Genomic DNA, 56,321 nt, shown 5'->3' on the forward strand with positions numbered 1-56,321 from the left:
TGCCAACGGCTCGCGCCCTGCGGAAACCTATGGCGGCATTCCCGGCACCGAAATCGGTGTCGAGGTGTCCATGCAGTGGAACGACAGCTATGCCGAGCAGGTGCTGTGCTTCACCAACAACATTCCCCAGCGTGACGGCGGTACCCACCTGACCGGCCTGCGCGCCGCCATGACCCGCGTGATCGGCAAATACATCGCCGACAACGAAATGGCCAAGAAGGCCAAGGTCGAAGTCTCCGGCGACGACATGCGCGAAGGCCTGTGCGCCGTGCTCAGCGTCAAGGTGCCCGAGCCCAAGTTCTCCAGCCAGACCAAGGACAAGCTGGTCAGCTCGGAAGTGCGAGCGCCCGTGGAAGACATTGTGGCCAAGAGCCTGACCGACTTCCTCGAAGAAAACCCCAACGACGCCAAGATCCTGTGCGGCAAGATCATCGAGGCGGCCCGCGCCCGTGAAGCCGCGCGCAAGGCCCGCGAAATGACGCGCCGCAAGGGCGTGCTCGACGGCATGGGCCTGCCCGGCAAGCTGGCCGACTGCCAGGAAAAAGATCCTGCGCTGTGCGAAATCTACATCGTCGAGGGTGACTCCGCCGGCGGCTCCGCCAAGCAGGGTCGCGATCGCAAGTTCCAGGCCATCCTGCCGCTGCGCGGCAAGATCCTGAACGTGGAAAAGGCCCGCTACGAAAAGCTGCTGTCCAGCCAGGAAATCATCACCCTGATCACCGCCCTGGGCACCGGCATCGGCAAGGTCAGCGAAGACTCGGGCAAGAGCAGCAGCGACGACTACAACCCCGACAAGCTGCGCTACCACCGCATCATCATCATGACCGACGCGGACGTGGACGGCGCCCACATCCGTACCCTGCTGCTGACCTTCTTCTACCGCCAGATGCCCGACCTGGTCGAGCGCGGCCATATCTACATCGCCCAGCCGCCGCTGTACAAGGTCAAGAACGGCAAGGAAGAGCTCTACCTCAAGGACGGCCCGGCCCTCAACAAATACCTGCTCAAGATCGCGCTGAACCATGCCAGCGTGAACACCGGCGGCGACAATCCGCGCACCGTCGAGGGCGAAGAACTGGCCAAGCTGGCCAACATGCACCTGGCCGCCGAAACCGTCATCGAGCGCCTGTCCAACTTCATGGATGCCGAAGCCCTGCGCGCCATTGCCGATGGCGTACAGATCAAGCTCGACACCATTGAAGAAGCCCAGGAGTGCGCCCCGATTCTGGAAGCCAAGCTGCGCGAGCTGACCACCACCGGCGTGCCCGCCGATGTGACGGCCGAGATCGACCCCAACAGCGAGCACCCCATCCTGCGCATCAGCCGCCATCACCACGGCAACATCAAGAGCTCCATCCTGACCCAGGAGTTCGTGCGCAGCCATGACTATGCCGCCCTGTCCGACGAAGCGCAGAACTTCGTCGGCCTGCTGAGCGAAGGCGCCAAGGTCACGCGCGGCGAAGGCGAGAAGGCCAAGACCGAAAAGGTCGGCGACTTCCGTCAGGCCATGGCCTGGCTGATCTCCGAAGCCGAGCGCACCACGGGCCGCCAGCGCTACAAGGGTCTGGGCGAAATGAACCCCGAGCAGCTCTGGGAAACCACCATGGACCCCAATGTCCGCAGCCTGCTGCAGGTCAAGATCGGCGACGCCATTGAGGCCGACCGCGTCTTCACCATGCTCATGGGCGACGAGGTCGAACCGCGCCGCAACTTCATCGAAGACAACGCCCTGCGGGCAGGGAATATCGACGTTTGATGTTGTGTAGGTGGATGCAATAAGTGGGATTTTGGTAAGTAATGGGTGGAATTTTTATTACTGACGGCTTCGAAATAGCTATTGCCTAAAACCACTTAAGGCTTACCAAAAAAAGCCGCTTCATGCGGCTTTTTTTGGTGAGGCTGGTACACAAAGTTTAAAAAGTGCACCTCAATGACGCCAAGCAAGAGCAAACGCACCAGTAAACCAAGAGGAAAAAAACAGTCGAACCCTGCTTCAACCGGGGGAAGCGGCATATCCTTTGAGAATCGAGTGCAAGCTACTAGGCTGCTCACAATGTGTTTAGGTTTCAGTCCTCCAGGCACACAGGATGGACGCATAGTTGCACTTCAGTTCCAAGCACGCATCCATGGCCATCACACTGATGATTTGGTGTGTCATATTGAGTCGAGTGAGGGGCGGCGATTTCGTACGTTGCTGCAGATGAAGAGAACACTCGCAGCACGCGAGAAAGACAAGTCATTTGCAGAGTGCGTAACAGCAGCATGGACCGACTACCAATCCGAAGGTTTCGTTCGTGGACACGACGCCATATTCTTCGTTTATGACTCGGTAAGTACTGCCTCAATGAAAGGTGCAGCTACGATTTGCACTTGGGCTCGCTTTTCAGCTACTCCTGAGGAATTTCTAAATAAGGTCACCGCCGAAGGCTTCAGCAATGCAGCCAATCGCAATGCTCTCGCCGCTATCCGGAAGATTGCCGGTGACTGCGCAGAACGAGCAATTGATGACCAAGAGCTCTTTGACTTCGTCAAGCATCTAAATTGCCTGCCTCATGACCTTGACCAAGACAATACTGCTGAACATAACACTCACCTGAACTGGATACGCCAAGCAGCAGCGCTGGTTGGAGAGGTCGCCAACTCACAGGAGATATGGTCGTCGCTGGTGACCGCATGTGTGGCTGCAAATGGAGTTGCAGGTACAGTCAACTTCGATAATCTAAATGCGATTATTGGCGAGCGGCTTAATGGACTTTTCGCAGGAGCTCGAAGCTACATGGCTGCTCCCTATGCAGTCATACCAAAATCTAATCAAGCACCTCTCCAAGCTCAAGATATTTTAGCCAATGAGCTGGCACGCCTATCAGGTCTAGTTGAGTCACTCACCCATCTGCAGCCCACGGTTCAAGACCACTTACCAGCAGCTCGCGACGACTCCGTCAACAAACTGATTTCTGAACAGTTGGACGGAATTCATGCACGCATCAAAGAGCTTCGCTACACCGACGGGCTTGAAGACTTGGTCCGATTGGGCAAGTCTCGTGAACAGTTCGATTTACATCAGGAAGCACGTTGGCATCTACTGATAGGAACTTGTAAATGGCATGCTAAGGATGCTCAAGCGGCGGCGGCTGACTTCATCCGAGCTGCGGAGCTAGTCAAGGACGACGATAAGTTCGCTGCTGCTGGGATTCGCGGCTTGCTTTTACAAGGTAACGTTCCTGAAGCGGCTGCAGCGGGCGCAGCAACCATGAAAGCCTTTCCCGACTCACTTGCAGTGTGGCAAGTGACGGCCAATGCTCGAATGAATCTTGGAGAGAAGCTCGCCTTTGAAGACATTCCTGCGCCGTTTAGAAGTGAGGCGGATGCCCTTCAGACTCTCGCATGGGGCCTCCACCGGCAAGGTGACAAGGCTGGAGCAGCACAAGTTGCAGTCCAAGCTCTCGATGCAAGCACCCCTAGTTTTTTCACCCGTGATACTGCTTTGTCTCTATGCCTCGAGTATGCGGTAGGTGATGGTATTTCAGTTTCCTTGCACGTACTTAATGCAGAAGAACGGCACCTCCTTGAGCGGTGCGTCAGCGAGTTCTCTCCAAGTGCAGAACGCTTGTGGCAAGTCCAGAGCGTTGAAGCAGTCTCTACTGCTGCATCAAACCTTGCAATGGCTCATTTGCTTCTTGGCCGAGCAGCTGTCGCATTGGCTTTTCTGCAGGACGCGCGCACGCATGGAGTATCTTCACCAGACTTTCTGCGTGTCGAGATGGAAGCCTTGGCGGCAACTGGTAAGCGTGACGAAGCTATTGCCCTCGGTAAGTCTCAGATTGATGATTTATCAACTGAGGCACTTGCCATGTTTGCACAACTCGCAGGTGAAGACGACGACCTTGAATCGGTGGAAAAAGCACTTGAAGCCGCGGAAAAACTGGCTCAAAAGCAACCTGGATTGGTACAAAACCTCACCGGTATGAGGTGGACAATCCTCGCCAAATCCGATTCTCAAGCAGCACTTCAATCAATTCGCGCCAGTGATTGGGCTTTAGCCCATTCAGTATCCGAGCTAGTGGCGGGAGCGCAAGTTTTACGCAGTAACGGCTTCGGCGACGAGGCTGCAGAACGCATCAACCGCGCATTAGAGCTTCTGCCGAATAGCAAGCTTGCAGGTGAAAAATACTTAGTCGCTCATTACCTACTTTTTACACGTGACTACGCACAGGCTGCAACTGTTTTGGAGCAAATTGCACCTTATGGCAGGCACAGTCAGCTCCATGCGGATTTATTACTTTGCTATCTCCGTTCCGGTCGACGTGCAAAGGCCAAGGAACTCATCGACTCGTTTCCTCCGGGTTGGCAATTACACGCAGACACAAGACATCTAGCTATGGAGCTAGGTCAAATTGCAGGCGACTGGGACTTATTGAATGCTCTAGTTCCAACAGAGTTTGACCAAGCACCATGCGAAGTACGAAGCTGGCTGTTGAGAGTGTTAGCGGCTGCACACACTTCTGCCGAAGAAATTGCCTTGGTGCTTAAAGACGCGCCACTGAGCCTCTCTGGAAGTTCTCAAGAGATTTGTCAGCTTGCTTCTTTGGAACTACGCCACGGGTACAAAGAACAAGCGATGCGTCGGCTTTATATCATGCGCCGAAACCGCTTAGACAGCACAGAATCGGCTGCGGCGCACGTCGTGACACTCCTCGCGGTTACTGATGAACTTCCACTTATGGACGATGAACTACCTAGCGTAGTTCCCGGCACAACGGTAACGCTCACAGACGAGGAAGGCCGAGACCAAACCTTCACACTTGACCCTAGCGGTCTTCCCAAGCTTCCTTCAACACTGGAGTTCTTGAAAGCTGGCTCGAAGGAAGCCTCAACTATCACCGGCCTAGTCATGGGAGCTGAGCTGACCGTCCCTGATACTCAGGGTGAGCCGCGAGTTCTAACTGTTCGACGTATCTGTTCGGCATATCGTCGCTTGCTGGAACTTTCCCAACTTGCGCTTCATGCGCCTCTTGCGCCCTCCCCGATAGCAAGAGTAATGACGATTCACAACAAGAAAACCGGTGAACCTGATTTTTCCGGGCTTACTCGTCAACTCCAGCAGGACAACGAGCACGGCAAGAAGACTATCGACACGTATGCATCCTCGCCAATTACTTTAGGGATGCTAGCCAGCCTGCTTCGGCGCGATGTAATCAATATCGTGCGTGGGTGGCCTTTAGATGCCTCTGCGATTCAGGTCAGTGGAGGAAGTCCGGAGCAAAGAGCGCAGGCCATTGAGTACCTAAATTCAGGGCAGGGACCATACCTCATTGATTCAGCAACCCTCGTAGAGCTTGGAATGTTGGAATGCCTTGATGTGCTGAATGTGCTGCCTAAGCTCCTCATCACATCCCACACGAAAAATGCTTTAGAAGCAAAGCTGGCGGAGGCAAAGGTTGAGCGAACTATGGGAACTGCTTTCGAGCAGGACGGAAAGCTAGGCTTTGTCGAGGTGACAGCAGAACAACGCCAGCAAGAAATTCGTTTCTTGCAGACTATCGTCGACTCAGTAAAGAAGCACTGCCGCGTTGTTCCTTCCTACGGTACCGATTCGCTTTCCCCCATTGCTTACCAAATTGAACAGGTCGTATCAACGGAAGAATTTTCGTTAATTCTCTCTGCTGCGGAGCACAAAGCAACGTTGATTTCAATGGATGCACGACTGCGTGCAATCGCGAACTCTTTAGGCATCCTGGGAGTTTGGCCTCAAGTCTTGCTCATGTACGCACGCGACCTCGGTCAGCTCCCTGCAATGTCGTATTCCCTAGCAACAATGCGGCAGCTATTTGCTAACCGCACGTTCATTTCTGTGACCGCTGAAGACCTCGCGTTCATGGCATACCAAGGGACTGATTGGCTTAAATTCGGCATGTCTCGATTCACGAGGTATGTTGCGCTGCCTGAGACGGAGTTCAATTCTGTTTTTCGGGTATCTGTGGAGTTCATCCAGCGATTGGCTTACCAAGGGCCGTGTCACTTTGGCGCTCTCTGTCAAATTCTTCAACTTCTCGCGGAGGGCTTATCCCGGCACAAGGAGGCGCCAAGCGACCTTAGGCTCAGCTTGTTTGAGGCCGTGCTGAGAGCCATCCCCATGGATAAAGATGCAAGCAGGCGCGAACAACTCCTGCGCGTAGCCATCCAGAAGGGGTACCAGAGGGCGCAAGAGCCCAACCAAGGAGAGCTCAAGGACGTCCAAGTCCTCATGTGCAGCGAGCCACCCTGGATTGCATATGTGGCCGAACTGCCAAATGACGAGACAAGCGAAGTAGGCTTGGTGACCGCAACGAGTGGGGCGAAGCCGAATGACGATGCCAGTCCAACGTCTGCGTCCGATTCCGCAAACAACCCGTTCAGTTGACGAGGTGCGAAGCAGTGACAGTGTCCACAGTCATGGCTCTGATTGAGAGGCGCCAATGGGCAGTGGCCCTCGATCCTTCAGTTTGAATCGCCCCGGGATTCGCGGACGCTGTTTGGTTTAAGTCAGGCCACCACCTCGGCGTTCTGACTGGCGAGTTGCCGGTAGTAGTTTGCCTCGGCTTCTGCTGGCGGGATATACCTGATGGGTTCGAGCAAGCGATGGTGGTTGAACCACGACACCCATTCGAGCGTTACGAACTCCACTGCCTCCTTGGTTTTCCAAGGGTGCCCGGCGATGAATGAGTTCGGCCTTGTAGAGCCCATTGATGGTCTTGGCCAAGGTGTTGTCATAACTGTCGCCCTTGCTGCCCACCGACGGCTCAATGCCTGCTTCGGCCAGCCGCTTGGTGTAGCGGATGCTGACGTACTGCGAGCCCCTGTCGGAGTGACGGACCAGACGCGGCTCGACCCCGAAGACATCCCGATGCTTGTCGATGAAGATCTTCAAGACTTGAGCCAGCGGTTGAGCTCCGCCTGGGCGAAAAACGCACTGGCCAGCTTCAGTATCTCGTTGGCCCGCCGCAGCTCCTTGACCTCGCGTTCCACCTCCTTCATCCGCTGCGCCGCGCTGGTCGTGATGCCTTCGCGCACGCCGTCATCGATCTCGGCACGCTTGACCCATTCGTTCAAGGTCTGCGGCACGCCGCCAATCTTGGGCGCGATGGACTCGATGGCCGCCCACAGCGATGGGTATTCCCCACGATGCTCCTGCACCATCCTCACGGACTTCAGGCGAGAAATTGTTCGACTTCTTCATGGCTCAGTTGAGCCTCCTCAAAAGCCGGGGCGATTCACAACGCAAGCTGATCGTTGATCTAGACACTCCCGAAGATGCTTATTGGCTACTGAAAGATCTACGCGACAACTTCGAGCCCTGTCTTCAACACAAATCCGCGTGATTCGTGATGTTCTTCGGCTATCTAGCGAAGAGCATGCCGCACCTGCGGACATCGAGCCCGTGCGCCGCCTAAGACGCCGCTCCAGACTGGAGGCTGCTATGTAGAGCCGCAAAAGAAAAGCGGGACAGCCTTTCGGACAGTCCCGCTGGTCAGTGCATGGTGATCGAAATAAATGAGGCAATGTCGCCATAACCGCTTTGGGCACCTTACGGCTGAGCAGCTACAGACGCTTGGCTTAACGATCCACTCGTCCGGGACCCAACATCTAGAGCCATAGCAGGCTCGTGATGCGAGGTATTCCAGCTGCGTTTACGCAAGGTTGACGTCATGCAATTGTTTTACTATGATTCAATCTACACCTAACGTCAGGTTTCTATTTAATGTCTTCTAACTTACTACAAATCGGTGAGCTTGCCCAACGTGCCGACGTCAGCCATCGCACCATCCACTACTACGAGCGGATTGGCTTGCTGCGCCCGGCAGAGCGTGAAGGTGTGGGTTATCGGTACTACGACGAGCAAGCCGTGCAGCGCCTGGAGAAGATCGCCGCTTTGAAAAAGCTGGGCTTGACCTTGGATGAGATCGGCCAAGTCATCGACCTGTACTTCGAGGATGCCAGCGGTATCAAAGGCAAGGAACAGGTGCTGAAAATCTTGGAGGCACAACTGATAGCAACGCGCAGCAAACTGGGGGAGCTGCGCGACTTTGAGCGTGACCTGGAGAGCAATATCAAGCGAATGCAGTCGCTGATTGATGAGGCTCGCAAGCACCGCTAATGCAAGAGGGAGTTCATCGCTCCTTTTCATCTCAAATCTACACTTGACGTAAGGTTTACATTATGAATTTGCGAGAATTTTTGCTGATGCCGATCTTGATGGCTGCGGCATTGCTTGTGGTGGGACAGCTCTACGTGACGCTGCCTTTGGTGAACGATCTCGCGGATCACTGGCAAGTGACGCCAGGACTGGCCAGTTGGGCGGGTAGCTCGTTCGGCTTTGCCTATGTCGCTGGTTTCTTGCTGCTGGGGCGGCTGTCGGATCACCATGGCCGCCGCCGCATCATGCTCGCGAGCCTATGTGCAATGGCCCTGGCGAGCGTTGCGGTGGCTGCTTCGAGCAATTTCGGCATGTTGCTGGTCGCTCGGGCGCTGCAAGGGCTGGTGGCATCAGCTTTTCCGCCCGCCGCTCTGGCACTCGTAGCGGAAGTCTTGTCTCCCGCTAGGCGCCCATGGGGCATCTCGCTACTAAGCTTCGCTTTCCTGGCGGCGGCTCCATTGGCGCAATTTCTGGCAGCACAGTCTGCAGGCTTGGGCTTGCCGACCCTCATGCTGGCCGTCGCGGTCGCAAGTGTGCTGCTGTCCACTGGGCTCGCGATGGTACTGCCTCCTGAGGCACAAGCCCCCAGGGACAACGCCATGCCCGCACCACTCTCGTCCCAGCATTCCAAACTAGCGGGTGTCTGGCTGACCGCGCTAACGGTGCTGTTTGCATTCGTCACCTTCCATGCCGGAGCGCAGGCCATGGCGATGGCCGGGACTGATCTTCAAACCTTGCGTCTGGCTGGGTTGCCTCCTTTGCTGCTCAGCGTGGCGACCGCCAGTTTGATTCGTCGCATCGGCACCGTCGCCACCGCGCGCACCGGTTTGGTCACAGCAGCGCTAGGCCTGCTTGCTGGCGCGCTGGGACATTTCGGTGGACTGGTTGTTGCCAGTGTCTTGTTGTCGGCCGGAGTTGCTCTGGCCGTCCCTGGACTGATCGGCACGCTGGCATCTCGGGCAGTACCCGCCAGCCGTGCGCGGGCCATGTCGATCTACAGCTTTGCACTCTTCGCCGGCGCCAGCCTCGCTCCGTTGGCGGCAAATGCTCTTGCTCCTTGGGGGTGGCTCGCTCTGATGCTCCCCCCTGCCGCCGCGTTGTTGTTTGCCGCAGCCGTTGTAGATGGACTGCCACAGCTTTCGCGCCGTTCTTCTTCGGAGGAGGCTAGCTTGCTATGAAGTTGTTTAGATCTCATGCAGTCGTGTCGACTGCGCTGCTGTGCTCTGCCTGCGCTATGGCCTCCCCTCCCCATTCACTCCCATTGAAAAGACGCATTACATGATCATTAGCAGCAACTTGATTCGTTCCGTCAATCCCCCTGGCACCTTGATTCCTGGTATTTCCCAGGCAGTCATCGTCGGTGGCGGCAGAACTATGTATCTGTCGGGGCATGTTCCTCTGTCAACTGAAGGCAAGGTGCCAGCTGGAATGGAGGCGCAGTTGGTACTGGCCTTCGAGAACCTGAATGCCACTTTGATGGCTGCAGGCGCCACGGCTCGCAATCTAGCGCGCATCTCCATTTATGTGCGGGACTTCCATGCGGATCAGTTACCCGTGATTCGCCAGGTGCGCGACCGGTTCATTGATGAAAGTCTGCCGCCAGCCAGCGCCTTGATCGGAGTAGCCGAACTTTTCCACCCCGACGTGCTGGTGGAGGTCGATGCCATCGCGGTGCTGCCCCCTACACACTGAGCTTCCATGTCCCTTTCTACTGAGGAGTCCATCCATGTCTCGTTTCCTTACTGCTGTCGTGCCTGCAGCGCTGTTGCTTGGCGCTTGCGCTGTGACCTTTGCACAGCCGCGCCCATCTGGTCCGGAGAAAACCACCATGAGCTCATCCCAAAGAACCATCTCTCAGTTCGTGCCTGACACTCATGCTCAAGTCGGTCAGCGAAATGTGACAGTCGATGAAGAAAAGGCAGTTCTGACCCGCTATGAACGCCGCGATGCTCGTAACTCCGGCCCAGAGGGTGAGCACTTCAGCACGGTCGTTGCAGCGGACGGCACGCTCAAGGGTTTTGCCAACATGTCCCTGGATTTAGTGGGCAAGCCCCTGCCGTCAAGCGAACGCAGCGAGCAGATCGCCCGTGACTTTCTGCGCGAGGCTGCACCCGATCTGATTCCGCGCATGAAGATTAGTTGGATCAAGCCACACGACGAACCCATCCGTATCGTGCGCAATGGTCGTGGCGAAACAGTGACGCTCACCGGCATGAAAATGAAGGCGCGTAACCAAGCTGACGGCCGCTGGTTCTGGGTCATCGTCGGAGCCGATGAAAAGCCCATGGTATTCGAGCGTGACATTGTGTGGATCACGTTCCCTGGCCATCGCAAAACTGAGAAATGGCTGCACGACGGTTGGTTAAAGGAACAGGCAGCCAGTAAGCCGACCTAAAAAGTTCAAGCCGACCCGCATTCTGCGGGTAGCTCAGCCACAATTCTTTGCTAACGAGCTGTCTTGCCATGAAGGCCAGAAGCATGAATGCTTCTGGCTGGTTTCTGAGGGTGTGGCGTTAGCGGCTCAAAGGGCCTTTTTTATTTCAGCCTCTGCACCGAAGCCCTGGCCTTCACGCGCTCGAAATGGGCTGCCACGCGCGGGAATTCGGCAATGTCCACGCCGTCGCCCTTGAGCCAGCCGGCCACGGTGTAGAGATAGCCGTCGGCCACGGTGAACTGCTCGCCCATCACCCAGGTCTTGTCGCCCAGATAGTGCTGCTCGATCACGGCAAAGCAGTCGCGCATGTTCTGGGGCACCTTGGCGCGCATGGCGGCCTGGGCGGCCTCGTCGTCGGCCCAGCGCGAGGCACGCGGACGGTGGGCGTGGGCGATGTGCGCGGTCGATGCCAGATAGGCATTGAACTCCTGCATCTGCGCCAGCGCAAAAGGGTCATCCAGCGGCGCCAGTCGGGCCTGCGGATGGGTCTGCGCCACATACAGCAGCAGCGCGGGAGTCTCGGTCAGCACGCCACGTTCCGTGGCCAGCGCGGGCACTCTGCCCTTGGGGTTGATGCTCAGGTATTCGGGGCTGCGCTGCTCGTTGTCGGCAAAGCTCAGTGTCTTGAGCGTGAACTGGGCATCGGCCTCATAAAGCGCAATCAGTACGGCCTGCGCGCAGGTGCCAGCTGCGTAGTAAAGCGTGGTTTGGCTTGCCAAAATCGTTCTCCCGTGGATGGTGATGTGCCTGTGCAGTGTAGGCTGCTGCGCAGCCCGCTCAATCCCATGAGCCGGGTCTGCTCATAGCAATGACGCAAGGCAGACATCGACATCTCATGGCAGCATCGCGCTTCTCCCAGAAGAGCCCCACCCGAAATGAAATCCTCCATCCGCATTGTTGACGTCGACCGCCTGGAAACCTGGAGCAAGTACAAGGCCGGCATGTGTGACAGCTGCGCGGCCAATTGCTGCACCATGCCGCTGGAGGTACGCCTGCCGGATCTGGTGCGCCTGGAGCTGGTGGACCCGTTCGAGGTCGAAAATATCGAGCCCAAGCTGATTGCCAGGCGGCTGCTGAAGATGCGCCTGATCGACCACTTCAACCCCAAGCACGAGATCTTCACCATGGCCCGCCGGGCAGGCGGAGACTGCAATTTTCTGGACAAGAACACGCGCCGCTGCACGGTCTATGAAAAGCGCCCGGAAACCTGCAGACTGCATCCCAAGAAAGGGCCCAAACCGGGGTTCTGCGCCTACGGCAACAAGGCTCTTTCGCAGATCTGAAAGCGTCGCGGTAGCGCTTCAGACATCGGCCACGGCAGGCAGCCAGATGCGCGCCACCAGGCCCGGATTGGCGTTGTGAAAACTGAGCTTGCCGCCATGCAGCTGGACAATGGCCAGCACGCTGGCCAGGCCCAGTCCGTAGCCTGGGCGATCCGATTCTGCGCGATAGAAACGGGTGGTCATTTTCTCCAGAGTCTGAGGATCTGCGCCCGGTCCCTGGTCCTGCACGGTGATCTCCACCCCCCATGCACCATCGCTGCCCTGCTCCTGCGCTGGAGCCGCACGCAGCAGCACGTCAGCGCCATGAACATCATCGGATGATGCTCCGTATTTGATAGCGTTATCAACAAGATTGGAGACGGCGCTGGCCAACAAGTCACCATCGCCCAGGGCCTGAACACCTTGCTGCACATCCAGCCTGAGAATGCCGCCGGCGTCTTCCACCAGCGGCTCGTAGAAGTCCACCACATCGACCAGCAAGGCCTGCAGATCAACCGGCGCAAAGCTCTTGCGACTGGCTCCGCTTTCCACTTCGGCAATCTGCAAAAGCTTCTCGAACACCACACCGAGTTCAGCGACTTCTTCGGCCACCAGCGCCAGCGTGGCGGACTGCATTTCGGGGCTGGCCTGCTGCGCGTTGCGCAGGCGCAGCAGGATGCGCGTCAGCGGCGTTCTGAGGTTGTGCGCAATGCTGTTGGAGACATGACGTATGCCTTCCATCAACTGCTCGAGCCGATCGAGCATGGCGTTGATATCGCGGTTGAGCAGCGTGAATTCATCGCCGCGCTGATCGACCGGAATGCGCTGTCGCAAATCGCCCGCCGCAACGCGCGACATGGTGTTGCGAATGGCTGCCGCGCGCTCATCCACCACACGCCTGAAGACCATGGCACCGATCAGGGCCATGATGCAGGCCGCGACGGCCGCCAGCAAGCTGGCCTGACCGAACAGCTCCTCCATGTCGCGCTGCAGCTGCATGTCGCTGCCTACGGCCAGCAGATTGCCATTGGGCATTTCAACCACGGCAACCCGGCCCACCATCAGCCGCCCGTTGCGCTTCACGGTCAGCTCGCGCACGCCCATGATGCTGAGCTTGCGCGGAGGATAAACCTCGGCATTGCTGACAATGGTCTCGCCCTGCGGGTTCATGAGAATGAGGATTTCCGTGTCGGTATTCACACCGTCACGAATGGTCTGCAGTATCTCGCTTTCCAGCGCTCCGGGGCCGTATTTGGCCGAGTGCTCGGTCAGTCTGCGCACATGGTTTTCAGCCTGCTTGTCGAGCCTCACCCGCACCACGCCCACGGTCTGCACATAGAAGACGGCCAGCACAATGGCCATGGTCAGAACCAGGAGGCCGCCATAGCTGAGTGCCAGCCTGAAGGCCAGCGAACTCCAGGGTCTGGAGCGCATCATCAGACCACCTCGGGCAGGTCTTGCGGCTGGTCCGAAAGGCTGTATCCCACACCGCGCACGGTATGAATGAGAGGCGTGGCAAAGCCTTTGTCCACCTTGCTGCGCAGGCGGCTGATGTGCACGTCGATCACATTGGTCTGCGGATCGAAGCGGTAATCCCAGACCGACTCCAGCAGCATGGTGCGCGTGACGATCTGGTGCGCGTGCTGCATGAGGAACGCCAGCAGGCGGAACTCGCGCGGCTGCAGCGACAGCGGCTGGCCGGCGCGCTCGGCGCTGCGCGAAATCAGGTTGACGCGCAGATCGGCCACCTGCATCTCGCGCGTGGGAGCCGGGATCTGGGCGCGGCGCACCAGGGCTTCGAGCCTTGCCGAAAGCTCGGAAAATGCAAAGGGCTTGGTCAGATAGTCATCGCAGCCGGCCTTGAGCCCGCGCACTCTCTCGTCCGTGGCAGACAAGGCACTCAGCACCAGCACCGGCGTCTGTTTTCCCATGGAGCGCAGTGTCTGCAGAATCTGCAGCCCGTCAAAGCCATTGGGCAACATGCGGTCGAGGATGATGACATCCCAGTTCTCGCCAACGGCCTGTGCAATGCCTTGCACGCCGTCACCGCAGACGCTGACATGCGCGCCTTGCTGGCGCAACCCTTCAGCGATGTAACGCGCGTTGAGCGCATCGTCTTCGATGATGAGGTAGCGGTACATGCTGAGTCTGTCTCTGGCCGTTGGTGGACAGACACTATAAGCCGTTGCCTCCACCTTCGCAGCCGAAGACGCAGCGGCATCAGGAGGTGGTACAGGGGTTTGTGCCATCTCCCTCGCCTCGCTCAAGGCTGCACCTGTGGCAGATCGCCGCTGGCCAGACGCACTTCCCACTCCGCATCCAGCATGTCCTTGACCAGCTCCAGATGCTCCAGCCTGTGCTCGGTGATCGAGCCCAGCGCATCGATCAGCTCCAGAATCGTGCCCTTGCCCAGCTTGTAGGCGTCTTGTGCCATCTGGTGCAGCGGCGCAATCTGCGCCAGCCCTTCCTTCTCGTAGTCGCGCACGGCCGTTCGGCGCAGCGACAGTTGCTGCAGGGCGCGCTGCAGCTCGGACTGGGCGGCAAGCACAGCCGCATCGCGGCGCAGCTCGGCCTGATCGGCCTCGACCTTGGCGCGCTCGATAGGGCCTTGACGGCGGTCGAACAGCGGGATCTCCACGCTCACGCCCACCTGGTTGAAACTGCCATCCACGCTGTTGCGAATGCGGGCCAGACCAAAGGATGGCGTGGGCAATGCTTCACGCTGCTCCAGCTTGATTTTCTGGCGCGACCTGTCGAGCTCGGCCTGCGCGGCACGCAGACTCGGCAACTGGGTCTGCGCCTGGTTCCACAGCTGCTCGTAGCTGGCTGCCTTGCGAATGTCAGTAGCCTGCAGGCTGCCTTCCACACGCACCTGCCATTGCGGCAAGGCCGCAATGCTGGCCACGCGTGATGCAGCATCCCGCAAGGCGGCCTGAGCCTTGCTGACCTGCATGCTCATCTGGGCCTGTTGCAGGTTAAGGCGCGCGCCGTCATAGCGGCTGCGCGTGCCTGCTTCGATCTGGCCCTTGACGATGTTGCCGGCCTTCTCCAGCTCATCACGGGCAGCCAACCACACCTGATAGCGCTGCTGGGCCACCAGCAGCTCATTGAAGGCATGGGCTGCATCGCTCATGGTGACGGCGACTGCGACATCGGCATTGGCCGCAGCGGCCTTCTCGCCCAGCCTGGCGTTCTCGATGCGCATGCCGCGCTGGCCGAAGATGGGGATGGCCTGCTCCACACCCCATTCCTTTTCTCCGCGCTTGCTGGAGTAGTGCATGGCGGGATTGGGGATGGTGGCAGCCGTTTTGCTGTCTGCCTTTGCCAGATCCAGCTGCATGCGATCTGCCGCCAGATTGGGCTGGTTCTGCACGACGATGCGCAGATATTCCTGCAGGGTCACAGGCTGTGCAGGGGCCGCCAGACGGCCCGCTGCAGCATTGCTCTGTGCTGCTGCATCCATAGCCTCGGCAGCATGGCCTATGCCGCTGAAAGCACCGCAGCACAGTGCTGCGGCCATGGCCAGAGAGTGCCACTTATTCATCTTGAGCGCTTTCATCACGTTCTTCCTGCGTCAACATGTTCTTGGGGCCCAGCAAGGCATACAGCACGGGCAGCAGCACCAGCGCCACCAGTGGCAGCACCACCATGCCGCCAACGATGACCGAGGCAAAGGGGCGCTGGGTTTCGCTACCCACGCCGGTAGACAGAGCCATGGGCAGCAGGCCCAGCAGCGCCAGCAAAGCCACCAAAATGATGGAGCGCATGCGCTCGGCTGCACCTTCGATCAGCGCCTGCATCAAGGGCATGCCCTGGCGGCGCAAATCCTCGACCGCAGAGACCACCAGCAAGCCCGCCAAGGCAACCTGACCCAGCAAGGCGATAAAGCCGATGGCCGCGCTGATGGACAGCTCGATGTGTGCCAGATGCAAAGCTGCGATGCCGCCCACCATGGCGAACGGCGCGCACAGCAGGATGATGCCGGCGCTGCGGGCCTGGCCCAGCGCACCGAACAACAGGGCATAGACGATGACCAGAGACAGCGGCACCACCACCTTCAGGCGTGCAGCCGCACGCTGCTGGTTCTCCCACTCGCCGCCCCAGACGGCCTGGTAGCCTTCGGGCAGCTTCACGTTCTGCTTGAAGGTGGCCAGCGTGTCCTTCACTACCGAGCCGATATCGCGGCCTTCCACGTTGAACTTGAGCGCCATATAGCGCGCATTGCCTTCGCGGAAGATGGAGGAGTTGCCGATCTTCATGCTGACCGTACCTACCGATCCAAGGGGAACCGAACCACCATCGGGCAGCGGTATGGCGATGTTGCGAATGCGCTCCTCGTCCATGCGGTCCACATAGGGCAGACGCACGCGCACCGGTACGGGGAATTCACCCTCCCACAGAGTGGTGGCCACATTGCCTGCCAGGGCCACTTCCAGCGTCTTTTGCGCGTCTTCCATGGCGATGCCCTGGCGCGCCAGCGCCTGGCGATCGAACTGCACATGTACCTGCGGTGCCGGAGCATCGCGATACAGATCCAGGTCAACCACTCCGTCGATGCCTTTCACCAGCGACTTGGTCTGCTGAAGAATGCCGCGCAGGGTGGGAATATCGGGGCCGAACAGCTTGAGTACCACCTGGCCGCGCGCCCCCGATGTGGACTCTTCCACGCTGTCGCGAATGGGCTGTGCAAAGTTGAAGGCCACGCCGGGAATTTCACCCAGCGTCGCACGCATTTCCTCGATCAGCGCGGGCTTGGTCAAGCCCTTGCGCCAATCGCCATGGGGCTTGAGGCGCACCAGCACCTTGGCCAGATTGAGCGTCTCGTTGTCGGTTCCCGATTCGGGGCGTCCCTGCTCCGTGGTGACGGTGATCACCTCGGGGAAGACCTTGAGACGCAGACGCACATCGCGCAGCACTTCCTGGCCTTTTTCCAGCGAGATGGAGGCAGGCATCTGCACCAGCACATAAGCATCGCCCTCATCGAGCTCGGGCAGGAACTCGGTGCCCAGCCATTTGGCTGAAACCCCGGCCACCACCAGCACGCTCACAAACACGGCAATCACGGCCGTGCGGCGCTTGGCTGCGCCCAGCACCTTGGCGATCCAGTGCTGGTAGCCATGATGCGCGCGGTCGAAGATCTTGGGCTCTTCCACCATCACATGCTTGGGCTTGAGCATCAGGGCACACAGCGCGGGCACCAGCCCCATGGCAAACACCAGCGCACCCAGCAGGGCAAAGCTGTAGGTCATGGCCAGCGGGCGGAAGATGCGGCCTTCGATGCTCTGCAGCGAGAACACGGGAATCAGCGCCGCAATCACGATGGCCATGGCGAACAGCGTGGGCTTGGCCACGGCAACGGCTGAATCCACAATGATGTGGCGCATGTCGTTCGCCGTCTGCGGCTTGCGCTGGCGTGCATTGCGGATGATGTTCTCGGCCAGCACCACGGCACCGTCCACCATGATGCCGAAGTCGATGGCTCCCATGGAGATCAGATTGGCGGGCATGCCCAGCCAGTGCAGGCCGATGAAGGCCACCAGCAGCGACAGCGGAATCACGGTGGCCACGATCAGCGAGCCACGCAGGCTGCGCAGGAACAGCCACAGCACGGCCACGATCAGCGTGGCCCCGAACAGCAGGTTGTGCTGCACGGTCTTGAGCGTATGGCCCACCAGATCGGAGCGGTCATAGTTGGTGACCATGTGCATGCCTTCAGGCAGGCCGCCACTGTTGAGCTCATCGACCTTGGCATGAATGTCATCGAGCACGATGGAAGGGTTGGCGCCGCGCTTGAGCAGCACAATGCCCTGCACCACATCGTTCTGGTCGTCCATGCCCACCGAGCCCTGACGCGGCGTATGCGACTGCGCGACACGCGCCACGTCACCGATGGTCACGGGAGCCTTGCCACGCATGGCAACGACCACATCCTGAATCTCCTGCGGATTGCGCAACAGGCCGATACCGCGAATGATGAAGGACTGTTCGCCGCGGCGCATCAGACCACCGCCGACGTTGCGGTTGGACTTGGAAAGTGCATCGCTCACATCGTCCAGAGACAGGCCCAGGCTGTAGAGCTTCTCGGGGTCCACTTCAACGTGGAACTCCTTGACGAAGCCGCCAATGCTCACCACGTCGGCCACGCCCTGCACCTGCTTGAGCACGCGCACCACATGCCATTCCTGCTCGGTGCGCAGCTGCGCCAGGGTGTGCCTGTCGCTTTGCAGGCGATAGTAGAAAATCTTGCCCAGCGGCGTGTAGTCAGGCGCCATTTCAGGCGTCACGCCGTTGGGCAGATCTGCCTGCGGCAGACGCTGCGAAACCTCGGCGCGCGCGGTGAAACTTTTCGCGTCGTCGTTGAAGACCAGGTTGATCATGGAGAGGCCGAAATAGCTCTCCGAGCGCAGCGATATCAGACCCGGCGTGCCGTTGAGCTCACGCTCCAGCGGCTGGGTGATCTGGCGCTCCACTTCTTCAGGAGCCAGCCCCGGTGCCTGGGTGATCACGCCGACCTGCACATTGGTCACGTCAGGATAGGCTTCGATGGCCGTCTGCAGATAGGCGTAGACGCCATAGATGGCAATCGCCAGCGTGGCGCACAGCGCCAGCAGCCGGCGATGGACGACAAATGCAATAAATGAACGCAGCATGGTTCAGACTCCTGCCGGGACTACAGCAGCTGACTGGCCGCGCCGTCGAGCAGCAGGCCACCACGCACCACGATCTTCTCACCGACCTTGAGGCCGCTGATCACCGGCACCATGCCGCGCGATGGACGCCCCAGCGTCACCACGCGTGCCTCGAACTGGTTGTTCTCATGCTGCACATAGACCACGCTGCGGCTCTCATCCTTGATGAGCACGGCAGTGACGGGAATCAGCATCTCCTGCAGATTCGACAACTGCACGCCCACCTTGGCCTGCATGCCGGGACGCAGCACCGGGTTCTGTTCGCTCAGCTCCACCACCACGGCAGCGCGGCGCGATTCCTTGTCCAGCGTAGCCCCCAGATGACGGACCGTGCCCTTGATCGGCTTGGGCAGCTGCGGTACCTCGACCTGTACGGAACTGCCCAGGCGAATGCCGGGCAGATCGGACTCGAATACCTCTGCGACCACATTCATGGCCTGGGGGTCGCCAATCATGAACAGCGCCGCTCCCGGCTCGGCAGCGGTACCCACCACGGCCTTGCGCTCGGCCACGATGCCGGCACGCGGTGCGCGCAGCTCGATCCGATCGCCACCACCGGAGCCCAGCAGCGCTGCCGTGCCCTGTGCACGACCAAGCTCCTGCGAGGTTTCACGCAGCTTGGCCTGCGCGGCACGCAGATCGACTTCCACGCCCACGCCTTTGTCCACCATAGTCTGCTGGCGCTGGGCTTCCACCACAGCCACGTCGTGTGCGGTCTTGGCCGCAGCCACGTCATAGCGGGTGCGCAGTGCATCGGGGCTGACCAGCGTCGCCAGCAAATCACCGGCCTTGACCATATCGCCCACATGCGCATTGACAGCCACGACACGCGCCGATAACGGCACTGCAACCGAAGCCACACGATCCTCGACAAATGCCACGTGCGCAGGAGCCCAGGCCATCTGCACCCCTTGCGGATCAGCCACAGGCGCGATCTCCAGCATCTTCACGGATTCCGGCTTGACCTGAATAAAGCCTTTGGGCAGCTGCGCAACCGGTTTCTTCGCTTCCTCGGTGGCCTTGGAGGCATCACAGCCACCCAACAGACCCGCCACGGCAATGGCCGCAGCCACCACCGGCAGTCTTGCCCATGTCCAGTTTGGTAAATGTGCCGCTCCCGGCAGTCCCACAAGGCTTTTGTTCATCGTTCACCCTTTTCCATGACTGGCAAGTGACGAGCTGGTCCACGGCTTCACTTGCAGTGATGCCACCATGCTAGGAACAGCCCCCAGCTGCGTGGATGACACACGCATTACGGTTTGGTAAGACCAAACACAGAAGAAGCACGACCAGAGAACAGCCCGGCCAGGGTTGAACAGGGAAATCAGCCTTCAGGCTCGACGAATTGCCCGTTTTCCAGGCAATTCATTGACAGCATCTGTCCATTGCTTAAAAAACAGGCAATTTTCATGTATTTTTTCATACATGAGTATTAAAAGTAGCCAAAAATCGTCGCCGAAGCCAAGGCCACGCTTTATCTCTGAGTTCCTCAGAAAACACGATCAATCCCTTGATAAGCAATGGATATCTACTATCAAAAGTAGAGCTTTGAAGTTATCCACGCAGTGGATAGATTGCGCCCCTCCCTACTCCGCATCCCGGATTTCAACAGAAATGACCGCTCTGGCATACAAACCAGCGGCATGACCGTCATCAGTGGAAAATTCAGAGCCTGCATGCCTTCAGGAGCAGATCCGTCTAACCTGTGGATAAACCGAGAACTCTATACCCTGCAAGAGCGATACAAGCCATGGACAAACTTACTCACAGCGCTTGAAAACTATGCAGATCCCGAAAAATCTCAGCAGTATCGAAATCTAGAAAAAGCTTTTTATTCATAAAAATTTAACAACCATATCCACAGACATGAATACATGGTTGTCTCCAGGATATGTACAGGCCAATTATCGGATCTCTCTGTGGATAAGTTTCTTGGTAACTACCATGGACGGAATCCACAACTACAATGAACAAGTCACATACAAGTGGTGGAAAAGTTTCATTGAAACCGCCCACTGGATACAAGCGCAGAACATACAAACTCCCCTGTTTTGTATGCCGTATCACATAAGAAATTCAATCTTATTTGATACATATCTCTGTACGAATACTTATAAAACGCCAAAGCACAGCGTCTTTGCGTCTCAAAAAACGCTGAAATGCATGAAAAAAAGTGGGCTGAAGAGGCCCTGAATTCCTTTGATGCCGTGGTCGGGGCCATGCCGGGGTTTCGCAGTCGTGATGGACAGCGAAAAATGGCGGCCCAGATCGCGCAAACGCTGAGCCAGGCCCAGCTCGGAAAAGTCGATGAAGGCGAACCGGAACCGCGTCGTGCCATCGCTGTCGTGCAAGCCGGAACCGGGGTCGGAAAATCGCTGGCCTACAGCATTCCGGCCATTCGCATGGCGCTGTCACGCGGCACGCGCGTGCTGATCTCCACAGCCACGGTGGCGCTGCAGGAACAGCTGGTGAACAAGGATTTGCCGGCCCTGGCGCAAAAGCTGGACCAGCCATTCAAATTCGCACTGGCCAAGGGGCGTGGCCGCTTTGTCTGCAAACTCAAGCTGGAACGTCTGGCGAGCACGGGGGAAGCACAGGACGAGATGGACGATCTGTTTGGCGATGAGCAGGGCCAGACCAAGTTCAGCCGTCCTCAGCATGAACTGCAGGCCCGCATGCAGTTCTACAAATCCATGGCCGATGCGCTGGCCACGGAGGCCTGGAACGGCGACCGCGATTCGCTGGAGACCCCGCCGGAGGCCGAGGCCTGGAGCCCCGTGGCAGCCGAGTCCTCTTCATGCACCGGAAAGCACTGCCCGGCCTTCGGCAGCTGCGTCTATTACGAGCGCCGCAAAGACCTGGTGGCGGCGCAAGTCATTGTCGCCAATCATGATTTGCTGCTTTCATCGCTGGGCTCTAAGCTGCTGCCCGAGCTGGACAACTGTCTGCTGGTGCTCGATGAAGCCCACCACCTGCCCTCCACGGCTCTGGACCAGTTTGCCGGCGAGATGGATCTGAGCCGCCTGGGCTGGATCGACAAGCTGGCCAGCCGTGCGCTGCGCGTGAACCAGGTCGCCGAAGTCGAGGAACTGGCCGACGTACCCAAGCATGCGGGTCAGCTGCGCCAGCAGATGCAGGAGCTGGCGCGACTGGTCATGGAGCACTACGGAGAGACTCTCAAATCGCAGAAAGACAGCTATGGGCCAGCCAGGGTACGGGCACCCCGCGGAATGCTGCCAGAGGCCCTTCTGGAGCCTCTGGGACAGATTGCGCACCATGCCGACGGCTTTCTGGATGCGCTGCGTGCCGTCTCCAAGGCTCTGCGTGCCGAAATCAAGGAACAACCCGAGGAAGCACAGCGCCTGTCCACCGTCTATGCGCAGGTAGGTGCCCTGGCGCCCAGGCTGGAAGCCATTTTCAACACCACGCAATTGCTGCTGCAGAACAACGAGAGCGATGGCGACGGCAAGATGGTGCCCCATGCCAAGTGGTTCACGCTGGAGATGGACGGCGAGTTCATCGTGGTCAAGGCCCATGCCAGCCCCATACAGCCCGGCTCCACCCTGCGCCAGCACCTGTGGTCGCAGGTACGCGGTGCTGTGCTGACATCCGCCACGCTGACCAGCTGCGGCCACTTCGACTTCTTTCTGCGCGAAGCGGGGCTGGCCAATGACGATTCCGTCACCACGCTGGAAGTGCCCAGCCCATTCGACTATGCGCGCCAGGGCACGCTGGTGGCCCGTGAAACGGCCTCAGACCCGCGCGAAGCCGCCCGCTTTACCGAGGAGATGGTCGAGGCCCTGCTGAACGATCTGAGCCGCATAGAGGCCGGCGCACTGGTCCTGTTCACATCCCGCGACCAGATGCGCCAGGCCGTGGATGCGCTTTCCACCAGCATGCGCAACCAGGTGCTGGTGCAGACCGCCCTGCCCCGCCAGACTCTGCTGGCACGCCATCGTGAGGCCGTGGCGATGGGCGAGCCCTCCATCATCTTCGGCATGCAGTCCTTTGGCGAAGGACTGGACCTGCCCGGAGCGCTCTGCGAGTCCCTGTTCATCACCAAGCTGCCCTTTGCTCCGCCCGATGACCCTGTTGGCGAGGCAAGAGCCGAATGGCTGCGCAGCAGCGGCCGCAACCCCTTCAACGAGCTGGTGGTGCCGGCCACGGCCATTCGCCTGGCCCAGTGGGTAGGCCGCGCCATCCGGACCGAGGAAGACCAGGCCCATGTGTACTGCTATGACCGCCGCCTGACGGGCACCAGCTACGGCCAATTGCTCATCAAGGGCCTGCCGCCCTTCACGCTGCAACGGCGCCCGGTTTCAATGCCTTGAAGTCCTGAGCGAAGCGCGCCTTTCACACTGCTGATCCAAGGCCGTTTCGCTGCTCTTTTGCGCCATTCCTGAGGCAGGTTTTCAGCGCTCCAGGCCTTCGCAGCATGGCTCTTTTCTGCACTGCTGCAGCGCCCTTCCTGCGCACGTTCATTCAGTCCCGGCGCACTCCGCGCAGTTGTAATTTTTCTAACAGTTGCCGGGCAATGCGAGACAGCATCCAGTCTTGCAGGACTGGCAACCCGCAAGGTCTTGCCCGAAGTGGCGCAGCCGGGCAGGTGCGCTGCAGACCCCATGGTTGTTGAGCAACTCCGGATTTCAGACCTGTCGGTGTTGGCGGGTGCCGCACTTTCCCAGTGCTTGCCATATCTGGTCCGGGTCTTGCTCCACCGACAAGCGAAAAGTTCTTTTAAAACAACGATCTATAGATCATTGAATTTTTTTGAATGAGTAGAGCGCAATCATGGCTGATATCGATTGCACGCACTTCTGACCAGTTTCCCCCAGCTGTTCATAACATTCTGTGGATAACACTCGCTTCAAAGACTCTTCAATGGGAATTTATCCCCACCTCCTGTCATTGAGGAGGCGCATCTTACGCCAATTTTTCGAGATCTGGCGCGTCAATTTTCCCAAAGCCCTTTTTTTCTGAACTTCCCTCTGAATCAAAGGGATTGGAGCGCCTGATCAGCTGCAGTTTTGCATGGCCTCGGCTCTTGCCTGCGACTTTGTCTTCAGTTGTTCTTTAGAAGTTTTATAAAAATATAGTCGTAGTAGTAATACTTGGCATCTGCTGTTGATAACTTTAAAAACTCAAGGCAAATCAAGCATCTTGAGTAATGACAAACATGGAGACAAATGACGGTTGCTGCTGTCCTCGATCCATGAACAACTTGGCCTTCTTCCATATTTTTGTGGAAAACATGAAAGTTGATATCTGCTTATCCACAGAAATCCATTTTTCTTTTGATTGGCAATAAATGCTATTTATTCGTTGATATATATACGCTGTTAGCTATTATTTTTATAGTGAACAACTGATGAAGACATGCTTGAGCACATCGGATTTCAAGGGTGTGATGTAGCAAGAACTTCTTGAAGCCGATCTGATCAGCCTCTTTTTTTATTCAGACCATCTCCGATTGCTGTGTACACTTCGGCCAAAGTTGTTATTTCTAGTCTTATCTTTTTACTTAGTAGTAATAGTAAGTAGTCCACTTAATTGTTGATAAGTAATTAAGTTCATTTAAAATCAATAACTTATACTTTTCCAAAGTCTGTGCCCTTACATGGGCTGCCGATGTCATTGATTTGGGAACAACTTTCCAGAATCCAGCCTGGCTGTGGAAAACAGAAAATTTCATTGGCTTTTATCACCATGTTTATTCACAGGCCGTGCAACTGCTGCAAAGCATGAAAAAAGCCACCCGTTGGGCGGCCAGGTCAACCCGGATAGCGCTGCCCCGGGAATTCAGAAGTGGCGTGCGTATCGCAGCTGAAGAAAGTTCTCTCCCGGATTGGGGCGCTTGATGCCTGCATTGGACTGGTGCTCGAAGCGCAGGCTGATCTCGTTTTTCAGTTGCTCGCCAAACAGGTAGCCGATGCCTATATGGCTGGCAAAGTTGTAGCGGGTCGAAAATTCCTTGTGATCGGTGATGAAGCGGTGGTTGATGGCATAGCTCACGCCCAGGCCGGCTTGCAGGAACCAGGGAGACTGGCCTTGAGAGGGGCGCCAGCGCAATGTGGGTTGTGCTCCCAGAACCCAGGTTGAACGATTGCCGCCCTGATAGTCGGCCGACCAGCGGCTGACAGAGAGATCCCAGTAACCCGTCATCCGGCCCGAGCCAAGGGCGTAGCTCCAGTTCCAGGGGAGGATGACGCCGCCTGTCCAGCTGTCGGTGCTGTGCTCCGCCGAGCCGTATTGCAGATAGAGGCCGGTCGTCGATGCTTGAACAGGCTGTGCATGAAGCATGGGGCTGCCCAGGCTGATCAGCATCGGGATTACGAGATTCGTTGCCAATTGCAGTTTTTTCATGTCAATTGCCATCTAAATGTTTTGAATCTGGTCGCGACATCAATGCTTGGGTCATGCCTGGATTTCGCTCCCTCTGTGGATATGAATTTAGAAGCTTGTGAATAAATGTTCTGTCGGCAAGCGCTTGCGTTGGTAGTCAGCCAATTGACATCGAAATGAAAAAAGCCCCCGGTCATGACGACCGGGGGCTTTTATGGAGAAGGCGATTGAACTCGGCTTACTTTGCCGCAGGGGCTGGAGCTGCGGGACGCTCCTGGCCGGGTTTGCCGCCATGGTGGCCGTGATGGTGCTCACCGCGCTGATGGTGCATGTGCAGGGTGGCCGCATCGAAGGTCTTTTTCTGCTCGGCATTGAGCTGGGCGTAGAAGGCCTTGGTGGCTTCGGCACGGCGGTCCATTTCCGCCATGCGCTTGCCGCGCATTTCACGCATCTTGTCGATGCGCTCGGGCGTGGTCAGCTTGGCAAAGGCTTCGCGGTCGCCGGGGGCAGGGCGTTCACCGGGCTTCATGGCCTGGGTGTAGGTGGTCCAGGCAGTTTGCTGCGCAGGCGTCAGCTTCAGATCGGCCTTGAGTTTTTCCATGCGCTGCTTCATATGCTCCATGCGGTCGCCGCGCTTGTCACCACGCTGATGCTTGTGCGGCTCTGGCGCTTTCTGGGCTGCGGCAGGCTGCTCGGTGGCAGCGGTGGTCTGGGCAAAGCTGGGCAGGCTCAGCGAGGCGAGCAGGGCGGTTGCCACAGCGGCGCTGGTCAATGTCTGGCGAAAGCGGGTCATGTCTGTTTCCTTTTCGGTTGAAGTGGAAGAAGTGGCCGCCTGGTCTTGCTCCTGAATGGGCATTCGGTAGCGGATGACTGAAGTGTGGACCCCCCATGTTTCTGAGACGTGAGGTTTTGCAGCCGCTCTGTAAAGATTTGATAAGTTTGAGTGGCTGCGACTGCGCAACAATGCATGCATGGGCTGCATTGGCGGCCGATTTTTTTCCGCGAGATCCAGCTGCAGGAGCTGGCGACGATTGAAGGTTTAGCAAAGGTTTTTGATGTTCAAGAACATGATTGTTTATCGCATTGCCGAGAGCTGGCAGGGCGATCTGCAGCAGCTCGAAGATGCGCTGCAAAAGACGGTGTTTGAGGAGTGCGGTGCGACCCAGGAGCGTTCCGTGGGCTGGGTGCCGCCGCGCGGCGAGGCCCATGGCCCGCTGGCGGAAAGCGTGGCCGGACAGTGGGTGATGCGCTTCATGAGCGAGTCCAAGATGCTGCCGGCCAGCGTGCTCAACCGCAAGGTCAACGAGAAGGCCGAGCACATCGAAAAGACCGAGGGCCGCAAGCCCGGCAAGAAGGAGAAGAAAGAGCTCAAGGACGAGGCCAAGCTGGACCTGCTGCCCATGGCCTTCACCAAGCAGGGAGCCATGTGGGTCTGGATCGATGCGCAGGCGCGCACGCTGGTGCTCGATACCAGTGCACAAGGCCGTGCCGACGAGATCGTGACGCTGTTGGTCGAAGGCCTGCCGGGCTTTGCGGTGGCGCTGCTGGATACGCAGACCAGTCCGCAGGCCGCCATGGCGCACTGGCTGATAACGCAGGAGCCGCCTGCAGGTTTTTCCATAGACCGCGAGTGCGAGCTCAAGGCCGCCGATGAGTCCAAGGCCGTGGTGCGCTATGCGCGCCACCCGCTCGATATCGACGAGGTGCGCCAGCACATCGAGCATGGCAAGCTGCCGACCAAGCTGGCCATGACCTGGGACGACCGCGTGAGCTTTGTGCTCAGCGAAGGTCTGCAGATCAAGAAGATCGCGTTGCTCGATGCAGTGATGGACGGCAACAGCCAGGACGATGGCGGTTTCGATACCGATGTGGCGATTGCCACGGGCGAGCTCTCGCGCCTGATTCCCGATCTGATCGAAGCACTGGGCGGGGAAGGGCGTACGGGTCTGGGCGACGGCCTGCCTGCATCGCTGTCGTCGGCTCCTGCCGCAGAAACTCTGCCCGTGCGTCTGGCACAGGGGCGGAGTCAGGGGACGGTCACCGGGCCGGCCACGGCGCCCGCCGATACGGCCCCGGAAGAGGCACCGTTTTGACGCTATGGATGATGTAGCTGCTTGCGCTTTTCAATCAAGGATTTCAGTATTCATTGATGCTGAAATCAATCGCTAGCAAGCGCAAGAAGCTATCAAAAAAGGCTTGCCAGATCACTCTGGCAGGCCTTTTTCATGGGCATTTCAGGTTCCCGGAAACGCGGGGATCAGACGCGCTCGAAAATCGCGGCAATACCCTGACCGCCGCCGATGCACATGGTCACCAGCGCGTAGCGGCCGCCAGTGCGCTGCAGCTCGTAGAGCGCCTTGGTGGTGATGATGGCGCCGGTGGCACCCACGGGGTGGCCCAGGGAGATGCCGGAGCCGTTGGGGTTGACCTTGGCAGGGTCCAGAGCGAGCTCCTGAATCACGGCGCAGGCCTGGGCGGCGAAGGCTTCGTTGGCTTCGATCACGTCCATTTGTTCGATCTTCAGACCGGTGCGCGCCAGCACCTTCTGCGTGGCGGGGACCGGGCCGATGCCCATGTATGCGGGCTCGACGCCGGCGTGGGCGTAGCCGACCAGGCGGGCAATGGGCTTGGCGCCGGAAGACTTCAGCGCCTGCTCGCTCATCATCAGCACGGCAGCCGCGCCATCGTTGATGCCGGAGGCGTTGCCGGCGGTGACCGTGCCGCCTTCCTTTTTGAACGCGGGCTTCATGCCGGCCAGGGTGTCCAGCGTGGTGGCGGCGCGTACATGCTCGTCGGTGTCGAACAGCACCACGCCCTTGCGGCTGGCAATTTCCACGGGAACGATCTGCTCCTTGAAGCGGCCGGCCTCGATGGCGGCAGCGGCGCGCTGCTGGCTGATGACGGCCAGCTCGTCCTGCATCACGCGGCTGATCTTGTAGCGCTCGGCCACGTTTTCAGCGGTGATGCCCATATGCATTTTTTGCCAGGGATCGTGCAGGATGCCCAGCATGTAGTCGATGCTCTTGGCATCGCCCATGCGTGCGCCCCAGCGCGCGGACATGTCGAAGTAGGGGCCGCGGCTCATGGATTCGGAGCCGGCGCCAATGGCCACTTCGCAGTCGCCCAGCGCAATCGATTGAGCTGCCGAGACGATGGCCTGCAGGCCAGAGCCGCACAGGCGGTTGACGTTGAAGGCAGGGGTTTCGATGGGGCAGCCGGCGTCCACCGCCGCCACGCGGGACAGGTAGGCGTCGCGCGTGTCGGTGGGGATGACGTTGCCCATCACCACATGACCCACGGTGTCGGCAGCGATGCCGGCACGCGCAATGGCGGCCTTGACCACGGTGGTGGCCAGCTGGGCGTTGGGAACGTCCTTGAGGCTGCCGCCAAAAGTGCCGATGGCCGTGCGCGCGGCGCTGACAACGAAGATGTCTCTGGTGCTCATGGTTTGTCTCCTGCATCGCGTCGGCAATGCTTGTGCTTGAGTGATTTGAAAAGATGAATGAGAGCAACCGCATTCATCGCACAGAGTATTCTGCAGTATTTGCTGCAGTGCAACATGTCTCATTGTTGACGCGGCCCTGCGTGGGCGGCGATGGTTTCACGTGAAACCCATGAGCAGCCTCAGGCCGCAGCCCTGCGCCGGCTTCTCGGAGTTGGAGCCCTGGGTTCGTGATGGGCCGGCGTCAGGTCGGTGTCCGCGCTGGCCAGGTCGTCGAGGATGGGGCAGTCCGGCCTGTCATCGCCATGGCAGCAATGCACCAGAGTCTGCAGCGTGCGCTGCATGGACTGCATGGCGGCGATGCGCTCGGTCAGCGTGGCGATGTGCTTTTGCGCGATGGCCTTGACCTGACTGCTGGCGCGGCCCTGGTCCTGCCACAGGCCGAGCAGGGTGGCGATCTCGTCCATGGAAAAGCCGAGATCGCGCCCGCGGCGGATGAAGCGCAGCGCATGCACATCGGCTTCGGTGTACTGGCGATAGCCGCTGTCTGTACGGTGCACGGGTGGCAGCAGGCCCAGTGACTCGTAGTGACGCACCATGCGCGCAGAAACCCCGGCGCGGCGTGCAGCCTCGCCGATGACGACAGGCCAGTTCTGAGCGTTTTTTTGTGTCGATGGGTGGTTGGGCATGGACGATCCTGAAAAAACGCGCCAGCGGCCTTCTGATGGCTCGCGTGAGGTGCTGGCGCGGTGGCAGAGGCTGCGCTCAGGCTACCTTGTAGCCCTCTTCGGCAATGGCGGCTGCCACGGCCTCGCGGCTGGCGCCGGTTTCGACTTCCACCCGGTTGGCAGCGCGGTCGATCTTGATCTGCGCCTGGGCATCGACGCCCTGGATGGCATTGGTGACGGCGCGTTCGCAGTGGCCGCAGGTCATGCCTTGAACTTCAAAAACTTGTTGCATGGATGGCTCCTTCAGAAAGTGAGTCGACCGGACTGGCGGACTCCATGTCTTGAATGGTCAACCCTAACATCATGGCAAGGTCAAGCCTTTGACAAGACATGAAGCCGGCAGGGTTGATAAGCCGCAAAGACTGCCGATAAGAACTTGTCATATTGCTGATCGCCATGGCTTGGGCATCGCAGTCACGGGTTTTTCTTGGTGTTGGTGACAATCTGAAACAATTTGCAAGTTCTGGCCCGACAATGCCAGTCGTTCAAAGTGGAGAGGGATTCATGAGTCTGTTGGAAATGATGCGGGGCTTCACCATCCGCACGCGCATGCTGGGCGCCATTGGTGTGGTGATGGTGTTGCTGAGTCTGCTGGGGGGCGCCGGGATGTTGGGCATGTTCCGCATCCAGGACATGAGCCAGGAGTTTCTGAGCAACGCCTTTGTCAAATCGGGCCATATGGCGCAGTTGCGCACCGAGCTGGGTGGCATCCGTTCCAGCGAGAAGGACATGGTCATCCAGTACGAAAAGCCCGAAGAGGTGCGCAAGGCCTATCAGCAATGGGTCATGTTCATCGACAAATCCAAGGTGACATTGGGCAAGTTTGTGACCGACCAGAACGCGCAGGACGCACAGCTGACCAAGAGCATCATTGGGCACATCGACGCTTATCGAAAGCTCTTCGAACCTGTTGCGCGCCAGCTTGAAGCCGGTGGCTATGACTCGGCCACCACGGCCAACCGCATGAGCGGCAAGGCTCTGGCCGAAGTCATGGAGGCCGACAAGCTGCTGGCGCAGCTGGACAACTTGCTGCGTGAGCAGGCCAATGCACTGGCCGCAGCCGAGCGCGACGTGGCCGACCAGACACGCTGGATGTTTGTCGCGGCCGTGATCCTGGCGCTGGTGGTGGTGATTCCGCTGACTTTGCTGAACATGCTGTCCATCTGCCGTCCGCTTGAAGTGGCCCGCCAGATGGCACTGACGATTGCCGGCGGCGATCTGTCGCACAGGGCCGAGGTCAGCGGCAAGGATGAGCTGACGGATCTGCAGCGTGCGCTGGACCAGATGCAGCAATCGCTGAGCACCACGGTGGCCCAGGTGCGCGATGCCAGCGGCAATATCGCCACGGCCAGCCAGGAAATTGCCACGGGCAATCAGGATCTGTCGGCCCGCACCGAACAGACTGCCAGCAATCTGCAGGAAACCGTCGCGTCGCTGGCTCAGCTGACGGCCACGGTGCAGCAGACCGCATCGTCTTCGCAGCTGGCCAACCAGCTGGCAGCCTCGGCCTCTTCGACGGCCGTGCAGGGCGGCGAGATCGTCGGCCAGGCCGTCAACAGCATGCAGGAGATTTCGGCCTCCAGCCGCAAGATCGGCGACATCATCGGCCTGATTGATTCCATTGCTTTCCAGACCAATATCCTGGCGCTGAATGCCGCTGTGGAAGCGGCCCGTGCCGGTGAGCAGGGCCGTGGTTTTGCCGTGGTGGCGGCCGAGGTGCGCAGCCTTGCCCAGCGTTCGGCCCAGGCCGCCAACGAGATCAAGTCCTTGATCAACACCAGCGTGCAGACCGTGGACGTGGGCGCGCGCCAGGTGGAGAGCGCAGGCAAGGCCATGCAGGAGACCGTGGACAGCGCACAGCGTGTGGGCGACATCATCGGCGAGATTACGGCGGCGTCCAGCGAGCAGTCGCTGGGCATCAGCCAGGTCAATCAGGCTGTGGGCGATATCGACCGCATGACCCAGCAGAATGCGGCCCTGGTGGAAGAGTCTGCCGCCGCCGCAGAATCGCTGCGCGAGCAGGCGGCGCGACTGGCACAGCTGGTCAGCCAGTTCAAGCTGGCCGGCGGCGCGCTGCATGCAGTCATGCGCAGCCCCAGAGGCGCAGCCCATCCCGGCATGGCACCGGCGGTGCCTGCATCCGCTCAGACTGCTTTGCCTGGTCAGAAGGCGCAATTGCTGGAACATGCCTGAGCCCCGAGCGGCTCATTCCTGAGCGGCTCGTTCCATGAAAAAAGCCCGGTTGCAGTGATGCACCGGGCTTTCGCTTTTTATTCGACAGGCTCCAGCCAAATCAGAGAAAGGGCTGGAGGCTTGATGGATTGAAGTTACTGGCTGGCAACCGAGGGGTAGTCGGTATAACCATCGGCACCGCCCCCGTAGAAACGTTCGCTGTTCCAGGCATTGAGCGGCAGGTCGTCGCGCAGACGGTGCACCAGATCGGGGTTGGAGATATAGGCCTTGCCGAAGGCCACGACATCGGCATAGCCGCTTTCCACGGCGCGCATGGCCAGCTCGCGGTCATAGCCGTTGTTGACCATCCAGGCTCCCTGGCCGCCGGCAGAGCGATAGGACTGCTTGAGTGCCTGATAGTCGAAGGGACGATCCGCCAGCTCGCGCGGGCCGCCGGTTGCGCCTTCGATTACGTGGATATAGGACAGGCTCAGCGGGGCGAGCTGGCGCACCAGATATTCGAACAGTGCCTGCGGGTTTTCGTCCACGATGTCGTTGGCGGGCGTGACCGGCGAGATGCGGATGCCGACCTTGCCGGCACCAACGGCATCGGCCACAGCGCGCACGCATTCCAGCACCAGGCGGGCCCGGTTTTCGATGCTGCCGCCGTAGTCGTCGCTGCGCTGGTTGGTGCCGTTCTTGAGGAATTGATCGAGCAGATAGCCGTTGGCTGCATGCAGCTCCACGCCATCGAAGCCCGCCGACTGTACGGCTTCGCGCGCGGCGGTGGCGAAGCTGTGAACAATGCCCGGCAGCTCCTGCTGCCGGAGTGCGCGCGGTGCCGAGGTGGCGACAAACTGGCCTTGCCCCGTCTGCTTGTCGATCACATAGGTCTTGGAGCGGGCCGTCAGCGCGGAGGGAGCGACCGGGGACTGGCTGTCTGGCTGCAGCACGTTGTGGGAGATGCGACCCACATGCCAGAGCTGGGTGACGATGCGGCCCCCCTTGGCATGCACGGCATCGGTGACTTTTTTCCAGGCCCGCAGTTGTTCTTCGTCATAAAGACCGGGTACATCGGCATAGCCTTGTCCCTGGTGGCTGATGGCCGTGCCTTCGCTGATCAGCAGACCGGCGGAGGCGCGCTGGACGTAGTAGGTTCGCATCAGCGGCGTGGGTATCGCGTCGGGGGCGCGGTTGCGCGTCAGCGGTGCCATGGCAATGCGGTTGGGCAGACGCAGGCTGCCTGCTTCAATCGGTTCGAACAATGAGGTCATGCAGAACTCCAATGAAAAAAGCTCGGTGGGTACCGAGCTCTTAGAACGTGTTTACGATCTCCTCGTGCCGCGACAGTGGCTTTGCGGGATGGGATGCCAGGCGCGATACCGCAGCAATAGCCCGTGCTATTGCGAGGATTCGCAACGCCGCAGACCGCCCGCAAAGACACTGTCCCGAAGGGTTGGAGCGAAATCGGGCGATTTCTATGCGCTGTCTCTTGCTTGCACCCCGGTGCAAGCGGCGAGCCATCGCTTCGAACTCATCCCGATTGCGCTCCAACGCGGCTGCGTAGAGATCGTAAATACGTTCTCAGTGTGCATGGGTGTCGAAAAACTTACTTGAGCAAGCCCTCTGCCTTCATGGCAGCCTGTACTGCGGGACGCGCCAGAATGCGCTCGCGATAAGCCTGAAGGTGCTGGAGTTCAGAGATGTCCAGGCCCACAAATTGGGCCCAGCCTGTGACCGTGAAAAAGTAGGCATCGGCCACGGTGAACTGATCACCCATCAGATAGGACTTGTTGGCGAGCTGCTCGTTGACCCAGCTCAGGCGCTTGAGCAGATTGCCGCGCAACACAGGTTTGAAGTCTTCGGGCGTTGTGGGGCTGAACAAGGGGCTGAAGCCCTTGTGCACCTCGGTGCTGATGAAGTTCAGCCATTCCTGCAGGTGGTAGCGGGCCACAGTGCCGTTGGCCGGCGCGAGGTTCTTTTCGGGGGCCAGATCGGCGAGGTACTGAACAATGGCCGGACCTTCGTGCAAGGTGTCGCCGTTGTCCAGCACCAGAAAGGGCACATAGCCCAGCGGATTGATGCCGTAGTAATCCGTTCCGTCCTGGAGCTTGTGGCTCTTGGTGCTGACCATCACAGTTTCATGCGGCAGGCCTGCTTCATGCAGCACGATGTGCGGAGACATGGAGCAAGCGCCGGGGCTGTAGTAAAGCTTCATGGTGAGTGGCTCTCTATGCAATGAAAAGACAAGCGCCCATGCTAAACCGGTTGCACTTCATATGCATGCGCAGCCGGCAGAAGTCCGGATCGGAGAGGAGATTGCTCAGCCCAGGCGCCCTGCAGCCCACAGCACCTGCTGCAAGAGAGCCTCCATGCCTTGCTGGTTCTGTGTACGCAGCAGATGACCCTGGGCATCGAAAGCCTCTGCCGCATGGCTCACGGCATGGCTGCGCGGTGCAACCCAGCATTCCAGATTCAATAGCAGCGCAGCGAGGTGAGACTGGGCTCTCAAGCCGCCAAGACCGCCAGGCGAGGCACTGGCCATGCCGACGACCTTGTTGCGAAAGGGCAGGACGCCATCAGACCACTGTGCATCGCCCTTGACCGGGCTGGAGGCCCAGTCAATCGCGTTCTTGAGCAGGGCAGGGTAGCTGCCGTTGTACTCGGGGCTGCAGACAATCCAGGCTGCATGGCTGTGCATGGCCTGCTTGAGGCGGATGACGTCGGCAGGCGTTCCCTGGGCTTCGAGGTCGGCGTTGTAGAGCGGGATGTCGTAGTCCGACAATTCCAGCAAGCTGGGCTGTGCGCCCTGTTGTTCCGCGATGGAGGCTGCCACCTTGGCCAGCTTGCGGTTGTACGAGTCCTGGCGGGTACTGCCCGCAAAAATGAGAATTTGCATGCAGTGATTGCAGCACAGAGCGATTGCATTTTTCATGCATAGACGGTGCTATCAGGGCAAACATCTAGGCCGAGGTTCGGGCCGCCATGTTTCACGTGAAACCCCCCTGCCAAGGCATTGTTGCGCCAATGGTGGGAAAATTGCAGGTTCCCCGCAGGGCTGGACATGGCGCGAAAACATGTCCGCCTGCCATGAGAGCCGAGGCATGGTTGCTTCGTGCAGGGGCAAGGGCCGGGCTTGGCCCGGAGCAGAAATATGTTGTACCCACAGGAATTTGACGTGATCGTGGTCGGTGGCGGCCACGCCGGCACCGAGGCTGCGTTGGCCGCTGCACGCATGGGCAGCAAGACATTGCTGCTGACCCACAATATCGAAACCCTGGGGCAGATGAGCTGCAACCCCAGCATCGGCGGCATCGGCAAGGGCCATCTGGTCAAGGAGGTCGATGCCCTGGGCGGTGCCATGGCCCTGGCGACCGACAAGGGCGGTATCCAGTTCCGCATCCTGAACAGCTCCAAGGGCCCGGCCGTACGCGCCACGCGCGCCCAGGCCGACCGCATTCTGTACAAGGCCGCGATTCGCGAGATGCTGGAAAACCAGCCCAATCTCTGGCTCTTCCAGCAGGCCGTGGATGATCTGATGGTGGAGGGCGACCGCGTGGTCGGTGCCGTCACCCAGGTGGGTCTCAAGTTCCGCAGCCGCACCGTGGTGCTGACGGCGGGCACCTTCCTCGATGGCAAGATTCACGTGGGCCTGAACAACTATGCCGCAGGCCGTGCCGGCGATCCTCCGGCCGTGAGCCTGTCGGCACGCCTGAAGGAACTCAAGCTGCCACAGGGGCGCCTGAAGACCGGCACGCCCCCCCGCATCGACGGCCGCAGCATCGATTTCAGCCAGTGCGAGGAACAGCCCGGTGACGGCATGCCTGGCGGCGTGAACGAGGGTGAAGTGCCTGTATTCAGCTTCATGGGCAACCGTGCCATGCATCCCCGGCAGATGCCTTGCTGGATCACGCACACCAATGCGCGCACGCACGAGATCATCCGCAGCGGCTTTGACCGCAGCCCCATGTTCACCGGCAAGATCGAGGGTGTGGGTCCGCGTTACTGCCCCAGTGTGGAAGACAAGATCAACCGTTTTGCGGACAAGGAAAGCCATCAGATCTTTCTGGAGCCCGAAGGCCTGACCACGCACGAGTTCTACCCCAACGGGATCTCCACCAGCCTGCCGTTCGACATTCAGTACGAACTGGTGCGCAGCATGAAGGGTCTGGAGAACGCCCATATCCTGCGTCCCGGCTATGCCATCGAGTACGACTATTTCGATCCCCGCTCGCTCAAGAGCAGTTTCGAGACCAAGCAGATCCAGGGTCTGTTCTTTGCGGGCCAGATCAATGGCACGACCGGCTACGAGGAGGCGGCCGCCCAGGGTCTGTTCGCCGGCCTGAACGCAGCACTGCAGTGCCGTGGCGAAGGCCCCTGGATGCCGCGCCGTGACGAGGCTTATCTGGGCGTGCTGGTCGACGATCTGATCACCAAGGGCGTGACCGAGCCCTATCGCATGTTCACCAGCCGCGCCGAGTTCCGCCTGCAGCTGCGTGAAGACAATGCCGATATGCGCCTGACCGAAGCGGGCCGCCAGATGGGTCTGGTCGACGATGCGCGCTGGGATTCCTTCAGCCGCAAGCGCGATGCTGTTTCACGTGAAACAGAGCGCCTCAAGTCCACCTGGGTGAACCCGCGCGTTGTGGCAGCGGAAGAGTCAGAGCGCGTGCTGGGCAAGGCCATGGAGCGCGAATACAACCTGTTCGACCTGCTGCGTCGTCCCGGTGTGGACTACGACAAGCTCATGGGCATGAGCCAGGGCCGGTATGCATCTGCCGATGTGCAGCCCGAGGCTCTGGGCGAGCTCAGCGCTCCAGTGATCGAGCAGGTGGAGATTGCCGCCAAGTACTCTGGCTATATCGACCGCCAGAAGGATGAAGTCGAACGCGCTGCACATTTCGAGCGCCTGCGTCTGCCGCTGGACTTCGACTACATGCAGGTGGCGGCGCTGTCCTTCGAGGTGCGCCAGAAGCTGCAAAAGCACAGGCCCGAAACCCTGGGTCAGGCCTCGCGTATTTCGGGAGTGACGCCTGCCGCCATCTCGCTGCTCATGGTGCATCTGAAAAAAGGCGGCTTCAAGGGCTTTGCCAATCAGAACGAAGAGGCTTCCGCATGAGCCAGGTTTTGCGTACCCAACTGGAGCAGGGTGTTCAGGCACTGAAGCTGGAACTGGCTCCGGCGCAGATCGATCTGCTGATGTCCTTCATGGATCTGCTGCAGAAATGGAACAAGGTCTACAACCTGACGTCGGTGCGTGATCCCCAGGAGATGCTGACGCATCATCTGCTCGACAGCCTGGCCGCCGTGCCCGCCTTGCTGCGGCATGTGAGCCGCCTGCCGGTGGAAGAGGGCAAGCGCCTGCCTCTGCTGGACGTGGGCTCAGGCGGTGGTCTGCCCGGTGTGGTGTTTGCCATCTGCTGCCCGCAGATCGATGTGAACTGCGTGGATACCGTGGGCAAGAAGGCTGCTTTCATCCAGCAGGTGGCTGCAGCCTTGCGCCTGCCCAATCTGCGCGGCATTCATGATCGGGTGGAAAACCTCAAGACCCGGTATCCGGTCATCAGCTGCCGCGCCTTTGCGTCCTTGGTGGACTTTACCACCTGGTCGCGCAAGGCTCTGGCCGAGGACGGCATCTGGTTTGCCATGAAGGGCAAGCACCCTGATGAGGAAATTGCTGCGCTGCCTGCCGATGTGAAGGTGTTTCACGTGGAACCATTACAGGTTCCCGGCCTGGATGCCGAGCGCTGCGTGATCTGGTTGAAACTGGCTTCTTGAGCGGTAAAGCTTGGTCGGGCACTTTGTTTCCAAGGGGAGCAAAGTGCCTTTTTACATACTGTGTCAGGCAACATCTGTGCAATGCAGATGCGTCGGTCACGGCCCTCGCATAAACTTGCTGTTTTCCATCGCGCAGGGTTTGAATGTTTGGCATCTCTGATTACGGCGCTTTTGCAGCCGCCGTTACCGTCTTCTTGCTGATCCCTGGACCAGGCAATCTGGCCTTGATTACCTCCACGGGCAAGGGCGGATGGAGAGCCGGCGTCGCCTGCTGTCTGGGTGTGATGGCTGCCGACCAGGTGCTGATGTGGCTGGCTGTAGCCGGCGTGGCTGCGGTGCTGGCAGCCTATCCGGCAGCCTTCCATGCGGTGCAATGGGTGGGGGCGACCTATCTGGCCTGGCTGGGCTACAAGCTGCTCACGGCCAAGCCTGGCGATGCGCCGGCCATTGAGATCCAGCCGCGCCAGTATTTCCGCCAGGGTGCTTTGATCACCCTGATGAACCCCAAGGCCATCGTGTTCTACATGGCCTTCTTTCCCATGTTCGTGGACCCGGCCCGGCATCAGGGCGTCATCACCTTTGGCGTGATGGCAGCCACGGTGGCAGCAATTACCTTTATCTACAGCGTCATCGTGGTGATGCTGACCACGGTGCTGGCAGAGCGCTTGCGTGCCAACCCGGCCGTGGTGAAGTGGCTGGAAAAAACAGCCGGTGTGTTTTTGATCGGTTTTGGCCTCAAGCTGGCCGCCAACTAAAAGAGAAGTTCAATGGCCAAAATTTTCTGCGTTGCCAATCAAAAGGGTGGAGTGGGCAAGACCACGACCACGGTCAATCTTGCAGCCGGTCTGGCCAAGGTCGGCCAGCGTGTGTTGCTGATCGACCTGGACCCCCAGGGCAATGCCACCATGGGCTCCGGCGTGGACAAGCGCGCGCTGGAGTTGACGGTCTACGACGTGCTGCTGGAAAACGCCAGCGTCAAGGAAGTGGCCCAGAAGTCCGAGCAAGTCGGCTATGACGTGCTGGGCGCCAACCGCGAGCTGTCGGGAGCCGAGATCGAGCTGGTCTCGCTGGAGCGCCGCAACGAGCGCCTCAAGACCGCTCTGCAGGCCGTGGCCGCCGATTACGACTTTGTGCTGATCGACTGCCCGCCTTCGCTGTCCATGCTGACATTGAACGGTCTGTGCTCGGCCCATGGCGTGATCGTTCCCATGCAGTGCGAGTACTTTGCACTGGAAGGCCTGACCGATCTGGTCAACACCATCAAGCAGGTGCATGCCAATATGAACCCCGACCTGCAGATCATCGGTCTGCTGCGCGTGATGTTCGATCCGCGCACCACGCTGCAGCAGCAGGTCAGCGACCAGCTCAAGGAGCATTTCGGCGACAAGGTGTTCGATACCGTGATTCCGCGCAATGTGCGCCTGGCCGAAGCCCCCAGCTACGGCCTACCCGGCGTGGTGTTCGATGCCTCGGCCAAGGGCAGCAAGGCCTTTGTCGAGTTCGCCGAAGAGATGGTGCGCCGCATCAAGAAAATGTGAGTGTTTCACGTGAAACAGCTCCCAGCCTCCCATCCAGCCATCGTCAACCGTCATGACCTCTGAAGCACTGAACCCGCAGCATGTCTGGCTGCTGCCCGGCTGGCAGAACTCCGATCCCGGCCATTGGCAGAGTCTGTGGCAGGACCGGTATGGCTACCAGCGGCTGGAGCAGCACAGCTGGCAGCATCCGCTGCGCGGCGACTGGAGCATTCGCCTGCAGGAAACCGTGCTCGACGCTCCGGCTCCCGTCACCCTGGTGGCGCACAGCCTGGGCTGCGTGCTGGTGTCCTGGTGGGCGGCACATTCTCAGGTTGCCAGGAGCAAGGTGCGTGGTGCGTTGCTGGTGGCACCCGGCGACACCGAGCAGGAGAGTCTGCGCGGCGTTCTGCCGGGCTGGTCGCCCGTGCTGCTGCAAAAGCTGCCCTTCCCGTCGATACTGGTGGGCAGCGAGAACGACTCCAATTGCTCTGTAGCGCGCGCGCAGGCCATGGCACAGGGCTGGGGCAGCCGTTTTGTGAATGCGGGCGCCGCAGGCCATATCAACACGGCCAGCGGACTGGGACTGTGGGAAGCCGGGCATGAGCTGCTGCTCTCCCTTTAAAGAAAGAATTCAGCAATGGTGACTAAGAAACCCAAGGGCCTGGGACGAGGTCTGGAAGCCCTGCTGGGCCCCAAGGTCAGTGAAGCAGAGCAGGCCGCTGCGAGCGGGCAGCAGGCCAATCTGCCGAGCAGCCTGGCGCTCAATGTGATGGTGGCCGGCCAGTACCAGCCGCGCACCCGCATGGACGAAGGTGCCTTGTATGAGCTGGCCGAGAGCATCAAGGCGCAGGGCATCATGCAGCCGATTCTGGTGCGCCAGCTCTCCAGGGGCGACAACGCCGGCAAGTACGAAATCATTGCCGGCGAGCGGCGCTTCCGTGCCGCGCATATCGCGGGTCTGTCCGAGGTACCGGTGCTGGTGCGCGAAGTGCCCGACGAGGCCGCTGCGGCCATGGCGCTGATCGAGAACATTCAGCGCGAAGACCTGAATCCGCTCGAAGAGGCGCAGGGGCTGGCCCGCCTGGTCAAGGAGTTCGGCCTGACCCACGAGCAGACCGCGCAGGCCGTGGGCCGCTCGCGCAGCGCCGCCACCAATCTGCTGCGTCTGCTGAATCTGGCCGAGCCCGTGCAGACCATGCTGATGGCCGGCGATATCGACATGGGCCATGCACGGGCGCTGCTGACGCTGGACCGAGCCACCCAGATCACGGCAGGCAACCAGATCGCGGCCAAGAAGATGTCGGTGCGCGAGGCCGAGTCGCTGGTCAAGAAAATCGGTGCCGAGTTCAATTTGACGCGCCAGAAAGCCAAGAAGGATGGCAAGTCGCGCGACGTGAAACGCATCGAGGAAGAGCTGTCCGACCTGCTCACCGCCGATGTCGAGGTGCGCATCAAGAAGACCGTGCGTCGCCACGGCAAGCAGCAGGAAATGGGCGAGATCGCCATCCAGTTCGGCTCGCTGGAGGAGCTCAACGGCATCATCGAAAAGCTGCGTGGCGAAGTCTGAGTGCCTTACCACGCCAAGGCTGATTCTGCGGCAATGGACGCCGCAGGATCTGCCGGAGTTTGCCGCGCTCAATGCGGACACGCAAGTCATGCGCTACTTCCCCAACGTGCTGGACAGACAGGCCAGCGATGCCCTGGCCGCCAAGGCCGAGGCTCTGATTGCCGAGCGTGGCTGGGGATTCTGGGTTGCGCAAGATAGAGCCACCGGGCACTTGGCAGGAATGATTGGCTTGCACACTCCCGCAGCAGAGCTACCGTTTTCACCCTGCGTGGAAGTGGGCTGGCGGCTGGCCCGGCCATACTGGGGCAAAGGTCTGGCGACAGAGGGCGCAAGAGCCGCGCTGGATTTTGCGTGGAATGAGCTGCAGCTGGATGAAGTTGTGGCGTTCACGGCGGTGCCGAACAAACCCTCACAGGCCGTAATGCAGCGCCTGGGAATGCAGCCCGATGCGCAGACATTCATGCACCCTGATCTGCCATCCGGCCACGCGCTTGCTGAGCACTGTCTCTACCGTATTCGCCGCAGCTGATGCTGCAAAAAAGGGCATCCATCTGGATGCCCTTTTTTGATTCCGGAGCGGTGTTCTAACTGCGGTAGCCGGGGTCGATTCTGTCGAGCTTGCGCAGCAGGGCGGGCCAGGCAAACTGGCCGCCCATGCCGCCGGTCTGTACCTTCATGGCATGGGCGATGCCTTGCAGAATCTGCGGGTCGACCTCGGTGAGTTCGGCGCCGCCGGATTGGGCAGAGATCTGGATCTGGCAGGCGGACTCGAAGACGTACATGGACAGAAAGGCGTCGGCAATCGTGGGGCCGCAGGTCAGCAGACCGTGGTTGCGCAGCATGAGGAAGTTGGCCTCGCCCATGTCGGCCAGCAGGCGCGGCTTCTCGTCCTCGCGAAAGGCCACGCCTTCGTAGACGTGATAGGCCAGGGACCCCAGGACAAACGTGCTTTGCTGGCTGATGGGCAGCAGACCTTGCTTCTGGGCCGCAACGGCCACGCCGGCACGCGTGTGGGTGTGGATCACGCATTGCGCATCGGCGCGAGCCTCGTGCACGGCGCTGTGGATGACGAAGCCGGCCGGGTTCACGGGGAAGGGCGAGTCCATGAGCTTGTTGCAGCCCAGGTCCACCTTGATCAGCGAGGAGGCCGTGATCTCGTCGAACATCAGCCCGTAGGGGTTGATGAGGAAGTGATGCCCGGGGCCCGGCAGCCGTGCGCTGATGTGGGTGAAGACCAGATCGCTCCAGCCGTACAGCGCCACCAGCCGGTAGCAGGCGGCCAGATCCACGCGCAGCTGCCACTCTTCGGGGCTGACCAGATGCTGCACGCTGGGGATGTTCAAGGGCTCTTGGCTCACGGGCGACTCTCCTTCATCGTTGATGAGATGAATGTAGAGACTCGCGCGCCAGCGGTCTGTTGGCTAGGCGACAGAAGTTTGGAAATACGGATTACGCCAATTCAGATCAGGCAGGGTGTGCTCTCGATGGAAATGACGGCTGTGTCTTCCTGTTCGCGTAAGTAGCTGGAAATAAAAAAGGAGCTTGCAGCGCAAGCTCCTTTTGATTTTCAGATCTCTTCTGTACGAAAACTGAAGCAGATCAAGCGAAAGCAGCTATCAAAACCGCTTACTTGATCTGGCCGCGCGACAGGTCCTGGATCATGCGGGCGGCTAGATACAGGCGCGGTGCGATGGTGTTGATCTGCACGTATTCGGCATCGTTGGAATGCGCGCCATAGCCCGACAGGCCGAAGCCCTCGATCACGCCGCCCTTGGCCTTGAGGGCCGCGAAAGCCGCATCCGTGCCGCCACCCGTGGCCTTGTCCATGACCTTCATGGGCAGCTTCAGTTCCTGCTCATAAATGCCCTGGGCATGGGCGGCCAGCTTGCGTGCCGTGGCATTGGCTTCCAGCGGTGGGCGGCGCACTTCGAATTTCAGTTCCACCTTGCTGGCGGGGAGCAGCTTGTTGCCGATCTTGTCCTGCATGGCTTTTTCCAGCGCCGTGAAGTCGGCCACGCGCAGCGCGCGGGCATCGGCCTGGGCCGTGGCTTCGGCGGGAACCACATTGCGGTTGGTGCCGGCCTTGGACACCGTCCAGTTGAGCTTGAGGCCGTCCTGGGGCTGGGACAGATCCTTCATCTGCAGCAACTGATGCGACATCTCGTACAGCGCATTCACGCCGTCTTCGGGCTTGGCGCCCGCATGAGATGCCTTGCCCGTGACCTTGAGGTAGGCGGCGCCGATGCCGCTGGTGGCCAGGCGCAGGCTGCCGTCGGTGCCGCCGCCTTCAAAGCTGAACACGGCGTCCTGCTCGGCCCCCAGGCGGGTGATGGTGCTGCGTGCTCCGGGCGAGCTGATTTCCTCGTCGCCGTTGATCAGCACCGTGAGCGTACCGTAGTCCTCGATGCCCAGCTTCTTGAGCAGGGGCACGATATGCATGATCAGGGCCACACCCTGCTTGTCGTCGGCAATGCCCAGGCCATAGGCCTTGTCGCCGTCGATGCGAAAGGGCTGGTCCTTGAGCATGCCGGGCAGATAGACGGTGTCCATATGCGCAATCAGCATGATGCGGCTGCTGCCCTTGCCCTTGAATTCGGCATGCACCATGGGGCCGACTTTTTCGGGCGTGTCATCGAGGCGGTAGATGTCGCTGGGCTCGATCACCTCGACCTTGCCGCCCTGCGCGCGCAGCTTGCCGGCGATGTACTCGGCGATCTTCTTCACGCCCGCCACATCCTTGCTGCCGGACTCGATGTGCACCAGATCGCGCAGCGTATCCAGATAGGGCTGCTGCTCCTTTTTCGCATGCTCCAGCCATTCGGCCTGAGGGGCAGCCTGGGCAGAGCCGAAGGACAGCACCAGGGCCAGGGGCAGGGCGCGCAGCAAAGGGGCAGAGGGCGTGTTCCAACGCATAGAAATTCTCCTTGGGGGGCGGGCCGCTCCCGGATAGGGCCGCGGCAGGAAAGCGGCGTGATGCGCCGCTGAGGGAATTCAGCTTAGCAGCCGTGTTTGCGGCCTCCGGGCTGCCGACCTAGGGATAAATACCAGGGTAACTTGATCTCTTGCGCCGACAAAAAAGCCCTGCAGCTTGCGCGGGCAGGGCTTGGTGGGTTGCGCCGGTTGCTCAGGCCGCCGCCAGATGGGCCTTGGTCTTCTTGCTCACACCGTCGCCGACAATGACGGCCGAGACCACAGACAGTACGAGCGCAATTGCCGAGCCATAGAACACTGCGTTGGTCATCTGGTGGTCCAGCATGTAGCCGAAGACCGGCGCCGCCAGGCAAAAGCCCAGATCCAGCCCGGAATACACCGTGCCGTAGACGCGGCCCGTGGCGCCGGGGGGCGCTGCGCGCTTGATCAGCATGTCGCGCGAGGGGCCGGCCAGGCCCGTGCCCAGACCGGCGACTGAGGCCACGACCACCGCCACCATGCCGGGCAGCCAGCCCGTTCCGACGACAAACAGCAAGAGGCCCGAGCCCAGCATGCAGATGGAGATCACCTTTTCCAGCCGCTGCACGCGGCCGACCAGAAAGCCGCCCACGACCATGCCGGCAGCGCCGCACAGCATATAGCCGGTGACGATCAGCGCCGTCACGGAAAGCGGCAGGCCGTACATGGATTGCAGGGCCGGGCTGGCAAAGCTCTGAATGGCACTGAGCGCGCAGGTGCTCCAGAAAAAGAAGGAAAAGCACAGCCACACCGATGGCAGCTTCATGAAGGCCATGGGGTGTTCCTGAGGTGCGGCAATGGCTCCGGCGGCCGGCTTGGCGGCAGCTCCGGCGGATTCGGCGCGATCATCGAGCGCGTCGCGGTTGAAGACCATGATGGCCAGCACCACGGCTGCGCAGAGGGCTCCGCCCAGGCAGGCCAGGCGCCAGGAGCCCGTGGCCGTGGTGATGCCCGCCATGAACAGCGGCGCCAGCGCCCAGCCTAGATTGCCGGACAGGCCATGTACCGAGAATGCATGGCCTATGCGCTGCTGCGACACGCGCTTGTTGAGGATGGTGAAGTCCACGGGGTGGAAGGGCGCATTGCCCAGGCCCGCAAAAAAGGAGGCAGCCAGCAGCATGCTGTAGCCTTGGGCCGTGCTGGCAATCAGGCCAGCCACCACAAAGCTGCCGAGGGCGGCAAACAGAATCGGGCGTGCGCCAAAGCGGTCCACCGCAAAGCCGGCCAGTGCCTGGCCGGTGCCGGAAACAATGAAGAACAGCGAGACCATGACGCTGAGCTCGGCATAGCTGTAGCCGAAGTCCTTGATCAGCCAGGGAAACAACGGCGGCAGCAGCAGATGGAAGAAATGCGACGAGCCATGGGCCAGACCGATGAGGCTGATGGTGCGCGCGTCACTGCGCAGTGTCTCTGGCGCCTGGTTTTGAGGTGTTGTGGAGGCAGGGCGGTTCATATGTCGCATCTTAGGCAGACTGCTCGCGTCTTGTATGCGATAGTCTGCCAATTGCTATCGCAAGCCAGCCAACCATCATGTCCAGCCTCCACGACCCCGAGCCCCTGCGCGCAGGCAAGGCCAGCGCCTATGTGGAGACGCTGACACCCCATCTCTACATACCCACGGCACAGCGTCCGGTGCGTGCCAAATGCCGCTGGCTGGAGGCCGACACCCAGGTCAAGCCGCACCGTCATCCCTGGGGGCAGCTGGCCATCTCCACCACGGGCACCATACGCCTGACGGTAGCGCAGGGCACCTATATCGTGCCGCCCTCGCGCGTGCTGTGGGTGCCGCCGGGCATGGAGCATGCCGTGACCATGGTGGAAAGCGCCGATTTGCGCACCTTGTACTTCTTTCAGACCCAGGGGCGTTGCGGCCCCGATGTGGCCCCCGGCGAAGAGGCGGCCTGGCGCCAGTGCCGGGTGCTCAATGCCTCGGATCTGCTGCGCGCCGTGGTGCGCGAGCTGCCCACGCTGCCCGATGACAGCCAGCAGCTGTGCGAGCAGGACAGGGCACGCGAGCACCATCTGAGCCAGCTGCTGCTCGACGAGCTGCGCCGTGCCAGTGCCGTGCAGCTGGGCGTGAACCTGCCCCAGGACAAGCGCTTGCGCCAGCTCTGCGAGGCCGTGCTGGCCGATCCCACGCGCAACGAGACGCTGGAGGACTGGGCGCGCGATACCGGGGCCAGTCCGCGCACGGTGGCGCGACTGTTTCGCCAGCAACTGGAATGCAGTTTTACCCAGTGGCGCCAGCAGGTGGTGCTGGCCCATGCCGTCAGCCTGGCAGCGCGCAACTGGCCGATTCAGCGCATTGCGGCCGAGCTGGACTACAGTCCCAGCGCCTTCAGCGCCATGGTGCGCCGCACGGTGGGTATGCCTCCGGCACAATTTTTCGGCATGCATGCGCAAAATGTATAGCTGCTAGCGCTTTGTGCAAAAGGGTTTGAGGCTGTTTTTGTTATTTTGAGGGGCGGAGCCTCAAACAATATTTGCAGCGGCATGGAATGAAAGCTGCAAACCTGCGCTCTTTAGCACCATGATCTTCTCCGCCGAGTCGCGCTACAACCAGTGGGTGCGCGAGCACTACCGCTTTTTGCTGCGCAGCGCCTGGGCGCTGACGGGCTCTCGCGCCATGGCCGAGGATGTGGTGCAGGATTGCTTCACCAGCGCCTGGCGCTTTCGCCACCAACTGCGCGACCAGAGCATGGCCAGGGCCTGGCTGTTCCAGATCATGCGCCGCCATGCCTTCAGGCACTTCGATCCTGTGCAATCGCAGACCGAGTCTCTGGATGAAGCCTGCGAGCAGGGCGTGAATCATCACGATGCACTCGATGCGCAACTGGACGTGGTCAAGGCGCTGAGCCGCATTGCCCCCATCCATCGTGAAGTGCTGGTGCTTTACTACTTTGACGACATGCCCACGGCCCAGATGGCCGAGGCGCTGGATATTGCACCGGGCACCGTGCTCTCTCGCCTGGCGCGGGCACGTGAAGCGCTCAAGACGGCACTGCAGGAACCGGCGCGCCATCCCGCCGGTGCCGCCACTGAATCTTCCGCAGCTGCCAGCGTGATACCGCTGAGAAAGCGCGCACCATGAAACACCAAGACCGCCCCGAAGACACCGATTTCGACCTGCGTGCCCGTGCCGAGCTGGCGCTGGCTTTCGAGCCCGGCGAGCCGCCGGCCTATTTGCTGCGCCACACGCCATGGCATGCCCGTCGTGGCCTGCAGGTGCTTTGTGCCGCAGTGATCGTCGGCAGCGTCGCTGCGGGCAGCGTGCTGAGCCTGCGCCCGCCGCAGATGGTGCGCTCGGCCATCGAGCATGAGTATTACGAGCGCACGCTGCGTGGTCAGTTCATCCCGGAGGCCGAGATTGCCAGGCATATGGACTGGCCTGTCGACCAGAAGCTGCCTGGCTATACCCAGCTCATGCGGCCCTGCGACATCGATGGCAGTCGCGCCTATCACCTGACCACTTTCTTTGAAAAAGGCGGCATCGTTACCGTGCTGGCCTTCGAGCAGCCCCAGCGGATGGCCGACGGCCAGGGCTGGTGGGCCAACAGCTACTGGAAGGTGGTGCGTTCGAGAGAAGGCCGCCCGCTCGTGCTGATCGCACAGAAGAAACAGGCCCTGGCCGTGGCATCACGCGCTCTGGGGGCCCCTGAGAAAGCCGATGGCTGAAGCGGATTTTTCGCGCTGAGCATTCACCACAATTACCAAGGAGACACCATGCAACAACCCACATCCCTGCCGCGTCGTCGCCTGCTCGCCGGTAGCGCCGGTGCGCTGGCTGCGGCCGGTCTGGCCAGCTTCCAGGGCCAGGCCATGGCCCAGGCGGCTGCGCCTGCCGCCAAGCCTCTACCCGGCTATGCCGGCTTCAAGAATGCCGATGCCGTGATCGTGCACAGCTCCACCACCATCGAGACCAAGCGCAGCGCGTTTGGCTCCAGCGTGGTCACGCCCACCAATCAGCTCTATGTGCGCAACAACCTGCCCACGCCTTCCGAGTCCATCGTGGCCGATCGCGATGCATGGGCGGTGCAGATTGATGGCGTGAAGAAGCCCGCCAAGCTGACCGTTGGCGAGCTCAAGAAGCTGGGCCTGGAAACTGTGACCATGGTGCTGCAATGCTCGGGCAATGGCCGCGCCTTCTTCCCCACCAAACCCAGCGGCACGCAATGGACCGTAGGCGCTGCAGGCTGCGTGGTCTGGAGCGGCGTGCCAGTGCGTGAGGTGGTCAAGGCCCTGGGCGGCGTGGCCGACGGCATGGTCTACATGACGGGAACGGGCGGAGAGGTGCTGCCCGCAGGCCTCGATCCCAAGAGCGTGCTGGTGGAGCGTTCCGTGCCTCTGTCGGCCATGGAGGACGCGCTGCTGGCCTGGGAGATGAACGGCGAGCCCGTGCCTCTGGCCCATGGCGGCCCGCTGCGCCTGATCGTGCCCGGCTACACCGGCGTGAACAACATCAAGTACATCAAGCAGCTGGCCTTTACCGTCAAGGAAAGCGAAGCGCACATCATGTCCCACGGCTACCGCATCTCGCCCCCCGGCAGCAAGGGCGACCCCAGCCAGCCTTCGGTGCAGGAAATGAGCGTCAAGTCCTGGATCAACAGCCCCATCCCCGAGGACGGCAACCAGGCCTCTGGCCTGGTGCAGATTCAGGGCGTGGCCTTCGGCGGCATGAACGCCGTCAAGGGGGTGGAAGTCTCCATCGACGGCGGCAAGACCTGGAAGCAGGCTCGCCTGATTGGCCCCGATATGGGCAAGTACGCCTGGCGCCAGTTCGTGCTGCAGGCACAGCTGCCCAAGGGTACCTACACCCTGGCCAGCCGCGCTACCGACGTCAAGGGCAATGTGCAGCCCGAAACGCGTGGTGAAAACCAGAGCGGCTACAACAACACCAGCTGGGCCGACCACGCCGTGACTGTCACCGTGGCCTGAGTGTCGCAATCACTGCCCATGCCCCGTGCCGGAAGAAGGGACGCAGGGCATGGGATCCAACCCCGATGCATCGCATTTCTCCAAGAACAATGATGAAGACAAACCACACCCTCGCCGCCCTGCTCTTGACCGCCTTTGCGGGCACTGCAGCCCACGCCGATCAGGCTGCCCAGATGGCGCGCGGCAAAGAGCTGTTCACCACTGCTGCAGTCCCTGCCTGCGCGGTGTGCCATACCCTCAAGGACGCTGGTGCGGAAGGTGCCATAGGCCCGGTGCTGGACGAGTTGCAGCCCGATGCGGCCCGCGTGGCGCGTGCTTTGAAGGACGGCATCGGCTCCATGCCCTCCTTCAAGGCCACAATGAGCGAAGCCGATATCGCTGCCGTTGCTCTCTACGTGAGCAAGGCCAGCGGCGCAGCCAAATAAAACGTCTCAGCTGCGTTCTGCATCATCCAGCGGAATGGCGTAGATCCATACCTTGTGGCGGCTATTGCCTTGCAGGCATGCCGTCGCTTCCACGCCGGGCAGCTGGAAATCCAGGCTCACCAGCCAGCTGCCGGGCTGCATCTCGGTGGCAGCCTTGACAGCGGCGCGGCCCATGCTTTCGGGCCGCTGGAACAGATAGACCAGCTGATAGCCGCTCCAGTCGGCCAGCCAGATATCGCCACGTCGCACACGTGCCCAGGGGCAGCGCAGGGCGCTGGCAATCGCCAGTGGCCAGCTCCATTCCAGACCATTGAGGCGGACGTGCGGCAGCGCGCTGCGCAGCGCGCGCAAGCCATCGCCCATGCCGCAGCCGGCGTCCAGCACCAGCGCCTGCCCCGGCAACTGCACGACCTCTGCCAGCCCTTTGAGCGCATTTAACGGCGTTGGAAAGACCGGGGCATCACGCCAGGCATTGAGCGGGTAGATCAGCAGCAGCAAGGCCAGAGGCAGCAGCCAGCCCCAGGCGGGCAATTGGCTGGCGCTGAGCACCAGAAACGACAGCGGAAACCCGGCCGCAATGATGAGCCTGCGCCACCAGTTGGGCCCGCAGAGACTGGCCGCCGTGCTGAAGCTGCCGGCGACCAGCAGGGCCAGCCACCAGGGCAGCAGGCGCGCCAGACCCGCAAAGATCACCCAGGCCAGCAGCCAGACGAGCAATGCAGGCAGAGGCCAGGTCGAAGCAAGCCATTTTTTTGTCATGAGTTTTGAAATGTATCCGTTGTACACAAGCGCCAAGACACCGCAGTGCAGGCAAGGCCTTGTCGGAATTTTGCATTTTGTGCTGGATACCCCTCTTTGGTGGGGTATGCGTGTTGTCAACTCGTCGTAAAAATTACTGATTTTTGCTTATGTATACTTTTCGGCTTTCAGCGGCCGAGAATTCAGAGGAGACATCCATGCGCCTGCTCGCCCCCACCTTTTCATTGGCGGCTCTTGCATTGACAGCATGCGCGGTACAGACACCGCAGGAGCAGTTGGCACCTGCTTCGCCCACCGTGCGCCTGTGCGAAGGCAATAACTGTTCCGAGCTGCCGCGCAATGTCGCGACTTTCCGTGGCGAGCCCGTCAATCCCGAGGCGGAGCGCCGCCTGGCGGCACTGGTGCAAAAAGCCGAGGCCGATCCTCGCGCAGCCTATGACCTGGGGCTGCGCTATCTGCGCGGCGATGGCGTGGAGCGCAACAGCTATCAGGCCATCGAATGGATGCGCAAGGCCGGCGATGCCGGTAACGGTCAGGCCCAGTTTGCATTGGGCCGTCTGTATCTGCTGGGCTTTGAAGAGATGGGCCCGGACCCCGCCGAAGCCGAGGCCTGGCTGTCGCGTGCTGCCGCCAAGGGCTTCAAGGAAGCCAAGCGCCTGCTGCCCCAGGCGCAGGCCGCCAAACAGAATGCTCATGCACGCTATCAGGCCATCGAGGACGAGCGCAAGTCCTGGAATGGCTGGTATGTGGGCGCGCCCTACTACATGGTGTGGGGTTCGTCGGGTTGGTATTACCGCTGAGGCGCTGTGAGCGCTGCAGCATTTTCTATTTTTTTGAAAGCATCACTATGTCCAAGAAGACAACGCTGCGTCTGGCAGCTATCGCATCGGCCCTGGCACTGGGCGGTTGCGTGACCCCCGGCGGCGGCACCATCTCCACGGGTACGGCTCCCACGGCCGCCACCGGCGCAGCGGGCGGCGCAACCAGCGTGAATGCGAACTCTACGCTCGAGCGTTGCGATGCTCCTCTGGGTACGCTGGCCGTGGACGACGGTCGCGGCAAGGAGTGGTATGCGAGCTTTGGCGCCGCCACCAAGATCACGACCATCGAGCCCCTGATCCGTCTGGCCGTGCAGCAGTCCAACTGCTTTGTGATCACCTCCATCGGCAACAACCGCACCGAAAGCAAGATGTCGGCGATCACCGACAAGCAGCGCAACTCCGGTGAATTCCGCGCCGGCTCCAAGCAGCAAAAGGGCCAGCGCGTGGCTGCCGACTACTACATGGAGCCTTCCATCATCATCGACAACGATGCCACCGGTCAGCTGGCTGCGGGCGTGGGCGGTCTGTTCGGCAATGTGGGTACGCTGATCGGCGGCGCCATGCAGAGCAAGGCTTCGGTGGTGACACTGAGCATGTTCGACATCCGTTCTGGCGTGCAGATCTCCATCTCCGAAGGCAACTCCACAGCCACCAACTTCGGCGCTGCCATGGGCGCGTTCGGCGGTGGCGTGGGCGGCGGTCTGGGCGGCTTCTCGCGCTCACCCGAAGGCAAGGCCACGGTGGCCGCCTTCATGGATGCCTACAACAACATGGTGATCTCGCTGCGTAACTACAAGGCGCAGGAAGTCAAGGGCGGCCTGGGTCGTGGCGGTCAGCTCAAGGTCGGCAAGTAAAGCGCCGATCCGAGAACAGAAAAGGGCCTGCAACTGCAGGCCCTTTTTCATGGTTTGCGCGTCTTCAGCAAGCGCGAGCGAGGCTCACTGCAGCTGAAAGATCTTGCCCGGGTTCAGGATGTTCTTGGGGTCCAGAGCCTGCTTGATGGCACGCATCATCTGCACCGCACCAACGCCAGCCTCCTCCAGCAAAAAGCCCTGCTTGTGGATGCCGATGCCATGTTCGCCCGTGCAGGTTCCGCCCAGTGCAATAGCGCGTGCCACCAGCGTGTGGTTGAGCTGCTCGGCCTGCTGGCGCTGGGTGTCGTTGTCGGGATCGATCAGATAGCCGAAGTGGAAGTTGCCGTCGCCCACGTGGCCGACCAGGAAGTAGGGGATGCCGCTGGCATCGGCTTCGGTCACGCACTCCAGCAGCGCATCGGCCAGGCGGCTGATGGGCACACAGGCATCGGTGGTGATGCAGCGGCAACCGGGCACGCTGGAGACGGCCGCGAAATAGGCATTGTGGCGTGCGGTGAACAAGCGCGTACGGTCTTCGGGGCGCTCGGCCCATTCAAAGGCATTGCCGCCGAATTCATGGGCAATGTCCTGAACCATCTCGGCCTGTTCCTTCACGCCCGTGGGCGAGCCGTGGAACTCCATCAGCAGCATAGGCTCTTCACGCAGGGACAGCTTGCTGTAGGCATTGACCATGCGCACGGAATTCACATCGACCAGTTCCACGCGGGCGATGGGAATGCCCATCTGTATGGTCTGGATCACCGTGTGCACGGCGTTCTCGATGCTGGAAAAAGAGCAGATGGCTGCGCTCACCGCTTCGGGCAGCGGATAGATGCGCAGCGTGATCTCGGTGAAGATGCCCAGCGTGCCTTCGCTGCCCACCAGCAGGCGGGTCAGGTCGTAGCCGGCAGCGCTCTTCTTGGCGCGGTTGCCGGTGCGCACCACTTCGCCGCTGGCCGTCACTACCTCCAGGGCCAGCACGTTCTCGCGCATGGTGCCGTAGCGCACGGCATTGGTGCCGCTGGCGCGGGTCGAGGTCATGCCGCCAATCGACGCGTCGGCGCCGGGGTCGATGGGAAAGAAGAAGCCGGTGTCCTTGATGGCCTCGTTCAATGCCTTGCGCGTGATGCCGGGTTGCACGGTGATGGTCAGGTCTTCGGTGTTGACCGAGAGCACGCGATTCATGCGGCTGACGTCGATGGTGATGCCGCCTTGCACGGCCAGCAGATGGCCTTCCAGCGACGATCCGGCGCCGTAGGCAATCACGGGCACGCCGTACTGGTCGCAGAGCCTGACGGCATCCTGCACGTCCTGGGTGGATTCGGCAAACACCACGGCTGCCGGAGGGGGCGCGGAGATCGCGCCTTCGTCGCGGCCGTGCTGCTCGCGCACGGCCAGCGCCGTGGAGCACTGGCCGCCGAAACGTGTTTGCAGAGCCAGCAGAAATTCTTCGGGGATGGGGCGCTGCACGAAATCGGGCTGCAGCGAGGTATGGGCAACAGGTGCGTTCATCGGGGTCTCCAGAGGAGAAAAAGAATACCACCTGGCCCGGTCCGGGCGTGTACGTATTGGGTACTAGGCCATGCCGCTCAAGGTCGCAATCGCGACGCTGGCGCATGCCCATTGGAGCTGGCAGAGATCGCGGTTTCGTCGTGGCGCAGCCGTCTGCCGCGAGCACATAGATAAGTTCCGCCCTAGCTAATGAGAAATCAGTGTTTAGGGTTTGCTCCTGGTGTGCCTATATTGACAAGCCTCATGGCGTGCGCTGCAGAGCTCGCTTCAAACCAAAAGCAGTTCGGAGGGCGGAGCTATGCGCGATAGGGATCGCAGATCATTCATTCAGGGGCTGGCCGGGATGTCGGCGGCAGGCATGCTGGGCGCAGCATGGCATGTGCGTGCGGCGCAGACCCAGGCCTGGCCGGCGCGGCCCATCAAACTGGTCGTGACCTTCCCGCCCGGCGGCTCCAGCGATATCGTGGCGCGGGTGCTGGCTCCCGCGCTGGCAGAAAAGCTGGGCCAGAGCGTGGTCATAGACAACAAGCCCGGAGCGGGCTCGTCGATTGGCGCGCAAATCGTGGCGCACAGCGCCAACGACGGCTACACACTGCTGGTATCCAACTCGGCGGCGCTGTCGATAGCGCCATCGCTGCTGCAAAGCCCTGGCTACGACCCCTTGCGCAGCTTCGAACATCTGGCCTACATCGGCGCAGTGCCCACGGTGTTTGCCGTGCACCCTTCGGTGCCCGTCCACAGCCTGAGCGAGCTGGTGAGCTGGATCAAGGAGCAGCCTGCTCCCGTGGCCTTTGGCAGCGGCGGTGCTGCCTCGGTGGGGCATCTGGTGGGCGAACAGTTTGCGCAGACGCTCAAGCTGCCCATGGAGCATGTGCCTTATCGCGGTGCCGGCCCCATGCGTGCGGATCTGCTCAGCGGCCATATCAAGCTGGCCATCGATGCGCTGCCGCAGAACATCGCGCTGCACAAGCAGGGCCGGCTCAAGCTGCTGGCGCTGACATCGCCACGCCGTGTATCGCAGGCGCCGACGGTGCCAAGTGTGGCCGAACTGGGGCTGGCACAGCTGGTCTCCGAGAACTTCGTCGGCATTTCGGCTCCCGCCGGCCTGCCCAGAGCGCTGGCCGAAAGAATCGCCAGCGCGGTGCGGCAGATCAGCGCGCGTCCCGAGTTTGCGCAGACGCTCGAAGCCCAGGGATTCGTGACCCGGGACATGGAATCCAAAGCCTTCACCCAGCTGATTACGGACCAGCATCTGGCCTGGGGAGATATCGCGAAGAAAACAGGTGCAAAACTTTAAGCAGAAGAGACAACGATGAGCAGCGAGAAACTGTATTCACCCCGTAAGCCACGCTATGCCGTGGTGCTGTTTGGCCCCGAAGGGCAGGGCAGTTTCAACGAGTCGGGACTGCGCGGAGCCCACAAGGCCAGAGATGCCGGCCATGAGGTCGATGTGCTCTGGGTGGCCGGCCAGTCGGCGCAGCAGCGCGCAGCCGAAATGTCCGCATTGTGCGGCGGCCGCTATGCGCTGATTCTTGCGCATGGCGGTCAGGGTGACGGTCCGGTGCAGATCCTGGCCGAGCGCTGGCCCGAGCAGGCCTTTGCGGTCACGCAAGGCAGCTGGGCGGCAGCCAATGTGGCGCGTTACGAGGTGCTGCAGGAGCAGTCGGCATTCCTCGCCGGCGTGCTGGCCAGCCAGTGGAGCAAGACGGGCAAGGTGGGGCATTTCTCGGGCGAGAAAGTGCCGCCGGGTCTGCGTGGCCGCGCGGCCTATGCGGACGGTCTCAGGCGCGCCGGTTTTGAGGGGCAGCTGGTCACCCAGTTCTGCGGTCACCAGCATCGCCCGGGCTGGGCCCGGACCTGTGTCTCGGCAATGGTCGAGCAGACGGGCCTGGACATTGTGTTTGCCATGCTGGATGGCGGCCGCCCCGGCGTCACGCAGGCCTGCCGGGCGCATGGCGTGGCGCAGATCGGCAATGTGCTGAACTGGGTGGCGCGCGACCCCGAAGTGTTTGTGGCCTCGGCGATCTGCGATTCCGGCGAGGCCTTGTTTCGCGCCGTCGAGGACCATGCCCGGGGTCTGCTGCCGCTGGGGGGCTATCGTGCCTTTGGCCTTGAGGAGCCGAGCCTGGTGCGGCTGGAAATGGGGGGGCGAGTGAGTGCTGCGCAGCGCAGCCTGGTCGAAGACTGGGCGCAGCGCTTGCTGCGCCGCGAGTTCGAGATTCACCTGGACTATGTCGGGGCCGAGTTCGCCTTGCCGCAGGAGGAGCTCGGCGCTGCGGCGTGATCAGGAAAGCGCCGCGGCAAGGCCTCAGTACTGCTGAGCGCCCTTGTCGAATTCGGCGCGTGACAGCTGGCCGTTGCGGTCGCTGTCGATCTCTTCGAAGCGCTGGGAGATGACAGGCAGCTGGCGTGCTTCCTGCGCACTGAGCTGACCGTCGCGATTGGCGTCGGCACGCTCGAAGGCCGCTTGCACGCTGCTTTTTGCAGTCGGTGCCTGCTGCACGCCGGTGGCGGAACCCGACTGCACGATGCGCGCAGGCTCCTTGTTGTTGCCGGCGTTGCCGCCGCCGGTTTGCGCAAAAGCCATGCCCCCGCCCAGGGTGAGCGCAGAAAACAGCACCACGCTGACGACTTCGAATGACGAGACCTTGCAATTGAGCAGATTCTTCTTGTTCATGAATGGCATTCCTTCTCTATGCGATAACAGGAGTGCATTGCACCCTGTGAGGCGGCAAAGGGCCAGCACTTTTGCCTGCTGTTGCCTCAGACTACATTTGCCTGCGGGCTGTAACGCACAATGGCGGCAGTATCTGAGGGCCGCTCCGGCCCCGAAAACTCGCAGCTTTGACAAGGGATGACCCATGGGCAACCGCCTCACGCAAATCGCCACCCGCACCGGAGATGACGGAACCACCGGCCTCGGAGACAACACCCGCGTTTCCAAGAACAGCGGCCGCCCGCATGCCATGGGCGATGTGGATGAACTGAACTCGCATATCGGCCTGCTGCTGTGCGAGCCAATGCCCCAGGAGGTGCGCGACCTGCTGATCGACATCCAGCACCAGTTGTTCAACCTGGGCGGCGAGCTGTCCATGCCGGGCTATGAGCTGCTCAAGGACGATGCACTGCTGCAGCTCGACAACGCGCTGGCCCACTACAACGCGCAGCTGCCGCGTCTTCAGGAGTTCATTCTGCCGGCCGGCACACGTGCTGCCGCCCAGGCCCATGTATGCCGCACCGTGGCGCGCCGTGCCGAGCGCCAGGTGGTGGCGCTGGAGCAGGCCGAGGCCATGCGAGCCGCGCCGCGCCAGTATCTGAACCGCCTGTCCGATCTGCTGTTCGTGCTGGCCCGCGTGCTCAACCGCCTCGACGGCGGCGACGATGTGTACTGGAAGAGCGAACGCCTGGCGCGCAGTCAGGCGGATGGAGAGTAGCTAAAGCCATCAACTCCATCAGGAAGTAGCCGAAACGCCGCCGTCGTCCAGCGTGGCACGACCCGAAAACCGCTGTCTGGAGCCGGGATGGATGAAGCGCGAGAAGGACGTGAACGCATCCTTGACCCATGTCTTGCGCGTGATGACTAGCAGGGCTTCAGGGCCGTTGATGTCCAGCAGTTCTTCCTCTCTGCGCTCGGGCAGCATGGCCTGGATTTCATGCTCGCTGCGCGTGGGAAGGGCAATCGACTGCAGATAGTCTGTGGTGGACTTCTTGGTGAAGTCCTGCATCAGATACAGTGGCGCAAAACTGGTGGACACATAGCGGTCTTCCAGCTGCACGGGAATGCCGTCAGCGCAGTAGACGATGAGGCTGTGAAAGACCGAATCAAGCTGCCCCCATTCGGGCGTGAGCGACAGGCTGGCAACCTGCTCTATGCGTTCGAGCTTGTGGATGCGGATGCTCAGCGACTGGTTGCGGCTGCGGATTTCGTCCGCGATGTTGTGCACGCGGATATAGGTGGACGC

General features: G+C 60.7%; 48 protein-coding genes, 1 pseudogene and 1 other annotated feature (2 of these 50 only partly in view). Of the genes and pseudogenes, 27 read left to right on the forward strand and 22 right to left on the reverse strand.

The features are described 5' to 3' along the window. Together gyrB and AAIL67_RS06845 are read left to right on the forward strand one after the other, a co-directional pair. Nucleotides 1-1,756 carry the 3' portion of a DNA topoisomerase (ATP-hydrolyzing) subunit B gene (gene gyrB, locus AAIL67_RS06840; protein ID WP_275053780.1) on the forward strand. It extends 812 nt beyond the left edge of the window, so only the last 1,756 of its 2,568 coding nucleotides appear in the window; its start codon lies off the left edge, out of view; it ends in the stop codon at nucleotides 1,754-1,756. Nucleotides 1,757-1,930: 174 nt separating this feature from the next. Then, a complete protein-coding gene (locus AAIL67_RS06845; RefSeq protein ID WP_343483644.1) occupies nucleotides 1,931-6,400 on the forward strand; it encodes a hypothetical protein in 4,470 nt (1,489 codons plus the stop codon). Nucleotides 6,401-6,522: 122 nt separating this feature from the next. On the opposite strand, the pseudogene AAIL67_RS06850 reads toward AAIL67_RS06845, so the two are convergent. Further along, a pseudogene (locus AAIL67_RS06850) lies at nucleotides 6,523-7,216 on the reverse strand (transposase). Beyond that, nucleotides 6,841-6,949 (reverse strand) — a sequence feature (AL1L pseudoknot). Its footprint overlaps the pseudogene before it by 109 nt. A gap of 522 nt (nucleotides 7,217-7,738) precedes the next feature. Between AAIL67_RS06850 and AAIL67_RS06855 the strand changes: the two are divergent. The 4 genes from AAIL67_RS06855 (at nucleotide 7,739) to AAIL67_RS06870 (ending at nucleotide 10,568) form a co-directional block, all read left to right on the forward strand. Beyond that, on the forward strand, nucleotides 7,739-8,134 hold the full coding sequence (locus AAIL67_RS06855) for a MerR family transcriptional regulator (RefSeq protein ID WP_253232887.1): 396 nt from the start codon (nucleotides 7,739-7,741) through the stop codon (nucleotides 8,132-8,134). Between the two features lie 62 nt (nucleotides 8,135-8,196). Next, a complete protein-coding gene (locus AAIL67_RS06860; RefSeq protein WP_343483645.1) occupies nucleotides 8,197-9,351 on the forward strand; it encodes an MFS transporter in 1,155 nt (384 codons plus the stop codon). Between the two features lie 100 nt (nucleotides 9,352-9,451). After that, nucleotides 9,452-9,865, forward strand: a complete 414-nt coding sequence (locus AAIL67_RS06865; RefSeq protein ID WP_343483646.1) for a RidA family protein — start codon at nucleotides 9,452-9,454, stop codon at nucleotides 9,863-9,865. Between the two features lie 34 nt (nucleotides 9,866-9,899). Then, on the forward strand, nucleotides 9,900-10,568 hold the full coding sequence (locus AAIL67_RS06870; RefSeq protein WP_343483647.1) for a hypothetical protein: 669 nt from the start codon (nucleotides 9,900-9,902) through the stop codon (nucleotides 10,566-10,568). 140 nt (nucleotides 10,569-10,708) lie between these two features. Here AAIL67_RS06870 and AAIL67_RS06875 read toward each other — a convergent pair whose 3' ends face one another. After that, a complete protein-coding gene (locus AAIL67_RS06875) occupies nucleotides 10,709-11,326 on the reverse strand; it encodes a glutathione S-transferase family protein (protein ID WP_343483648.1) in 618 nt (205 codons plus the stop codon). 156 nt (nucleotides 11,327-11,482) lie between these two features. Between AAIL67_RS06875 and AAIL67_RS06880 the strand changes: the two genes are divergently transcribed. After that, entirely contained in the window at nucleotides 11,483-11,890 is a 408-nt protein-coding gene (locus AAIL67_RS06880; RefSeq protein ID WP_291594405.1) for a YkgJ family cysteine cluster protein, read from the forward strand. Nucleotides 11,891-11,908: 18 nt separating this feature from the next. Here the strand turns inward: AAIL67_RS06880 and AAIL67_RS06885 are convergent, their stop codons facing one another. From AAIL67_RS06885 to AAIL67_RS06905, 5 genes are all read right to left on the reverse strand, one after another. Beyond that, on the reverse strand, nucleotides 11,909-13,306 hold the full coding sequence (locus AAIL67_RS06885) for a HAMP domain-containing sensor histidine kinase (RefSeq protein WP_343483649.1): 1,398 nt from the start codon (nucleotides 13,304-13,306) through the stop codon (nucleotides 11,909-11,911). Further along, nucleotides 13,306-14,010 (reverse strand): response regulator transcription factor, encoded by a 705-nt coding sequence (locus tag AAIL67_RS06890; protein WP_003065317.1) that lies wholly within the window; start codon nucleotides 14,008-14,010, stop codon nucleotides 13,306-13,308. Before AAIL67_RS06890 ends, AAIL67_RS06885 begins: the two co-directional genes overlap by 1 nt. Nucleotides 14,011-14,132: 122 nt before the next feature. After that, entirely contained in the window at nucleotides 14,133-15,428 is a 1,296-nt protein-coding gene (locus AAIL67_RS06895; RefSeq protein ID WP_034351142.1) for a TolC family protein, read from the reverse strand. Further along, nucleotides 15,406-18,519 (reverse strand): CusA/CzcA family heavy metal efflux RND transporter, encoded by a 3,114-nt coding sequence (locus AAIL67_RS06900; protein ID WP_012836546.1) that lies wholly within the window; start codon nucleotides 18,517-18,519, stop codon nucleotides 15,406-15,408. Before AAIL67_RS06900 ends, AAIL67_RS06895 begins: the two co-directional genes overlap by 23 nt. Before the next feature lie 20 nt (nucleotides 18,520-18,539). Further along, the gene (locus tag AAIL67_RS06905; RefSeq protein ID WP_034347924.1) at nucleotides 18,540-19,703 is read right to left on the reverse strand and encodes an efflux RND transporter periplasmic adaptor subunit; all 1,164 of its coding nucleotides are present in this window, start codon (nucleotides 19,701-19,703) and stop codon (nucleotides 18,540-18,542) included. A 1,014-nt stretch (nucleotides 19,704-20,717) separates the two neighbouring features. On the opposite strand from AAIL67_RS06905, the gene dinG reads away from it, so the two are divergent. Beyond that, a complete protein-coding gene (gene dinG, locus AAIL67_RS06910; RefSeq protein ID WP_343483650.1) occupies nucleotides 20,718-22,889 on the forward strand; it encodes an ATP-dependent DNA helicase DinG in 2,172 nt (723 codons plus the stop codon). Between the two features lie 1,468 nt (nucleotides 22,890-24,357). Here dinG and AAIL67_RS06915 read toward each other — a convergent pair. Continuing rightward, entirely contained in the window at nucleotides 24,358-24,921 is a 564-nt protein-coding gene (locus AAIL67_RS06915) for an acyloxyacyl hydrolase (RefSeq protein ID WP_034351557.1), read from the reverse strand. 217 nt (nucleotides 24,922-25,138) lie between these two features. Continuing rightward, entirely contained in the window at nucleotides 25,139-25,693 is a 555-nt protein-coding gene (locus tag AAIL67_RS06920) for a Spy/CpxP family protein refolding chaperone (protein WP_343483651.1), read from the reverse strand. A gap of 262 nt (nucleotides 25,694-25,955) precedes the next feature. Between AAIL67_RS06920 and AAIL67_RS06925 the strand changes: the two genes are divergently transcribed. Further along, nucleotides 25,956-26,993 carry a recombination-associated protein RdgC gene (locus AAIL67_RS06925; RefSeq protein ID WP_034351145.1) on the forward strand — a complete coding sequence of 346 codons (1,038 nt, stop codon included), beginning with the start codon at nucleotides 25,956-25,958 and terminating at the stop codon, nucleotides 26,991-26,993. Nucleotides 26,994-27,157: 164 nt separating this feature from the next. Here AAIL67_RS06925 and AAIL67_RS06930 read toward each other — a convergent pair whose 3' ends face one another. The 3 genes from AAIL67_RS06930 to AAIL67_RS06940 form a co-directional block, all read right to left on the reverse strand. After that, complete coding sequence (locus tag AAIL67_RS06930) at nucleotides 27,158-28,345, reverse strand: acetyl-CoA C-acyltransferase family protein (protein WP_003072098.1); 1,188 nt, start codon at nucleotides 28,343-28,345, stop codon at nucleotides 27,158-27,160. Nucleotides 28,346-28,524: 179 nt separating this feature from the next. Beyond that, nucleotides 28,525-29,031: a Cu(I)-responsive transcriptional regulator gene (gene cueR / locus AAIL67_RS06935; RefSeq protein WP_063662540.1), complete on the reverse strand. Its 507-nt coding sequence runs from the start codon at nucleotides 29,029-29,031 to the stop codon at nucleotides 28,525-28,527. Nucleotides 29,032-29,107: 76 nt separating this feature from the next. Next, nucleotides 29,108-29,302 (reverse strand): heavy-metal-associated domain-containing protein, encoded by a 195-nt coding sequence (locus AAIL67_RS06940; protein ID WP_012836553.1) that lies wholly within the window; start codon nucleotides 29,300-29,302, stop codon nucleotides 29,108-29,110. A 272-nt stretch (nucleotides 29,303-29,574) separates the two neighbouring features. Here AAIL67_RS06940 and AAIL67_RS06945 point away from each other — a divergent pair, with 272 nt between their 5' ends. Continuing rightward, nucleotides 29,575-31,263, forward strand: a complete 1,689-nt coding sequence (locus AAIL67_RS06945) for a methyl-accepting chemotaxis protein (protein ID WP_256629363.1) — start codon at nucleotides 29,575-29,577, stop codon at nucleotides 31,261-31,263. A gap of 134 nt (nucleotides 31,264-31,397) precedes the next feature. Here AAIL67_RS06945 and AAIL67_RS06950 read toward each other — a convergent pair whose 3' ends face one another. The 3 genes from AAIL67_RS06950 to AAIL67_RS06960 form a co-directional block, all read right to left on the reverse strand. Further along, nucleotides 31,398-32,516: an alkene reductase gene (locus AAIL67_RS06950; RefSeq protein ID WP_343483652.1), complete on the reverse strand. Its 1,119-nt coding sequence runs from the start codon at nucleotides 32,514-32,516 to the stop codon at nucleotides 31,398-31,400. Between the two features lie 335 nt (nucleotides 32,517-32,851). Continuing rightward, nucleotides 32,852-33,460, reverse strand: coding sequence for a glutathione transferase GstA (gene gstA, locus AAIL67_RS06955; protein WP_063662546.1), 609 nt, complete (start codon nucleotides 33,458-33,460; stop codon nucleotides 32,852-32,854). 105 nt (nucleotides 33,461-33,565) lie between these two features. Then, complete coding sequence (locus tag AAIL67_RS06960) at nucleotides 33,566-34,141, reverse strand: NAD(P)H-dependent oxidoreductase (RefSeq protein WP_063662548.1); 576 nt, start codon at nucleotides 34,139-34,141, stop codon at nucleotides 33,566-33,568. Nucleotides 34,142-34,396: 255 nt separating this feature from the next. Between AAIL67_RS06960 and mnmG the strand changes: the two genes are divergently transcribed. The 7 genes from mnmG (at nucleotide 34,397) to AAIL67_RS06995 (ending at nucleotide 40,633) form a co-directional block, all read left to right on the forward strand. Further along, nucleotides 34,397-36,361 (forward strand): tRNA uridine-5-carboxymethylaminomethyl(34) synthesis enzyme MnmG, encoded by a 1,965-nt coding sequence (gene mnmG / locus AAIL67_RS06965; protein WP_343483653.1) that lies wholly within the window; start codon nucleotides 34,397-34,399, stop codon nucleotides 36,359-36,361. After that, nucleotides 36,358-37,020 carry a 16S rRNA (guanine(527)-N(7))-methyltransferase RsmG gene (gene rsmG, locus AAIL67_RS06970; RefSeq protein WP_343483654.1) on the forward strand — a complete coding sequence of 221 codons (663 nt, stop codon included), beginning with the start codon at nucleotides 36,358-36,360 and terminating at the stop codon, nucleotides 37,018-37,020. The genes mnmG and rsmG overlap by 4 nt, the downstream gene beginning before the upstream one ends. A gap of 143 nt (nucleotides 37,021-37,163) precedes the next feature. After that, complete coding sequence (locus AAIL67_RS06975) at nucleotides 37,164-37,775, forward strand: LysE family translocator (protein WP_343483655.1); 612 nt, start codon at nucleotides 37,164-37,166, stop codon at nucleotides 37,773-37,775. A gap of 12 nt (nucleotides 37,776-37,787) precedes the next feature. Continuing rightward, nucleotides 37,788-38,558: an AAA family ATPase gene (locus AAIL67_RS06980; protein ID WP_003059963.1), complete on the forward strand. Its 771-nt coding sequence runs from the start codon at nucleotides 37,788-37,790 to the stop codon at nucleotides 38,556-38,558. Nucleotides 38,559-38,610: 52 nt separating this feature from the next. After that, nucleotides 38,611-39,159, forward strand: coding sequence for an alpha/beta hydrolase (locus AAIL67_RS06985; RefSeq protein ID WP_343483656.1), 549 nt, complete (start codon nucleotides 38,611-38,613; stop codon nucleotides 39,157-39,159). Nucleotides 39,160-39,174: 15 nt separating this feature from the next. Continuing rightward, nucleotides 39,175-40,104 carry a ParB/RepB/Spo0J family partition protein gene (locus AAIL67_RS06990; RefSeq protein ID WP_003065276.1) on the forward strand — a complete coding sequence of 310 codons (930 nt, stop codon included), beginning with the start codon at nucleotides 39,175-39,177 and terminating at the stop codon, nucleotides 40,102-40,104. Continuing rightward, complete coding sequence (locus AAIL67_RS06995; RefSeq protein WP_034351171.1) at nucleotides 40,091-40,633, forward strand: GNAT family N-acetyltransferase; 543 nt, start codon at nucleotides 40,091-40,093, stop codon at nucleotides 40,631-40,633. The genes AAIL67_RS06990 and AAIL67_RS06995 overlap by 14 nt, the downstream gene beginning before the upstream one ends. A gap of 55 nt (nucleotides 40,634-40,688) precedes the next feature. Here AAIL67_RS06995 and AAIL67_RS07000 read toward each other — a convergent pair whose 3' ends face one another. The 3 genes from AAIL67_RS07000 to AAIL67_RS07010 form a co-directional block, all read right to left on the reverse strand. Continuing rightward, on the reverse strand, nucleotides 40,689-41,462 hold the full coding sequence (locus AAIL67_RS07000; protein ID WP_034351173.1) for a class II aldolase/adducin family protein: 774 nt from the start codon (nucleotides 41,460-41,462) through the stop codon (nucleotides 40,689-40,691). A gap of 268 nt (nucleotides 41,463-41,730) precedes the next feature. Beyond that, the gene (locus AAIL67_RS07005) at nucleotides 41,731-43,017 is read right to left on the reverse strand and encodes a M20/M25/M40 family metallo-hydrolase (RefSeq protein ID WP_059440067.1); all 1,287 of its coding nucleotides are present in this window, start codon (nucleotides 43,015-43,017) and stop codon (nucleotides 41,731-41,733) included. A gap of 211 nt (nucleotides 43,018-43,228) precedes the next feature. Further along, nucleotides 43,229-44,506 carry an MFS transporter gene (locus AAIL67_RS07010; protein WP_034406662.1) on the reverse strand — a complete coding sequence of 426 codons (1,278 nt, stop codon included), beginning with the start codon at nucleotides 44,504-44,506 and terminating at the stop codon, nucleotides 43,229-43,231. Between the two features lie 77 nt (nucleotides 44,507-44,583). Here AAIL67_RS07010 and AAIL67_RS07015 point away from each other — a divergent pair, with 77 nt between their 5' ends. The 5 genes from AAIL67_RS07015 (at nucleotide 44,584) to AAIL67_RS07035 (ending at nucleotide 48,413) form a co-directional block, all read left to right on the forward strand. Further along, nucleotides 44,584-45,465, forward strand: a complete 882-nt coding sequence (locus tag AAIL67_RS07015) for a helix-turn-helix transcriptional regulator (RefSeq protein ID WP_059440069.1) — start codon at nucleotides 44,584-44,586, stop codon at nucleotides 45,463-45,465. 118 nt (nucleotides 45,466-45,583) lie between these two features. Beyond that, nucleotides 45,584-46,144 carry a sigma-70 family RNA polymerase sigma factor gene (locus AAIL67_RS07020; RefSeq protein ID WP_034406665.1) on the forward strand — a complete coding sequence of 187 codons (561 nt, stop codon included), beginning with the start codon at nucleotides 45,584-45,586 and terminating at the stop codon, nucleotides 46,142-46,144. Beyond that, nucleotides 46,141-46,728 carry a hypothetical protein gene (locus AAIL67_RS07025; RefSeq protein WP_343483657.1) on the forward strand — a complete coding sequence of 196 codons (588 nt, stop codon included), beginning with the start codon at nucleotides 46,141-46,143 and terminating at the stop codon, nucleotides 46,726-46,728. Before AAIL67_RS07020 ends, AAIL67_RS07025 begins: the two co-directional genes overlap by 4 nt. Nucleotides 46,729-46,776: 48 nt before the next feature. Next, entirely contained in the window at nucleotides 46,777-47,988 is a 1,212-nt protein-coding gene (locus AAIL67_RS07030) for a sulfite oxidase (RefSeq protein WP_343483658.1), read from the forward strand. Nucleotides 47,989-48,077: 89 nt separating this feature from the next. Then, nucleotides 48,078-48,413, forward strand: a complete 336-nt coding sequence (locus tag AAIL67_RS07035) for a cytochrome c (protein ID WP_034351188.1) — start codon at nucleotides 48,078-48,080, stop codon at nucleotides 48,411-48,413. A gap of 6 nt (nucleotides 48,414-48,419) precedes the next feature. Here the strand turns inward: AAIL67_RS07035 and AAIL67_RS07040 are convergent, their stop codons facing one another. After that, entirely contained in the window at nucleotides 48,420-49,172 is a 753-nt protein-coding gene (locus AAIL67_RS07040; RefSeq protein ID WP_343483659.1) for a class I SAM-dependent methyltransferase, read from the reverse strand. A 197-nt stretch (nucleotides 49,173-49,369) separates the two neighbouring features. Between AAIL67_RS07040 and AAIL67_RS07045 the strand changes: the two genes are divergently transcribed. Continuing rightward, complete coding sequence (locus AAIL67_RS07045; RefSeq protein ID WP_003065258.1) at nucleotides 49,370-49,972, forward strand: tetratricopeptide repeat protein; 603 nt, start codon at nucleotides 49,370-49,372, stop codon at nucleotides 49,970-49,972. 47 nt (nucleotides 49,973-50,019) lie between these two features. After that, nucleotides 50,020-50,847 carry a hypothetical protein gene (locus AAIL67_RS07050; protein ID WP_003065256.1) on the forward strand — a complete coding sequence of 276 codons (828 nt, stop codon included), beginning with the start codon at nucleotides 50,020-50,022 and terminating at the stop codon, nucleotides 50,845-50,847. 84 nt (nucleotides 50,848-50,931) lie between these two features. Here the strand turns inward: AAIL67_RS07050 and AAIL67_RS07055 are convergent, their stop codons facing one another. After that, nucleotides 50,932-52,359 carry an FAD-linked oxidase C-terminal domain-containing protein gene (locus AAIL67_RS07055; protein ID WP_343483660.1) on the reverse strand — a complete coding sequence of 476 codons (1,428 nt, stop codon included), beginning with the start codon at nucleotides 52,357-52,359 and terminating at the stop codon, nucleotides 50,932-50,934. A 298-nt stretch (nucleotides 52,360-52,657) separates the two neighbouring features. Here AAIL67_RS07055 and AAIL67_RS07060 point away from each other — a divergent pair, with 298 nt between their 5' ends. Together AAIL67_RS07060 and AAIL67_RS07065 are read left to right on the forward strand one after the other, a co-directional pair. After that, nucleotides 52,658-53,656 (forward strand): tripartite tricarboxylate transporter substrate binding protein, encoded by a 999-nt coding sequence (locus tag AAIL67_RS07060; protein WP_343483661.1) that lies wholly within the window; start codon nucleotides 52,658-52,660, stop codon nucleotides 53,654-53,656. A 15-nt stretch (nucleotides 53,657-53,671) separates the two neighbouring features. Beyond that, entirely contained in the window at nucleotides 53,672-54,643 is a 972-nt protein-coding gene (locus AAIL67_RS07065) for a BMP family ABC transporter substrate-binding protein (protein WP_343483662.1), read from the forward strand. Nucleotides 54,644-54,667: 24 nt separating this feature from the next. On the opposite strand, the gene AAIL67_RS07070 is transcribed toward AAIL67_RS07065, so the two are convergent. Further along, nucleotides 54,668-55,036 (reverse strand): EF-hand domain-containing protein, encoded by a 369-nt coding sequence (locus tag AAIL67_RS07070; RefSeq protein WP_012836573.1) that lies wholly within the window; start codon nucleotides 55,034-55,036, stop codon nucleotides 54,668-54,670. A gap of 184 nt (nucleotides 55,037-55,220) precedes the next feature. Here AAIL67_RS07070 and AAIL67_RS07075 point away from each other — a divergent pair, with 184 nt between their 5' ends. Beyond that, on the forward strand, nucleotides 55,221-55,793 hold the full coding sequence (locus AAIL67_RS07075) for a cob(I)yrinic acid a,c-diamide adenosyltransferase (protein WP_063662559.1): 573 nt from the start codon (nucleotides 55,221-55,223) through the stop codon (nucleotides 55,791-55,793). A gap of 18 nt (nucleotides 55,794-55,811) precedes the next feature. On the opposite strand, the gene AAIL67_RS07080 is transcribed toward AAIL67_RS07075, so the two are convergent. Beyond that, nucleotides 55,812-56,321, reverse strand: partial view of a UTRA domain-containing protein gene (locus AAIL67_RS07080; protein ID WP_280040683.1) — the 3' portion only. 240 nt of this gene lie beyond the right edge of the window; only the last 510 of its 750 coding nucleotides appear in the window; its start codon lies beyond the right edge, outside the window; it ends in the stop codon at nucleotides 55,812-55,814.

The organism is Comamonas sp. A7-5 (assembly GCF_039581385.1).
In the GTDB taxonomy this organism is placed as follows: Bacteria; Pseudomonadota; Gammaproteobacteria; order Burkholderiales; family Burkholderiaceae_C; genus Comamonas; species Comamonas thiooxydans.

What these genes read in the sequence shown, in the direction of transcription:
- AAIL67_RS06845 (WP_343483644.1), top strand. Translation starts at nt 1,931, where the DNA reads ATGACGCCAAGCAAGAGCAAACGCACCAGTAAACCAAGAGGAAAAAAA.
- AAIL67_RS06855 (WP_253232887.1), top strand. Translation starts at nt 7,739, where the DNA reads ATGTCTTCTAACTTACTACAAATCGGTGAGCTTGCCCAACGTGCCGAC.
- AAIL67_RS06860 (WP_343483645.1), top strand. Translation starts at nt 8,197, where the DNA reads ATGAATTTGCGAGAATTTTTGCTGATGCCGATCTTGATGGCTGCGGCA.
- AAIL67_RS06865 (WP_343483646.1), top strand. Translation starts at nt 9,452, where the DNA reads ATGATCATTAGCAGCAACTTGATTCGTTCCGTCAATCCCCCTGGCACC.
- AAIL67_RS06870 (WP_343483647.1), top strand. Translation starts at nt 9,900, where the DNA reads ATGTCTCGTTTCCTTACTGCTGTCGTGCCTGCAGCGCTGTTGCTTGGC.
- AAIL67_RS06880 (WP_291594405.1), top strand. Translation starts at nt 11,483, where the DNA reads ATGAAATCCTCCATCCGCATTGTTGACGTCGACCGCCTGGAAACCTGG.
- AAIL67_RS06885 (WP_343483649.1), bottom strand. Translation starts at nt 13,306, where the DNA reads ATGATGCGCTCCAGACCCTGGAGTTCGCTGGCCTTCAGGCTGGCACTC.
- AAIL67_RS06890 (WP_003065317.1), bottom strand. Translation starts at nt 14,010, where the DNA reads ATGTACCGCTACCTCATCATCGAAGACGATGCGCTCAACGCGCGTTAC.
- AAIL67_RS06895 (WP_034351142.1), bottom strand. Translation starts at nt 15,428, where the DNA reads ATGAAAGCGCTCAAGATGAATAAGTGGCACTCTCTGGCCATGGCCGCA.
- AAIL67_RS06900 (WP_012836546.1), bottom strand. Translation starts at nt 18,519, where the DNA reads ATGCTGCGTTCATTTATTGCATTTGTCGTCCATCGCCGGCTGCTGGCG.
- AAIL67_RS06905 (WP_034347924.1), bottom strand. Translation starts at nt 19,703, where the DNA reads ATGAACAAAAGCCTTGTGGGACTGCCGGGAGCGGCACATTTACCAAAC.
- dinG (WP_343483650.1), top strand. Translation starts at nt 20,718, where the DNA reads ATGCATGAAAAAAAGTGGGCTGAAGAGGCCCTGAATTCCTTTGATGCC.
- AAIL67_RS06915 (WP_034351557.1), bottom strand. Translation starts at nt 24,921, where the DNA reads ATGAAAAAACTGCAATTGGCAACGAATCTCGTAATCCCGATGCTGATC.
- AAIL67_RS06920 (WP_343483651.1), bottom strand. Translation starts at nt 25,693, where the DNA reads ATGACCCGCTTTCGCCAGACATTGACCAGCGCCGCTGTGGCAACCGCC.
- AAIL67_RS06925 (WP_034351145.1), top strand. Translation starts at nt 25,956, where the DNA reads ATGTTCAAGAACATGATTGTTTATCGCATTGCCGAGAGCTGGCAGGGC.
- AAIL67_RS06930 (WP_003072098.1), bottom strand. Translation starts at nt 28,345, where the DNA reads ATGAGCACCAGAGACATCTTCGTTGTCAGCGCCGCGCGCACGGCCATC.
- cueR (WP_063662540.1), bottom strand. Translation starts at nt 29,031, where the DNA reads ATGCCCAACCACCCATCGACACAAAAAAACGCTCAGAACTGGCCTGTC.
- AAIL67_RS06940 (WP_012836553.1), bottom strand. Translation starts at nt 29,302, where the DNA reads ATGCAACAAGTTTTTGAAGTTCAAGGCATGACCTGCGGCCACTGCGAA.
- AAIL67_RS06945 (WP_256629363.1), top strand. Translation starts at nt 29,575, where the DNA reads ATGAGTCTGTTGGAAATGATGCGGGGCTTCACCATCCGCACGCGCATG.
- AAIL67_RS06950 (WP_343483652.1), bottom strand. Translation starts at nt 32,516, where the DNA reads ATGACCTCATTGTTCGAACCGATTGAAGCAGGCAGCCTGCGTCTGCCC.
- gstA (WP_063662546.1), bottom strand. Translation starts at nt 33,460, where the DNA reads ATGAAGCTTTACTACAGCCCCGGCGCTTGCTCCATGTCTCCGCACATC.
- AAIL67_RS06960 (WP_063662548.1), bottom strand. Translation starts at nt 34,141, where the DNA reads ATGCAAATTCTCATTTTTGCGGGCAGTACCCGCCAGGACTCGTACAAC.
- mnmG (WP_343483653.1), top strand. Translation starts at nt 34,397, where the DNA reads ATGTTGTACCCACAGGAATTTGACGTGATCGTGGTCGGTGGCGGCCAC.
- rsmG (WP_343483654.1), top strand. Translation starts at nt 36,358, where the DNA reads ATGAGCCAGGTTTTGCGTACCCAACTGGAGCAGGGTGTTCAGGCACTG.
- AAIL67_RS06975 (WP_343483655.1), top strand. Translation starts at nt 37,164, where the DNA reads ATGTTTGGCATCTCTGATTACGGCGCTTTTGCAGCCGCCGTTACCGTC.
- AAIL67_RS06980 (WP_003059963.1), top strand. Translation starts at nt 37,788, where the DNA reads ATGGCCAAAATTTTCTGCGTTGCCAATCAAAAGGGTGGAGTGGGCAAG.
- AAIL67_RS06985 (WP_343483656.1), top strand. Translation starts at nt 38,611, where the DNA reads ATGACCTCTGAAGCACTGAACCCGCAGCATGTCTGGCTGCTGCCCGGC.
- AAIL67_RS06990 (WP_003065276.1), top strand. Translation starts at nt 39,175, where the DNA reads ATGGTGACTAAGAAACCCAAGGGCCTGGGACGAGGTCTGGAAGCCCTG.
- AAIL67_RS07005 (WP_059440067.1), bottom strand. Translation starts at nt 43,017, where the DNA reads ATGCGTTGGAACACGCCCTCTGCCCCTTTGCTGCGCGCCCTGCCCCTG.
- AAIL67_RS07010 (WP_034406662.1), bottom strand. Translation starts at nt 44,506, where the DNA reads ATGAACCGCCCTGCCTCCACAACACCTCAAAACCAGGCGCCAGAGACA.
- AAIL67_RS07015 (WP_059440069.1), top strand. Translation starts at nt 44,584, where the DNA reads ATGTCCAGCCTCCACGACCCCGAGCCCCTGCGCGCAGGCAAGGCCAGC.
- AAIL67_RS07020 (WP_034406665.1), top strand. Translation starts at nt 45,584, where the DNA reads ATGATCTTCTCCGCCGAGTCGCGCTACAACCAGTGGGTGCGCGAGCAC.
- AAIL67_RS07025 (WP_343483657.1), top strand. Translation starts at nt 46,141, where the DNA reads ATGAAACACCAAGACCGCCCCGAAGACACCGATTTCGACCTGCGTGCC.
- AAIL67_RS07030 (WP_343483658.1), top strand. Translation starts at nt 46,777, where the DNA reads ATGCAACAACCCACATCCCTGCCGCGTCGTCGCCTGCTCGCCGGTAGC.
- AAIL67_RS07035 (WP_034351188.1), top strand. Translation starts at nt 48,078, where the DNA reads ATGATGAAGACAAACCACACCCTCGCCGCCCTGCTCTTGACCGCCTTT.
- AAIL67_RS07040 (WP_343483659.1), bottom strand. Translation starts at nt 49,172, where the DNA reads ATGACAAAAAAATGGCTTGCTTCGACCTGGCCTCTGCCTGCATTGCTC.
- AAIL67_RS07045 (WP_003065258.1), top strand. Translation starts at nt 49,370, where the DNA reads ATGCGCCTGCTCGCCCCCACCTTTTCATTGGCGGCTCTTGCATTGACA.
- AAIL67_RS07050 (WP_003065256.1), top strand. Translation starts at nt 50,020, where the DNA reads ATGTCCAAGAAGACAACGCTGCGTCTGGCAGCTATCGCATCGGCCCTG.
- AAIL67_RS07055 (WP_343483660.1), bottom strand. Translation starts at nt 52,359, where the DNA reads ATGAACGCACCTGTTGCCCATACCTCGCTGCAGCCCGATTTCGTGCAG.
- AAIL67_RS07060 (WP_343483661.1), top strand. Translation starts at nt 52,658, where the DNA reads ATGCGCGATAGGGATCGCAGATCATTCATTCAGGGGCTGGCCGGGATG.
- AAIL67_RS07065 (WP_343483662.1), top strand. Translation starts at nt 53,672, where the DNA reads ATGAGCAGCGAGAAACTGTATTCACCCCGTAAGCCACGCTATGCCGTG.
- AAIL67_RS07070 (WP_012836573.1), bottom strand. Translation starts at nt 55,036, where the DNA reads ATGAACAAGAAGAATCTGCTCAATTGCAAGGTCTCGTCATTCGAAGTC.
- AAIL67_RS07075 (WP_063662559.1), top strand. Translation starts at nt 55,221, where the DNA reads ATGGGCAACCGCCTCACGCAAATCGCCACCCGCACCGGAGATGACGGA.